The sequence below is a fragment of the Pseudoduganella violacea genome (genome assembly GCF_014191875.1).
GTDB lineage: Bacteria > Pseudomonadota > Gammaproteobacteria > Burkholderiales > Burkholderiaceae_D > Rugamonas > Rugamonas violacea_A.
In genome coordinates, this window is sequence record NZ_JACHXD010000008.1 from 115343 (window position 1) to 173013 (window position 57671).

Below are 57671 nucleotides of genomic sequence, written 5' to 3' on the forward strand. Positions count from 1 at the left end.
AGAAGGCCAGCGCCTGCGCATCGTCGCGCGGCACACCCTGTCCATTCTTGTGCAGCAGGCCCAGATTCAGCTGCGCCAGCGCATCTCCTTGGGCGGCGGCCTTGCGGAACCACGCCAGGGCCAGCGCGATATTCGCCGCGCAACCCAGCCCGCGCGCATAATGCACGCCCATCATCGCCTGCGCGCCCGGCACACCCTGTTCGGCGGAGCGGCTGAACCAGGCCAGGGCCAGCTCATCGCTCTGCGCCACACCACGTCCCTTGCGGTACATCTGGCCGAGATTCTGCTGGGCCGCCGGCTCGCCTTGCGCGGCGGCGGAACGGAACCAGTACAGCGCTTCCGTGTCGTCCTGCGCCGTGCCGCGTCCGTGGAAATACATGGTGCCCAGATGATTTTGCGCGAAGGCCAGTCCCTGGCGCGCCGCGCAGCCCATCCAGATAAACGCGACATCGTCGTTGCGTTCGGTCTGTTCGCCACGCTTGTACTGCAGCGCCAGATTGAACTGGGCGTAGGCGTTACCGCGCTCGGCCGCTTGGCGAAACCAGAGATAGCACTCCCTCTCCTGCTGCACATTCTGCTTGGACATTTGGCTCTCCCTGTTAGAGTCAATATTATCTAAAGAATAATTTCAGCCTGGCGCACCGGTTTGTGCGTTCGCAAAGTCTGTAGCGGTTTGCTAGCATCGGCGCGACGGCAAGGAGACAAAAAAACCCCCGCGCCATTGCTGGCCGGGGGTTGCGGCAGGGACGAGTCCGCTGAAAAACCGGTACGGTCTACTTCAGAAGCGGGTGCGCACGCCGAACACCAGGCTGCGGCCCGGCAGCGGCGCGATGTCTTTCAGCACCGAGGTGGAAACGCGGATCTCTTCATTCAACAGATTGCGGGCGATCAGGAACCAGGTCACGTCCTGGCTGCCCAGCTTTTGCGTGTAGGCGAGATTGGCGTTGAGCTGGTTGTATCCCGGCGTATTCGTGGTTTCGAACGAGGCCAGACGGTCCTGCCCTTGCGCATGCACCAGGGACAGGCCGCCGCGCCAGCCGCCTTCACGGTAGCCGACGCTGGCGCCGATGCGGTTGGCCGGCTGCAGCGGCAGATTGCCGCCGACATCGAGCTTGCCGCGCGAGGTGTCGGCGAAGACGCGGCCCGACCAGCCCGGGCCGCGTTCGTTGTAAGTCATTTCGGCCTCGGCGCCGCGCACCGTGGCGTTGGCCTGCTCGAAGACGCGTTCGCGCAGTTCTTCGCCGGCATGGCCGTCCTCATCCAGCATATTGCCGGTGATGTGGCCATAGATGAAGTCTTTGATCTTGTTGCGGAAGACGTTGACCTTCCAGCGCACCTGGCCCGAGGTCTTTTGCAGGGTCAGCTCGATATTGCGCGAGGTCTCCTTCTTGAAGTCGGGGTTGCCGATATCGAAGGTGGCGGTGGCATCGTGCGGGCCGCCCGAATACAGTTCCTCGATGGCCGGCGCGCGCTGGGCATAGGACAGGGTCGCGCCCAGGCCATAGCCCGGCACGAAGGGCCACATGCCGCCCACCGAGGCGGAACGCAGGTCGAAGGAGCGGTTCAGGCCCGTCACCGGCTTGCGCTTCACATTTTCGATGCGGGCGCCGGCATTCATATGCACCGGACCGGCATCGACTTCTTCCACCAGGAAGGCCGCGCGCGAGGTCGAATGGGTGACGGGAACCGTGTCCGGCCCGCCTTCCGCGCTCAGGGCGGAAAAGTGCTGGTTCTCGGTCTGCACGCCGAAGGTGCCGTTCCATCCCGCCAACGGCTTATGCGCCAGCTCGGCGCGCGTTTCCAGCGAGCGGTTCTTGAAGACGACTTCCGGCTGGTTTTCGTCGTTCAACTCGGCGTGCTTGTAGTCGGTATAGCCGGCCTTGAACTTGAAGGACTCGAAGCCGGAAAACGGTGCGCGCACCAGGCTGTCGATATCGTAGCGGGTCTGCTTCTGGTCGATCTTCGAGCCCTCGTCGCTCGGAATGCCGTACAGATTGCTCAGGCGCGAAACCGAGGCGCCAACAAAGCCCCAGGATTCGATATAGGACGCGCCCAGCCCGCCGCTGCGTTCGCGCGTGGCCGAATGCGGCAGGCGGCCGGATTCGGAATCGGGGTCGCCCGCCTTGCGCGGCGCGGGAATCTTGTAGTCGTCGGTATTGCGCCAGCTGCCGTCGGCGTGCCAGGCCACCTTGCCGGCGCTGCCGTCAACGCCGCCGGACAGGGCGCGGCCCTTGTCGGCCGTGCTGTAGCGCGCCTCCAGCTGGCCGGTCGGTTTCGCTTCCAGCTCGGTCGGAATGCGTTCATTGACCACGTTCACCAGACCGCCGATCGCGCCCGAGCCGTACAGCAGGGCCGCCGGGCCGCGCAGGATTTCGATCTGGCGCGCGCTCGCGCCTTCGGACGAGACGGCGTGGTCGTTCGACAGGCCGGACACGTCCGACACCGCCATGCCGTTTTCCAGCATCTTCACACGCGAACCTTCCAGGCCGCGGATGATCGGCCGCGACGCGCCTGCGCCAAAGGCCGATGCCGACACGCCCAGTTCCTGCGACAGCGTCTCGCCCAGCGAGGTGCCGGTCTTGTCGCGCAGTTCGTCGCCAGCCAGCACCTTGGCCGGGGTCAGGATCTGGTCGTTTTCGGCCGTATGGAAAGGCGTGGCGGTGACGATGACTTTCGGCGTTTCGGCCGTTTCGGCGTGGGCCAGCGTGGACAGAGCGGACAGGACGGCGCTAGCCAGCAGCGTGTGTTGGATCTTCATGGGTAAACCTCAAGCAAAAAATAGATGACAGGCAGCGTGCCGGGCGCGCGAAAACGCGCGCGGCACAGGGCTGCGAAAACGAAATACAAAAGGCTGTCAGGCTTGAGGCGGGCCGCGCGGCTGGTAGGCATTCAGTGCGAGCAGGCTGGCCGCCACGGTCGCCGGCAACAGGGCGGCGGCATAGGCGCAGTCGCGCACAAAGAATTTGAATTCGGGACTGCCCAGGGCCGAGGCAAAATGGCTGGCGGCCAGACAGATGGCGCAACCATGCTCGGGCGCGAGCGATTTTTGCTGCGACTCGTCACTGCTTTCCGCCGCCTGGATCTGGGCCAGGGCCAGCGGCCGCCCGCTCGCCCAATGCGAATAGCCGTGCGACAGCGCCAACTGCTGCGAAATCAGCAGCAGAAGCGAGATCAGCACACGAGCTAGCAGGTGGCGGGTCATGCGAATGGATGGTTTATGAGTCGATCAACGCGGCTATTCTAACCGCAACAGTGTCAAAGCTTCCAGTTTTTCACAAAATCAGACAGCTTGCTGCTTGCGCAGGAAGGCCGGCACCTTGGCCGCCGCCAGCTTGTTCACCGCCAGCAGCAAGGCCGCGTCGACGGCAGCGATGCCGTATTCGCGCGCGATATGGCGGCCGATATGCAGCAGCACTTCGGCCGCCACTTCGGCGTCGGCCTCGGCGCGGTGGGCCTGGCCGCTGAAGCGGATGCCCAGGCTTTCGCTCAGGAGGCCCAGCTTGTAGCTGCCCAATTGCGGCAGCATGCGGCGCGCCAGCTTGAGCGAACACACGGTGGATGCATGGCCGGGCACCAGGCCCAGGCGGGCGCTTTCGGCACGCAGGAATTTTTCATCGAAGCTGGCGTTGTGGGCCGACAGCGGATCGCTGCCGATGAAGTCGAGCAGGCGCGGCACGACTTCGGCCGCTGGCGGCGCGCTGTCGACCATCTGCTGGGTGATCCCGGTCAGGCCGGTAATGAAAGAGGGAATGCGTACATTGCAGTTGACCAGGCTGACATAGCGCTCCACCACCCTGCCCTCGGCAATGCGCAGGGCCGCCACCTCGGTGATGCGGTCGCCCATATCGGGCGACAGGCCCGTGGTTTCAAAGTCGAGCATGACGATGGACTGGCTCAGCATCGCGCGCTCCTAGCCGAACTTACGCACGGCATCGAGCGCCAGGCCGGCGCCGATGCTGCCGAACAGGTCACCCTCGACCTTGCGCGCCGACGGCACCAGGGCGCCGATGCGTTCGCGCAGCAGGCGCACGCCGCTGGAGCCACCGGTGAAGAAGACGGTATCCACCTGCTCCGGCTTGATGCCGGCGTCGGCCAGCAGCTTGAGCACGGTCTGCTCGACGGAGCCGACCAGATGGCCCACGGCCAGGTCGAAAGCGGAGCGCTGCAGGTCGAGCGTGACGGGCGGCGCCAGGCGGTCCAGCTCCAGCGCGAACGTGTCGGCGCCGGACAGGCCGATCTTGCCCTCTTCTACCTTCATCGCCAGCCAGTGGCCGGCGCGTTCGTCGATCAACCTTTGCAGGCGACCCAGTTTTTCCTGCTCCTTGGCGTCGCGCAGCAGTTCCGACAGCTGCACCCACATCTTCTTGGTATAAGCCTGGTTGATGGTGTGCCAGGTCGCCAGGTTGAAGAAGTAGCTCGATGGGATTTCGCTGTTATTGCGCAGCTGGCTGCCATAGCCGAGCAGCGGCATCACGGCCGCCAGGCTCAGATATTTATCGAAATCGGTGCCGCCGATGTGCACGCCGCCATTGGCCAGGATATCGTCGCGCCGCTCGGCCTTCTGGGCGCGCTGCGGCGAAAGGCGCACCAGCGAGAAGTCGGATGTGCCGCCGCCGATGTCGGCGATCAAGACCAGTTCCTCGCGGTCGATCTGCGACTCGTAATCGAAAGCGGCGGCGATCGGCTCGAACTGGAAGGCGATATCCTTGAAGCCGACGGCGCGCGCGATCTCGCCCAGCGTGTCTTCCGCCAATTGGTCGGCGGCGGCGTCGTCATCGATGAAATGCACGGGGCGGCCGAAGACGGCCGACTCGAACTTGCGGCCGGCGGCCTGCTCGGCGCGGTGCTTGACCTCGCCGATGAACTGGGCCAGCAGCATGCGGAACGGCAGGGCTCGGCCGCCGACCTCGGTCTGGCCGTCGATCAGGCTGGTACCCAGCAAGCTTTTCATGGAGCGCATCAGACGGCCTTCGTAGCCAGCCAGGTATTCGGCCAGCGCGGCGCGGCCGAAGCTGACCTGATCGTCGTCGGCATTGAAGAAGACCACCGAGGGCAAGGTGGTTTTGCCATCCTCCAGGGGCAGCATCAGCGACTGGCCGGGACGCACCCAGCCTACGGTGGAATTGGAAGTGCCGAAATCGACGCCGCAAGCATTGGCCATGAGTCCCATCCAGGAAAAGCAAAGGGGCGACATTCTAGCAGAGTCCGGCCGCCCCGGCGGAAAACCGCCATTTTCTTCATTCTGGTGCGGCGGCGCGACAAGCGCCCCACAAAACAGCGCAAATTGTTGCCAGAAGGTAAGACATTAAGTTATGCTCAATAGCAATACTATAAGTCGCGGATAAGACCACTTTCCGTGGAGGCGACGGCAACAGAGACGATGACCAAGACTAAACCTCCTCAGGCGCTCAGCGCGGCGGACCAGAAGGCCGCCATTTTGCGTGAAGACCGCCGGGTGACTTCCTACGACGTGGCCATGCTGGCCGGCGTATCGCAGTCGGCAGTATCGCGTTGTTTCAAACCGGGCGCCAGCGTTTCCAAGGCGACCTATGCACGGGTCATGCAGGCGGCTGAAGGGCTGGGCTATATACCGAACGCGGCCGCGCGCAGCCTGATCACGCGGCGCTCGAACACGGTGGCGCTGCTGATTTCGAATGCATCGAACCTCTATTATCCCGAAGCGCTGTCCGAACTGAGCCAGCAGATCACGCGCCACGGCAAGCGCGCCCTGCTCTTCACCATGCAGTCGGAAAGCGATGTCGGCGAGATCCTGAACGATGTCTGGCAATACCAGGTTGACGGCGTGATCGCCGCCGCCGCCCTGAGCGAAGCCCAGATCGCCGAATGCGAACGGCGGCGCGTGCCGCTGGTGGTCTTCAACCGCCATCTGCGCGACAGCCATGTGGCCAGCGTCTTCTGCGACCAATACGAGGCCGGACGCATGCTGGCGGCGCGCCTGGCGGCGGCCGGGCACCGCCAATTCGGCATCATCGCCGGGCCGGAAGAATCGGTGGTGGCCAGCGAACGGCGGCGCGGCGCCAGCGACAAGCTGCTGGAATTGGGCCTGCCCGCGCCGGCCCTGGCCTACGGCTGCTTCGACTACGGCAGCGGCGCCCATGGCCTGCGCCAGATCATCGCCCAGCTCGGACGCGCGCCCGACGCCATCATCTGCGGCAACGATGTGATGGCCCTGGGCTGCCTCGACCACGCCCGCCATGAACTGCGGCTCGACGTGCCGGGCGAACTATCGGTCGCCGGCTTCGACGCCGTCGAACCGTCCAACTGGCTCAGCTACAACCTCACCACGCTGCGCCAGCCGATCCAAAAGATGGCCCTGGCCGCCGCCGACCTGCTGGCCAGCCTGATCGACGCCCCCTGCGGCGGCGCCGAAAAGCGCGTCTTCGCCCCGCAGCTGATCGAAGGCGCCACCGCCCGCCTCACACCGCGTCCCACCGCCCTCGCCGCCTAAGTTTGATCCAGCGCAAAAAATGTCCCACCCTGGTGTCAGGCACCAGGGTGGGACATTTACTGATCTAGATCAAAGAATGTCCTACTCCGGTGCCTGACACCAGGGTTAGACATTGTTTGACTTGGCGCAAAGGCGCGCGGTTTAGCCGGCGGCGACGCGTTGGGCGATGTGGGCCAGGGCGGCTTCGACCTGGTCGACGAGGATCAGGCAGAGGTCGCCCTCTTTGAGGCGGCCCAGCGCGGTGTCGATGGCGAGGAATTCGCCGTAGATGTCTTCGACGTGGCTGGTACGGCTGGCACCGCTCAGGCCTTGGCGCAGCAGCGCGAGCACTTCGCCGTCGGCGCGGCCGCGCTGGCATTGGTCCTGGTACAGCAGCACGTCGTCGAAGGCGCGGCCAAGGATCTCGGTCTGCTGGCGGATGTCCTGGTCGCGGCGGTCGCCGGCGCCGCTAATCACCACGGAGCGGCGTTTGGCGGGCATGGCGTCGACGGCCTGCACCAGGGCCAGCATGGCGTCCGGGTTGTGGCCGTAGTCGGCGATCACGGTGGCGCCGCGATAGTCGAAGACGTTGAAGCGGCCCGGCGCGTTGTCGCTGTCGTTGAGGAAGGTGCGCAGGCCGGCACGGATGGCGTCCCAGCTGATGCCGGCGCCCCAGGCCGCACCGACGGCGGCCATCACGTTTTCGACCTGGAAGCCGATCGTGCCGTTGCGGGTGATCGGCACGTCGGCCAGGGCGATGCGCTGCTCGGACTTGCCTTCGACCGCGACCAGCTGGCCGTTTTCGACGTAGATGGTGCGGCGGCCTTGCGCGATATGGCGCGCCACGACCGGGTGTTCTTTCTGCGCGCCGAAGAAGGTGACTTTGCCGCGGCAGTTGGCGGCCATGCCGGCGACGATAGGATCGACGGCGTTCAGCACGGCCATGCCGTTTTCGTCGACGTTCTGCACGATCACGCGCTTCAGCACGGCCAGGTCTTCCACCGTGGTGATGTAGTTCAGGCCCAGGTGGTCGCCAGCGCCGATATTGGTGACGACGGCCACTTTGCAGCGGTCGTAAGCCAGGCCTTCGCGCAGGATGCCGCCGCGCGCGGTTTCGAACACGGCCGCGTCGACGTCGGGATGCTGCAGCACATTGCGCGCGCTGCGTGGGCCGCTGCAGTCGCCGCTGTCGATCTGGCGGCCGTTGACGTAGACGCCGTCGGTATTGGTCATGCCCACGCGCAGGCCGCTGGCGGCCATCAGGTGGGCGGCCAGGCGCACGGTGGTGGTCTTGCCATTGGTGCCGGTGACGGCGATGACGGGAATGCGGCCGTCGTCGCCTTCGGGGAACATGGTGCTGATGATGGCTTCGCCCACGGCGCGGCCCTTGCCGTAGGACGGCGAAAGATGCATGCGCAGGCCGGGCGCGGCGTTCACTTCGACCACGCCGCCGTTCTGTTCTTCGATGGGCCGCAAGACGCTGTCGCAAACCACGTCCACGCCGCAGATATCCAGGCCGATCATCTGCGCCGCTTCCACCGCGCGCGCCGCCACGTCGGGGTGCACGTCGTCGGTGACGTCGGTGGCGGTGCCGCCGGTCGACAGGTTGGCGTTATTGCGCAGGATGACGCGCTGGCCCTGGGCCGGCACGGAATCGGCTTCCAGGCCTTGCAACTTAAGGCGCGCCAGGGCGATGTCGTCGAAGCGGATCTTGGTCAGCGAGGTCGAATGACCGGAGCCGCGGCGCGGATCGGCATTGACGATGTCGACCAGTTCGCGCACGGAATGCTTGCCGTCGCCCACCACATGGGGCGGATCGCGGCGCGCCGCCGCCACCAGCTTGTTGCCGATGACCAGCAGGCGGAAATCATGGCCGGCCAGGAAGCGCTCGACCAGGATGTCGTCGCGGAATTCGCGCGCGGTGGCGAAGGCGGCGTCGATCTGTTCCTTGGTGGTGACGTTGACCGTCACGCCCTTGCCCTGATTGCCGTCCTTCGGCTTGACCACCACCGGCAGGCCGATTTCCTGGGCCACGGCCCAGGCTTCCTCGGCGCTGTCGACCGAGCGGCCGATCGGCACCGGCACGCCGGCCGCGTCCAGCAACTTCTTGGTCAGTTCCTTGTCCTGCGCGATGGCTTCGGCGATGGCGCTGGTGCTGTCGATTTCAGCGGCCTGGATGCGGCGCTGGCGGCTGCCCCAGCCGAAGCTGACCATGCTGCCGCTGGTCATGCGGCGGAAAGGAATCTTGCGCGCCACGGCGGCTTGCACGATGGCGCCCGTGCTCGGGCCAAGGCGCACATCTTCATCCAGGTCGCGCAGTTCGGTCAGGGCGGCGTTCAGGTCGAACGGCGTGTCGTCCTGGGCGGCCTTGCACAGCTTCTCGGCCAGCTCCACGGCCAGACGACCCACGGCTTCCTCGGTGTATTCGACCACCATCTGGAAGATGCCCGTTTCCAGCGTCTGCGTGGTGCGGCTGAAGGTCACGGGGCAACCCGCTTCCGCCTGCAGCGCCAGCGCCGCCAGCTCCAGCACATGGGCCATCGGCACATTGTCGGCGTGGCCGGCCGGCTGGAATTGCGGGATGCGCGGGAAACGGCTGCGCAGACGCTCTTCGAAGCCGGGCAGCTTGTCCACCGCGTGTTCTTCCGGCGTGCAGGAGACTATCGCCTCGACCGCCGTATGGTGGCTCCAGAGGTTGGGGCCGCGCAGCGCGCGGGTACGAATCACTTCCATTTGTATTCCTGTCTGTTTATTCTTGGCCGGCGCGCTCTTACGCCGTGCTTTTACGCCGCGCTTCTATGCCTATTTACCGCTATTCCAGTCGAAGGTGCGCAGCGCCGCATCCATCAGCTCCGGACTCAGGCCCAGCGCCCAGCCGGCGCCGATGGCGGCCAGCACGGCTTCCCGATGCGCTTCCTGGCTGGCCGGCAGACAGCTAGGCGGCAGCACGGCCAGTTCGTCGGCACCGGAGGCCAGCACGAAGCCGTCGGCGCCCAGGAAGACGGCGCGGTTGCCGTCCTGGCGGTGCGCCGCCAGCGCCGGCACGTCGGCGTTCAGGCCGTAGAAGATCACGGCGCCGTCGCACAGCTCGGCCATATCCACCACTTGCGCGTCGGAGGCGTTCAGCACCGCCGCGCCTTCCGGCAGCACCACGTCGACCTGGGTGCGCAGCACGCCATACATTTTTTCTTCGGAATCGATGTAGAACTCGCCCAGCTCTTCATGGCCCGTGGCGTCGGTGACGATGCCCACGGTGCACTTGTCGTAGGCATAGCCTTCGGTCAGCACCATGCGGTTGCTGTTGGCGAAGACGGCGGCTTCCACATTCTTGTTGAGCAGCAGGCGCTGGCCGGATTCCCACTCGCTCAGCGGGCCGCGCGCGACCTTGCGGCCATTCAGGTAGATGCCGTCCTCGCAGCTCAGGCCCACGTGCTTGGCGTTAGTTTGCAGCATCCAGGCGGTGAGGCGGGCGATCAGCGCGGTATGGCGCTGGCCGGACACGCCGACGATGGGAATGCGGCCGTCCTCGTCTTCGGCGAACAACTCGTCGACAATGGCGGCGCCGACCGGGCGCACCTTGCCGCCGTGGGCGGGTTTCAGGTGGGCCAGCAGGCCGGGGCTGGCATTGACTTCGATGATGGCGCCGCCCTGCTCTTCGAGCGGACGGGAAATGTCTTCGGCCACCAGGTCGATGCCGGCGATGTCGAGGCCGACCACGCGGGCGGCCAGGGCGGCCATCTCGGCCACGTCTGGATGCACTTCATCGGTGACGTCGTTGGCGACGTTGCCGTTCAGCTGGATCAGCACCTTGCGGCCCGCATCCGGCACGGAATCCGGGGTCAGCCCCTGGCGCTGCAGGTCGAGCAGCACTTCTTCCGATTCGCGCGGCTGCACGATATTCAGCGGGAATTCTTCGGTGGTGCCGCGGCGCGGATCGGTGTTGATCTGGGTGTCGACCAGTTCCTGCACGGTGGACTTGCCGTCGCCGACCGCCCACAGCGATTCGCCGCGCGAGGCGGCGATCAGGCGGCGGCCCACCACCAGCAGGCGGTGCTCGTTACCGACGATGAATTTTTCCACGATCACGCTCTTGCTGCCGCCACGGGCAACGGCGATGTCGTAAGCGGCCTTCACATCGGCCTCGGTGCTCAGGTTCAGCGACACGCCACGGCCATGGTTGCCGTCATACGGCTTGACCGCGACCGGCAGGCCGATATCCTGCGCTTCTTCCCAGGCTTCGTCGGCGCTGCGTACCAGCACGCCTTCCGGCACCGGCACGCCGGCCGAGGAGAGCAAGTCCTTGGTCATGTCCTTGTCGCTGGCGATGCCTTCGGCGATGGCGCTGGTGTTGTCGGTTTCGGCGGTCCAGATGCGGCGCTGGCGCGCGCCATGGCCCAGCTGCACCAGATTGCCGTCGGTCAGGCGGATATGGGGAATCTTGCGGTCGGTGGCGGCATCGACGATATTGCCGGTGCTCGGGCCCAGGCACAGCGATTCGACCAGGTCGGTCAGGCTGGCGACGGCGCCGGCCACGTCGTAAGGACGGTCTTCGATGGCGGCCATCAGCAGGTCGCGGCCAGCGGCCAGCGCGGCGCGCCCGACCTGTTCCTGGCGGGTGCGGAATGCCATTTTGTAAATGCCGCTGCCTTCGGCGGTCTGGCGGGTCTTGCCGAAACCGGTGCGCATGCCGGCCAGATTTTGCAGCTCCAGTACAACATGTTCCAGGATGTGGCCGGCGTAAGTGCCGCCGCGCAGGCGCTCCAGGAAACCGCCGCGCTCGCCCACGCCGCAGCGGTGCTCGATCAGGTTCGGCAGCATGGCGGTCAGGCGCTCGTACAGGCCGGGCAATTTATCGGAGGGGAATTGCTCAAGCTCGCCGATGTCCAGCCAAGCTTCGATCACCGGGCGATAGGTCCAGATATTGGGTCCACGCAGATGCGTTACGCGGAGAACTTCGATGTCTTTCTTCTTTGTCATGTTTTTGCTCTAGTACCTCTTGCGGTATACTCCGCAAAAGCAGGCCGCCCTCTTCTAAGTCTAATGATGCATAGCTGACAGAATACCGTAAATAACAGCTACCTTCCGCCGTTACTGCTACTCGTGTTAGCGTTTCGCTTTTTAAGGCCCGGTCCGATATTTTCCCACTGTTTCGCCATCCTTGCCAGTTTGCAAGGACCGCCCTGGAGTATGTTGCACAATGATAAAAACCCAGCTTGCCCTTGAACCCAGCCGCACAGAACTGCCTGAAGTGTGGCGCTCCGAGGTGCAAAACCAGCTTTCCACCGGGGAAAACGTTTTGAGTGCGCTGGAGGTTGACCTCGACGCTAAATTACATTTCGCCAAAGGTATCGTCCTGCTCACGGAGCGCCGCATTATGGCACGCGCACCGGGGCAAACGGTATGGCAGCAATGGGCTTATCGTCGTGGAATGTCTCTAAAATTGCACGACCACGCGGGCGTCGGCCACCTGGAGTTATTCGATCAACAAGGCCGCCTGGACGCCTGGCGTTTTACGCTGGGCCAGAACCTGCAGGCGCTGCGCCTGAGCGAACTGTTCGCGCCCGTGCTGGACAGCCACCTGTCCGGCCAGCCCCTGCTGCGCGAGGAAGAACACGCCTGCCCGACCTGCAAGGCGCCGCTCGAGCCGGACCAGGAAGAATGCCCGATCTGCACCAAGGTGGTCCACACGCCGCCCTCCACCTGGACCCTGTTCCGCCTGTGGCGCTTTGCCAAGCCTTACCGCTGGCCGCTGCTGGCCGGTTTCCTGCTGATGCTGGCCTCGACCGGCGCCCACATGATTCCGCCCTACCTCAGCATGCCGCTGATGGACAATGTGCTGATCCCTTATCAAAACGGCAAACCGGTCGATACCCATCTGGTCTTCCTGTACATGTCCGGCCTGACCGCCTCCGCCGTCCTGGCCTGGGTGCTGGGCTGGGGCAAGACCTATGTGCTGGCCCTGGTGTCGGAGCGCATCGGCGCCGACCTGCGCACCACCACGTATGAACACCTGCTGCGCCTCTCGCTCGAATATTTCGGCGGCAAGCGCACCGGCGACCTGATGTCGCGCATCGGCAGCGAGAGCGACCGCATCTGCGTCTTCCTGTCGCTGCACCTGCTGGACTTCGCCTCCGACTGCCTGATGATCATCATGACGGGCGTGATCCTGTTTACCATCGATCCCTGGCTGGCCATCGTCACGCTGGCGCCCCTGCCCTTCATCGCCTGGCTGATCCACCTGGTGCGCGACCGCCTGCGCACCGGCTTCGAAAAGATCGACCGCGTCTGGGGCGAAGTGACCAATGTGCTGGCCGACACCATCCCCGGCATCCGCGTGGTCAAAGCCTTCGCCCAGGAAGCGCGCGAAGCGAACCGCTTCCGCACTGCCAACAAGCACAATCTGGCCGTCAACGACCGCCTGAACAAGGTGTGGTCGCTGTTCTCGCCCACTGTTTCCTTCCTGACCGAGCTGGGGATTCTGGTGATCTGGGTGTTCGGCATCTGGCAGGTATCGAAATCGCATATCACCGTCGGCGTGCTGACCGCCTTCGTGACCTATAGCACGCGCTTCTACGGCCGCCTCGATTCCATGAGCCGCATCGTCTCGGTGACGCAGAAATCGGCGTCGGCCGCCAAGCGCATCTTCGATATCCTGGACCACGTGTCGAGCGTGCCGGAACCGGTCAACCCGGCCAAGCTGGAAAAGGTGGAAGGCAATATCACGCTGCGCGAAGTGGGCTTCCGCTACGGTAACCGCGCCGTCAACCGCGGCGTGTCGCTCGACATCAAGGCCGGCGAGATGATCGGCCTGGTGGGCCACAGCGGCTCGGGCAAATCGACCCTGGTCAACCTGATCTGCCGCTTCTACGACGTGGCCGAGGGCGCGATCCTGCTGGACGGAAAAGACATCCGCTCCTTCGCCGTCTCCGACTACCGCCGCAATATCGGCCTGGTGCTGCAGGAGCCCTTCCTCTTCTTCGGCACCATCGCCGAGAATATCGCCTACGGCAAGCCGGATGCCACGCGCGCCGAAATCATCGCCGCCGCCCGTGCCGCCCACGCCCACGAATTCATCCTGCGTCTGCCGCAAGGCTACGACTCGATGGTGGGCGAACGCGGACAAGGCCTGTCCGGCGGCGAACGCCAGCGCATCTCGATCGCGCGCGCCCTGCTGATCGACCCGCGCATCCTGATCCTGGACGAAGCGACCGCCTCGGTCGACTCGGAAACCGAAAAAGAAATCCAGAAGGCGCTGGACAATCTGGTGGCCGGCCGCACCACCATCGCCATCGCCCACCGCCTGTCCACGCTGCAGCGCGCCAACCGCCTGGTAGTGATGGACCGCGGCAAGGTGGTGGAGGAAGGCCCGCACGACGAGCTGATGGCCAAGGAAGGCGCTTACTACCGTCTGTACCAGGCCCAGGCCCGTAACGTAGACACCGACCTGGATGACACTGCAAGGAAACGCTATGACGACAATTGATTTCAAACTGGGGCGCGACAGCTTCGGCCGCCTCAACCTGACCACGGCCGACGGCGTGCTGCACGAGCATGTGTCGCCGGTGCGCGCCTTCCCCATCCAGGCGCCGCTCGACGGCCTGGCCCTGGTCAACACCGACGGCAAGGAAGTGGCCTGGATCGAACGCCTGGAAGACCTGCCCGCCGATTACGCCGCCATGGTGGCCGAGGAATTGGGCGGGCGCGAATTCATGCCCGAGATCAGCCGCATCGTCGACGTGACCAGCTTCGCCACGCCCTGCACCTGGACCGTGGCCACCGACCGCGGCGAAACCGACTTCGTGCTGCGCGGCGAGGAAGACATCCGCCGCATCGGCCGCGACGCGCTGCTGGTGTCGGACACGCACGGCATCCACTTCCTGATCCGCAACCAGTGGGAACTGGACAGGCATAGCAAGAAGATTCTAGACCGCTTCCTGTAAGACCCCAAAACAGCCCTTCGGGGCTCTGTTTTTGCCTGCAATCAATGTCCCCTCTTTCACGCGGGCTAAAGTGAAGTTTCCTAAACGCAAAAGGAGACTTCCATGGCCCGTGCTGTCATCTGCCTAGGCGATCCAACCTCGCATGGCGGCAAAGTTCTTGAGGGCGATCCCAATGCCACCATAGACGGCCGCCCAATTGCCCTGCGTGGGCATATGACATTGTGCCCACAATGCAAGGGCAAATTCCCAATCACTGAAGGACTGGATCACCATAGCTTCGGCGGTATTGGCACGGCACTGGAAGGCATGAAAACCGCATGCGGTGCGACCCTGATTGCTACTCAGCATCTCATGACTGCCGACGAGCAGTCCGAACACGAATCCGCCGATGTTTATGATGTAGATCTGGGTGAGGACAACGCTCAAGCTGAGAAAGAAAGGGCATTCAGCAGTTCAGAGCAACATCCGCCAACTAGTGCCACACCCGGCATTGCACGCATGAATTCAAGCTGGGCTGGTGCCGAAGGAAAGAATTCCGGTCCTGTTTCCAAAGCTCCTCATGCGCTGTTTAAAGAGCGCCAATATGAGGCGGTCTATGAAAAGGGGATATTCATTGGAGTTCGAAATTCGCTAGACACAAGTCAGTCTATTAGTGATGACGCGACAAGGATTCAGCTAAATACGCTTGATTCCATCAGGCATCTAATTGCTGAACAAAAGATGAACGCGATTCTTGAAGTACCCACTTCCTATGGTGCAAAGTCCTTTTCACCCGAATAGCAAAGCATCACCTTCATCAGGGAAAATATGATGCACTTCAGCTAATCAACCCTGGAGCTAACGCCGATGGCATATTCAAGACAGCGGAAGAAACAAATAAAAACAGTGACCTGGGGACAGAGAAAATTCCTACTGTCGGCAAAAATCCAGCCCATCCACAACAGGCTTGGGCATCGGGAATTAATATCCACCACGCCGGCATCAACAACTTCACCGGAGTAACAGAAAAAGGCAGCGGTGTTTCCGAGGGATGCCAAGTTGTTGCCAGCAATGATTGGGAAAACTTTATTGACTTGGTCGCGGAGAAAATTAATGGAAAATTTCAGATCCCATACTTTAATGTCTGGATTGTTCGAGAATAGCTACATATATTTCCTCTTAGCCATTATGCCATTTTTTTGCATTCGATGGAGGCAAGGGCAAGCACTTCCCTCATCTCGAATTCGGAAAAGACGATGCAAGCCTTATCTGTATTTATCATTGATGGCGTCTACGGATTTGATGAAGGTGGCGAGATATATTTTTTCCCTTCAAAGAAGGCGCAAAAATCGCTACCCCACTATCCGGCAAACGACAAGGTTGGCATTGGTTTTTCAAATTCCGATACAGCAATCTCCATGTTCGGGTTAAGGGAAGACCTGAAGAAAATTGACCTGCATGCCATTTGTGCTGTACGGGGACTGGCGAAGATAGAAGCATCCATCATCATGTTCGGAGAAGGGCCAGCCCGTCCCTGGTACACAATGAAATTAGAGCGGGTCATATGGCACTCGCCAGCGCAGATGGTTCCTTGTCGACCAGAGTATTAGCGTGGCAAGGCAATCAGGATTTGCTGCGACGCATCCCAGCGCCGGGCGGCGCGGTCGAGCTGAAAGACGGTAAAGGGCACGAGGCCGACGACGTCGCCGCGCGCATCCCAGTCGATGTCGGCGTAGGCGCCGCTGTAGTCGATGTCGCGGCCCTGTTTGACGGCGGCCAGGGCTGCGCCGATCTCTTGCGGGCCAACCTTGTCGCCGGGACCGTTCATCACCAAGCGCAGCGCGTCGCGGATTTGCAGGCCGCTGGGGTTGCGGCTGCCGCTGCTGAATCCGGCACGCTCGATGGCCAATGCCATCACCATCACGATGTCGTAGGTGGGTGCGGTGAAGTCCTGCGGTTCGCCGCCGTATTGGGCGATGTAGGCGCTGCGGAAGGCCCGGTATGAGGCGCTGCCGTAGACGCCAATGGTGGCGGCCGAGCCGCTAGCGCCGCCGATGATGCTGTTCGGATTGGCCAGGTTGTCGACAAAGGTCTGGTTGCCGGCGGCGGTGCCAGGCAGCAGCCACAGGTCGGGATAGTTGTAGGGTAGCGCTTCGTTCAGCACATTGGCGGCGATGTCGGCGGCGAGGATGCCGTTCAAGATCACGTCCGGCTTGGCCTCGAAGACCTGCTTCAGATAGGAGTCGAAACCGCTTTTCAGGCCGAAGGGAATGGCGACGGTGCGCACCACCTGCCCGCCCAGCGCCTGAAACGCGGGCGTAAACAGGCTGTTCAAGCCGGCGCCGAAAGCATCGCCTTCGTTGACCACCACCACGGCGCGCCGCTTGCCCGCGTCGAAAGCCACTTTCGCCAGCACCGGCGTGGCGTCCACGTCGGAGACGCCGATGCGGTACATCAGATCGTCGTCGGCCACCGTGCTCAATGTCGGCGAGGAGCTCGACTCGGTCAGTATCGGCACGCCTTTGGCGCGCGCCAAAGGCAGCAGGCTCAAGACGCGGGTCGATGTCGAGACGTTGAGGATTTGCACGCCGGCGTCCAGCAGTTGCTGGCCCATGGCCTGGGCCTCATCATTGTCGCGCGCCACCAGGGCGATGGCGTTCAAGCGCTTGCCGAGCACCCCGCCCGCCTCGTTGATCTGGCGCGCGGCCAGCAGCACGGCGTCGCGCGTGGACGTGCGCCAACCAACGGAGCCGATATTGATGGCGTTGGGGTCGAGCATGGCTTGAATGGGATTGGCGGGCAGCGGCGTGCTGGCGTCCTTGCCGCCACCACCACCGCCGCAGGCCACCAGCAAGGCCAGCGCCGCCAGCAGCGGCAAGGCGCGGCGGCGCGCGCTAGAAGCGGTATTCGTATTGAATGGCATAGCGGCGTCCCAGCGAAGGATAGTCGATGCCGCCGACGCCCGGATCGACGTAGCGGCTGTTCCAGAGATCGCGCACCTGCAGGCGCAGATGGGAGTGCAGGCTCAGATTCCAGCGCGCGCTCAGCGTGGTATCCCAATAGCTGCCCAGCCGGTAGTCCTGGTTGGCCAGCAGCACATTGGCGGTGGCGGCGGGACGCGGCCCCACATAGCGGTTGTCGGCGCTGAGCACCAGCTGCTGGCCGAGCAAGCCCGCGCTCAAGCCCAGATTGGCGCTGTTGCGCGGAAATAGCTCGCCGCCGGGACGCTGGGCCAGCGGCGCCAGGGTGTAGCGGTTCAGGCCGCGTTCCGTGCTGGCGTGGCTGACGTTGGCGTAGGCGTTCAGCCAGGACCATTGATAGCGCACTTCCAGCTCCACCCCCTTGACAGTGCTGGAACTGCTGTTGCGCGCCACCAGATTGAAGAAGGCCTGCTCCAGCGTGACCAGATCGGAGACGCTGGTGCGGTAGAGGGTGAGCGCGGCATTCCAGTGTTCCGACGGCGGCACGCTCAGTTGCAGCTCCACGGTGCGCGCCTTTTGCGGCGCCAGGTCCGGATTGCCGCGCACATCGCCCGGCTGCACCGAGGTGCGGTACAGCAGTTCCGACGACGGCGCCTGGAACGCCGTGCCGCCCAGCAGCTTCAAACCCCAGCCGCGCGGCAGCTCCCCCACCACCCCGGCGCGCCACGATTGCTGGCTGCTGAACACCGAGTGGCGGTCGCGCCGTCCGCCGGCAATGGCCTGCCACTTGCCGAACAGCGGGAACTGCCATTGCAGGTAAAAGCCAGTATTGCGCAGGCGGCGTTCGCCCGGCTGGCTCAATTGGAAATCGCTGCCATCGGCCAGGCTGCGGCGGCGGAAGGATTCCAGCGTTTCGCGGTCGCGCAGCACGTCGGCACCCAGCAGCAGACTGCTGTTCGGGCGCGGCTGCCACAACCATTCGACGCTGCCGTCCAGCGCCTTGTAGCCGAAGTCGCGCAGCAGATAATAATCGGTGGCGCCGGTCTGCACGCGGTCGCCGCTGCCCGGTTTTCCCTCGCCATAACTGAGGTTGGCGCGCACGGTATTGCGTTCGTTCAGTTTGCGGCTGTAAGCGAGGCGCACAAAGCCCTGGTGCAGGTCGGCATGGCTGGGCGGACGCAGTAGAGGATTGAGGCTGGAGAAAACATGGTCGCTCTCCTGCTTCTGCCAAAAGGCGCTGGCCGTCAGGTCGTCGCGCTCGCCGCGCCAGCCGCCGCGCAGATACAGGCTGCGCGGCCTGGATGCGTCGTCCGGCGCGAAGGCGCGGCTGGCGAGGCGGCGGTAATCGGGCGAGATGCGCGGCAGGTCCAGATTGCCGCGCTCTTCGCTCCCCGCCTGTACGCCCCAGGACAGCCAGTAGCCCTCGCGCTGCATGCTGCCGCTGCCGGATAGGAGCGTCCCGTGGCGGCCTTCGCGTCCGCGCTCATAGCTGGCGGCGAGGCGCTGGCCGCTGCTGCCGCGCCGCGTGATCACATTCACGGCGCCCAGCAACGCGTCGGCGCCGTACAGCACTGAAACCGGGCCGCGCACCACCTCGATCCGCTCCACCATATTCATGGGAATGAATTCCTCGCCGGTCCATTGCTGCTGGGTGCTGCGGAAGGCGATGGGCTGGCCATCGAGCAGGATCTTGATGCCGCGTCCCGCCGATTGCGCGCCGGCGCTGATGCCGCGCACGCCGAAGCTGTGATTGAGGCGGTCGTCGCTCTCGACAAAGCCAGCCATATGCGACAAGGCTTCGGCCAGGGTCTGATAGCCGTAGCGGGCAATATCGTCGGCCGTCAGCAAGGTGACGATGGCGGGCGTGGCGTGCAGGGCGACCGGGGTCTTGGTGGCGGTCAGCACCTTCACCGAACGCAGTTGTTCCAGGCTTAGCTCGAACACAGATTCATCCTGGGCCGGGATGCTGCGGGCGGCGCCGGTCAGCGCCAGGATGGCCAGCAGCAGCGCCGCCCGGCCCTTCCGGCGGCGCCGCCCCCTTGGTCTGCGTTCTGTGCTTTTCGCCACGAGGATTCCTTTCCCCAATGAACATGCGACGCCTGTCTCTGCCGTATCTTACTGCTATCCATGGGGGCTGTCGGGCCTGTAGGAAGAATGCAACAGGAAACAAAATTGCCCTATGGCAGCAGCAGTACGACCGGGCGCGGCGCGCCAAAAAGCTTGGCCGGACGGCAGGCGATTCAGCTAAGATGATTACCTGACGCAAAACTTGTGACCGGCAACCATGTCCGGCCGCGACGGGGAGAAGATGGCGAGCATGACGACGCGACGGCACACGCCTTGGCGCCTGCGCTATTGGGCGAGCAGTCTGCTGGCCGCCCTGTCCGCGTCGCTCCCGGCCTGGCCCCTGGCCGAAGAGATGGCCGTGCCGGAGCAGCAGATCAAGGCCGCCTATATTCTCAACTTCACCCGCTATGCCAGCTGGCCCGGGCCGGCGTTGGCCGATCCGCGCGCGCCGCTGGTGATCTGCCTGATGGGCCAGGGCGCGGCCGACATCGCGCGCCAGTTGCAGAACCGGGCGGCCGGCGGGCGGCCGCTGGAACTGCGCACGCCGGCGCGCATCGAGGATACCGGCGAATGCCACGCCATCTACCTGGGCCAGGGCGAGCGCCAGCGCCAGAGCGCCCTGCTGGCGCGCCTGCGCGACCAGGCCGTGCTGACCATCGGCGACTCGTCTTCCTTCCTGGCCGACGGCGGCATCATCAATATGATGCTGGTGGAAGGCAGCATCCGCTTCGAAGTTAATCTGGCGGCGGCCAAGCGTTCGGGCATGAGCCTAAATCCGCGCGTACTGGCATTGGCCGACAGGGTGCTGGGAGGCGCGTCGAAATGAACAGCCTGCGCAGCTATTTCCGCAACCTGGCTTTGCAGCGCAAGCTGCTCCTGGTATCGGTGCTGACCACCTTCGCGGCCCTGCTGGCCGCCCTGCTCGCCCTGGCGTCCTACGACGTGGTGGTAGCGCGTCCGCGCTTGGTGCAGGATCTGGCGGCGCGCATGGAGCTGCTGTCGCTGAATCTGGATGTGGACTTGAACTTCGGCGACCGCAACGCCGCCACGCGCACCCTGGAAGCGCTGCGCAGCAGCCGCGATATCGACAGCGCCTGCCTGTTCGACGCCGGCCACAAGGTCTTTGCCCAGTATGCGCGCCGGGGCGCGGGCGGCGCCCAACTGCGCTGCGCCTGGCCCGAGCAGGCCGGCATGGGCCACCGCTTCCACGGCAACTCGCTGACCATGATGGCGGCGGTGCACTTCGAGCGTGACGTGGTCGGCTACCTGCAGGTCGACTACGCCTTGCCGCCGCTGGCGGAAAGGCTGCGCCAGTATGCGCTGGTGCTGGCGGTGGTGCTGTTGACCCTCCTGATCGGCAGCCTGCTGTATTCGCTCAGCTTGCGCCGCCTGGTGACCCAGCCCCTGCTCGCGCTCTCGCGCGTGGCCGACCGCGTCACGCGCGAACAGCGCTACGACCTGCGCGTGCCGCCCGGCAGCGACGACGAGGTGGGCCGCCTGGCGCTCGCCTTCAACACCATGCTGGCAACGACGGCCGAGCGCAATTCGGCGCTGCGGCGCAGCCAGTCGCTGCTGCACAATATCGTGGAAAAATCCTCGGCCATCATTTATGTGAAAGATCTGGAGGGGCGCTACCTACTGGTGAATGAACGCTTCCGCATGATCCTGGCGCCCGGCGCCAGCGATCCGCTCGGCCATTTCGACCACGAAGTGTTTGCGCCGGAAGTGGCGCGCAGCTTCCGCGTCAACGATCTGGCCGTGATCGAATCCGGCCACGCCTACACCTACGAGGAGACGGCGCCCGACAGCGCGGGCCAGATCCGCACCTATGTGTCGGAAAAATTCCCGCTGATCGACGAGCATGGCCAGACCTGGGCCATGGGCGGCGTTTCCACCGACATCTCGGATCGCAAGAAGAGCGAGCTGGAACTGATCCAGTACCGCAACCATCTGGAAGAACTGGTGCAGGTGCGCACGGCGCAAATGATGGAGGCCAACCGCGACCTGGCCGAATCGCTGGAAACCCTGCGCCGCGCCCAGGATGAACTGGTGCGCAGCGAGAAGCTGGCGGCCTTGGGATCGCTGGTGGCCGGCGTGGCGCATGAGCTGAACACGCCGATCGGCAACAGCCTGCTGGCGGTCAGCACCCTGATCGACCAGACCACGCAGTTCCAGAAACAGTGCGCGCAAGGCATCAAGCGCTCGACGCTGGAAACCTATATCACCGACGTCAACGGCGGCGGGCAGATCGTGCTGCGCAATCTGCACCGGGCGGTGGACCTGGTGGCCAGCTTCAAGCAGGTGGCGGTGGACCGCGCCACCTCGCAATGCCGCGAGTTCCGCCTGTGCGACCTGGCCGGCGAAATCCTGCTGGTGCTGATGCCGACCTTTAAGAATTCCGGCATCCTGGTGCGGCAGGATGTGCCGCAGACCATCCTGATGCACAGCTATCCCGGCCCCTTCGGCCAGGTGCTGATCAATCTCGTCAACAATAGCCTGATGCACGCCTTCGAGGGGCGGCGCGAAGGCGAAATCTGGATCAGCGCCAGCATGGCCGAGGAAGCGTGGGTGGAGGTCACGGTGCGCGACAACGGCGCCGGCATCGCGCCGGAAAATATGAGCCGCATCTACGATCCCTTCTTCACCACCAAGCTGGGACGGGGCGGCTCGGGCCTGGGCCTGAACATCGTCTATAACATTGTCTACGGTGTCCTGGGCGGCAAGATCGAGGTGCGCAGCGAGCTGGGTCAGGGCACCAGCTTTATCATGACCTTGCCGACCCGCGTTTAGTCCACGCGCAGATCGGTCGCGAACAGCTGCACCGCGTCGCCTGCGATCGAAACGCCGCTTGCCTCGCCATCGTCTATCTCCACCATCACGCGCACCACCCCATCGCGGCGCAAGGCCCGGCCCTGGTGGCCGTCGAAGCTGAGGCGGCGGCCGTCATGCGGCAGTAAGCCGTGACGCACGATATACGCGCCCAAAGGTCCGTTGGCATTGCCCGTGACCGGGTCTTCGGCGATGCCGATGGCCGGAGCGAACATGCGGCCCTCGGTGCTGGCGTCGTCACGGATCAGGAAGGGATAGAAGCCGTTGCAGCCGATCTCGCGGCTGATCGCGCTCAGGGCGGCGGCGTCCGGGCGCAGTGCTTCCAGCTCGAAATCCGGGCGCAGCGGCAGCAGCACCTTGGAGTGGCCGGTGGAGACGATCTGCACCGGCAGATGCGCTTCAAGATCGGCCGAGCCGATTCCCAGCGCCTGCGCCATACGCTGCTGCTGCGCTGCACCGAAGGGGTCACCAAAAGAAATTGGGCCTTGATGCATGACGATACGGTAGTCGTCTTCGTGCCGTTGAATATCGACGCGCTGCAGGCCCGCACCGGTCTTCTGCACCAGGCTGGTGGCGGGAAGGCCAAGCTGGCATGCCCGCGCATAGTGGGCCGCAATGGTCGCGTGGCCGCACACCGGCACCTCGACCGAAGGCGTGAAGTAGCGGATATGCAGATCGTGGTCCGGGCCGTGGGGCTGGAGCACGAAGGCGGTTTCAGAATGGCGCAGCTCGCGCGCAATATCCTGCATCTGCCGATCGGACAAGCCATCCGCGTCGAGCACCACACCCGCCGGGTTGCCCCGGAATGGGGTACGGGTAAAGGAGTCGATATGGACCAGGCTTACGGTGGCGGGGGGAGTTTTCGGATTCATACTGCCAGCTTAATTATGAACTTCAAACGCAACAAGCCAGCACCGGAATGATAGACTATCCCGAATATAGGGAGAATCATGGAAAGCCTGGACGATTATCTGAACTTCATTGCGATTGTCGATGCCGGCTCGCTGACGGCGGCGGCGCGCAATAGCGGGCGTTCGCTGCAATCGGTCAGCCGCTCCCTGGCAGCGCTGGAAGCGGCCCTGGGCGCGCAACTGATCCAGCGCACCACGCGCAAGCTGCACGCCACGCCGGCCGGCGCCGCCTTTTATGAGCGCATGCGGCTGGTCCTGGCCGACATCGCCGCCGCCCGCGCCGAGGTGCGCAGCGAAACCCGGGTGGTCAGCGGCAGCCTGCGCGTGGGCGGCCCGGCGCTATTCGGCTCCACCTATCTGGCCGGCATGGCCGCCAGCTTCATGCAACGCTGGCCCGAGGTGAACATCGATCTGGTGCTGGGCGACCGCCATGCCGACCTGGTGACCGACAAGCTCGATCTGGCGATCCGGCTGGGCGCCCTGCCCGACTCCTCGCTGCATGCGCGCCCGCTGGGCAATCTGCGGCGCGTCTTCTTCGCCAGCCCTTCCTGGCTGCGTACGCACGGCCAGCCCGCAACGCCGGCGGCGCTGGCAAACCTGCCCTGCGTGGTGCGCACCATCGGCCGGGACGGCAAGCGCTGGCCCTATATGCTCGATGGCGAAGTCCGGCATGTGCAGGTGGCGGGCACTTTCCGCGCCAACGACGCCGCTGCCTGCAACGAGGCGGTGGCCTGCGGCGTGGGCGCCGGCATGGCGCCCTACTGGCAGGTGCGCCGTCTGCTCGATGAAGGCAGGGTGGCGCTGATGCTGGCCGCCTACGAACCGCCGCCGATACCGGTGCAGGCGGTCTGGCATGCCAGCGCGCGGCTACCGGCCCGTACCCGCCTTTTGATCGACCATCTCGCCGTGCAGTTCTTCAGCCTGCGCTGGTGATTGGCCGCGTCCATCGGCCCAGGCGCGGATGCTGCGGCCAGCCGGTTCCGCCAGATAGCGCGCCACCAGCCATGCCAGCGCACCGCTGAGCAGCAGGAACAATAGGAGCCATGGCAAGCGGGTGGCATAGCTCAGCTCCTTCTTGTTCAGCACATTGCGCATCAGGGCCAGCACGATCACATGGAAGAGATACAGCTCATAACTATGCCGCCCGGCCCAGCGCAGCAACACGCCCAGGCCGCCAGCGCAAAGCGTTGGCCGGGCGTCGTTCGCCGCCGTGTACAGAAAAAGCGCGGCGAACAAGGCCATCATGCTGAAGCCCAGCGCCTCGTGGCCGCCAAAGCCGATCAGGTAAACCGCCGCCATGCCGGTCGCCGCGCCCAGTCGCAAGGGGCGCCGCCACTGAAACGGCAACGGCGCGCGGCGCGCCAGCAAGGCAGTCAGGCAACCGATGGCGATCGCGTCGAAGCAGGCCTGGTAAGCATACATAAAGTAAATCTCATTGTCGGCATGGGCGGCGCGGTAGAACGGCGCATACAGCACCAGCACCAGGCACAGGGCCACGAACAGCCAGTTGCGACGCAGGACCAGGCAGACCGGCGGCAAGGCCAGATAGAACACTTCCTCCACCGACAGCGACCAGTAGACGTTCAGGCAGTAATTGAAATAGCCATACGACTGCATCAGGACGTTATGCCAGAAAGTGAGCACCGATCCAGCGCCCAACAGGAAATGCGAGGCGGGCAGATTGTTGCCGCCATCGGTATTGCTGAAATGCGGCACGCCGACGCTGCCCAGCGTGACGACAATGGCGAGAGCCGCCAGCAAAGGCGGCAGGATGCGCGCCACGCGATAGGCATAGAAGCTGCGCATATCGATACGGTTCAAGCTTCCCCAGCGCTGCAGCACGCCCGAGGTGATCAGAAAACCTGAAATCACGAAGAAGATGGTGACGCCGTAGTTGCCGTTGTAGACCATGGCGCCCAGCAGCTTGTGCGGAATCAGCGTGCCGAGCGGGCTGTCTTTCAGGCCGTAGGCCAGCGTGAAGTGCAGCAGCAGGACGCAGCTGATCGCCACGCCGCGCAACAGGTCGATGCGCGCGTTGCGCGGCGGGCTTGCTTGTACCATATTCATTCCTTGCCTTTACCGAATTCGTAGGTGACGCGCAGCACCGCGCCGCTGCGCGCGGTGCTGATCTGCTCGCGGAAAAATGCCTGCGCAAGATATTCTTCGCGCGAGACCTGGTCGCGGTGCAGCAGGTTGCTGACGCCGATCCGCAGGCGGCCGCCGTTTTCCAGTTTCCATATCCCGTACACGTCCAGCTCCCGCGAAGCGGGATTCACGCTGGCGGTGTCGATACCGATCCGCGCCCTGCCGCCGCCTTGATAATTGAAATCGGCGCCCAGGTCAAGCTGGCCCTTGCTGTATTCGAGTCCGAGATTGGCGCTGACGGGCTGTTGCTGCGCCAGGCGGTTGTCGGGACCGGGTAGACGTTTTACGCGCGACCAGTTGCGCGTCAGATTGGCGTTCAATGCCAGGGGCGGTGCATCGGCCATGAAGGAAGCCAGCGGCAGTTTGGCCTCCAGCGTGAAGCCATGCACATCGGCCTGGCCCTGGTTGGTGGGCGTGGCAAGCCAACGCGTCCCGTCCCTGACCAGCAGGGGCAGGATCACGTCGTCAATACGGCGCAGGAAGACGCTGGCCGCCAACAGGCCATTCTTGCCCACATAGCGTTCGTAGCCGGCATCCAGCCCCCATGCGCGTTCCGGACGCAGATCGGGATTGCCCTGGATATCGGGCCGGACGGCGCTGTTGTTGGCGTCGATGGTGAAGCGGCGCGGGAAAAGCTGCGCCATGGTCGGCGCCTTGTAGGTGCGCGCGATGCCGGCGCGCCATTTCTGCTCGGCCGAGGGTTTGTAGGCGGCCTGCAGGATGGGACTCAGTATCGGCGAACGCCTGCTGATGTCCTGCTGCTGGCGGTCCTGAATCGTGGTTTTCAGCAGCTCGCCGCGCAGACCGAGCGAGAAGGCCCATGCGGGCGAGAATTCCCATTCATCCTGCACATAGGCGGCGAAGCGCTTGCTGCTGCCCTTGAAGCGCTCGTCCGGCACCGGCACGACCGCGCCAGTGGCGAAGAATTCGTTTTCGAAACGGTCTTGCGAGCGGCGGAGATGCGCCAGCTCCCAGCCTGCGCTCAGCGCATGGCCGCCGCTGGGCTGCGCCGCATATTTGCCGGAAGCGGTAACGCCGGTTTCGGTTACATCGGCACTGACGTGGCGACGCAGCGGCAAGCCCGGGCTGCTGGGGTGGCCGCCAAAATCGTATTCCGTGCGGCGCGGATTATGCTGGACGCCAAGCTTGTACTCCCTGCTGCCGCCCGCTTCCAATTCGCGCTGCCAATGCAGGTCGCTGCGCAGCATCAGGGTCTTGGCGCGGAAGACGCTGCCGCCGTCCGGATACTCGCCGGCCTCGCCCGCGACCAACCGCTCCTGTCCGGAGATCGCCACCTTGCGGCGCGTGACGCCGATGAAGTTCTGCGACGTCAGCGTTTCGCCTTCGCCCAGGTTCCAGCTGACGCGCGGCGAAAGATTGAACATATTGGCGCTATTGGTTTCGCGTTCGTCGCGAATGCGCCGATGCATCAAGCCACCTTGCCGCCCGTGTTGGATATCGTCCACCATGCGCGGTTCGTCTTCCATGGAACGCTGCAGATCCAGCCCCACCAGATAGGAATAGCTGTCGGTCTTGCCCGATATCTGGCCGTTAAGACCAGGCAGAAGATGCTGCCATTGCCGGCCCAGGGTCAGCTTGAATTCCTGCACCGGCCGCGACGCCACCTTGCGCAGCACGATATTAATGGTGCCGGCGATTGCCTGCGTGCCGAGTTCCGCGCTGGCCGCCTGCACCACCTCCACACGTTCGATCAGGTCCGGCGCAATCGAGTCGAGAGAAAAACCGTTCGGCACGGCCATGCCGTTCAACAGAATCTGCACATAGCCGCTGCCCAGTCCGCGCATGCGGATTTCGCTGCCCTTCCCTCCACCGCCATCGCCAAGGCTGATGCCGGGAATACGCTTCAGCGCCTCGGCCAGCGAACGGTCTCCCTGCTTCATCAATTCCTCATGGCCCACCAGCAGGGTACTGGCGGTTTCCTGGCGACGCTGTTCCAGCTTGCTGCCTGTGACCTGGACTTTGTCCATAGGCTGGCTGGCGGCTTGGTCGGCGGCACGCGAGACGGCCGGCAACAGGGCCAGCGCAGCGGCAATGGCGCAAGGCATGATCTGCATAATTTCTCCTTTTATTTCGGCGTGCTGCGGCCGCGAGGGACGAGCGAAAGCCCGCCTCGCAAGACCGTAGCCGCGATGTCGTTTTCGTTAAGTGAGGAAGGGGTGCCGCCGCGCCGTGGGCGGCACTGTGGAATTAGCTGCTTGTGGCTGGCGATCCGCTGGGCGGCAGGTGCGCGGCTGCGCGCTTGCGCAGTGCGGACTTGAACGCGCCCTGCTCCAGATTGCCGATCAGGGTTTGCGGATCGATATGCTGGCCGTTCTTCAAGGCTTCCAGGTGCAGATGGGGCCCGGAGACGCGGCCGCTGGCGCCGGAGCGGGCGATCAACTGGCCCGCCTTGACGCTGTCGCCGGGAAGCACCGAACGACTATCAAGGTGGGCATACAGGCTGCGCAAGCCATCCGCGTGCTCGATGACGACGACCTTGCCGTATTTTTCCTGCCCGGCATACAGGTCGGTGGACTCAGCCACCACGCCATCGGCCACCGCGCGCACCTCAGTGCCCGTCTTGGCAGCAAAATCGACGCCGTGGTGAATGCTGGCGGAACTCTTGCGGGGCACGCCAAAGAAGCTGCTGACGCGGCCATCGCGCATAGGCTTGAGCCATTGCGCCTTGCCGGACACGCCGCCAACGGCGCTGGACGCTTCTGCAGCAGTGGCTGCGGCTGCGGAAATGGCGGCATCGGTGCGACCCGGTTCTTCCCCGCGCCAGGCGAACGCCGGCTGCAGCAGGATACTGGCCCCAAGCAGCGCGCATACCGACGCCGTCAGCGAAACGCGGCCAACCCAATTCAGGCGCGCAACCAGCGGCTGGCGGATCAGGCGGATGCGCATGCCCAACGCAGCCAGGCCGTCGCCGCCAAAAGCAAGCGATGCATATTGGCTGGTCTGCATGGACTGCTGCTGGACTTTCAATTGACCCAGCAAGGCCGCCGCATAATTCTTATGCTGGGCCGGCGGCCGGCCGGCCAACACGCGCCGGTCGCAAGCCAGCTCCTGGGCCAGCGCGAGCTTTTCGCGCAGCCGCGAGAACACGGGATTGAACCAGAACAGGGTTTGCAGGGCGAGGCTCAGATGCAGGCAAAGCTGATCGCGGCTGCGCCAGTGCGTCAGCTCGTGCGCGACGATGAGTTCCTGCTGGCCCGGGTCCATGCCGCGCAAATGTTCGGGCAACAGCAGCATGGGCTGGAAGCAGCCCAGCAGCATCGGCGAGATGGGGGCGCTGGTTTCGCGGATGCGCAAGCCCTTATCCAGCAGGGCGGCGCTGTCCTCGCGGGCAAAGCCGGGATGCAGGCGCAGCATGCGCGCATCCAGGGCATAGGAGGCCTTCAGCAAAGCGGACAGCAAGCGGCGCACGCGCAGCCAGCGCGCGGCGGTTGCAAACAGGCCGCAGAGGTAGACCGCGAGCCAGGTCTGGCCAGCCATCAACAAGCCGGATGCGAAGCCGCCATCGGCGTCATCGGGAGCGGCGGTATCGGCCGCTTCATGCGCATCATCGGCATGGACATCGTTCTGGTTGGTGCCCACGGTTCGGCCGCTTTCGGCGGACACGCTGGCAGGCGGCGCATCGTGCAGCTCAATCGCGGGCAGCAGGCTGAAACCAGCGCTGCCCGGCATCAGCACGGCGGCAAAGCTGACGGCAACGGCCAACTGCGCCAGCAGCCAGACGCGCCGCCCCAGCGCCACTGCGGGCCAGAACCGGGCCGCCGCGTGCAGCAGCGCCCATACCAGCGCGCCGCTCAGCATGCAGGTCAGGCTGGCTTGCAGGAACAGCAGGAAAAAGTCCGAAACCATTATTCGTCCTCCGCCGGCCAATCCTGCAGCATGTCTTCCAGCTGCGCCAACTCGCCTTTGTCCACCAGTTTACTGCCGGTGAACATGCTGACCGGCAGCGGGCCGTCCATCTCCATCACGCGGCGGCCGAAATCGTGGGCAAAAGCGGCCAGGGTCGCGACTTTTTCCAGCGTCGCCTCATACACATGCACGCCGTGCACCGAATGCTGGCGCACCATCTGCTTTTCCAGCATGCGTTCCAGCGTCTTGCGCGTGGACGAATACGACCAGGCCAACTCCTCCGCCACGCGCTCGTGGATTTCGCGCGCGCTTAGCGGATGCGCCTTCCACAGGCATTTCAGCAAGCTCAATTCGGTTGTCGAGGGAATCAGCATCGTCACTCCTATATGACTGGAGCCACGATAGTACGACACTTGTCGCACACGGGCAAGCGCTTTATGCGACATCCGTCGCACATCCATGCCACCCCGGTGTCAAGGCGGGGAAATTTGACTTGGATCAAGGACTTTGCCGGTCCGGAATACGACACTGCCTGCGTACCTCTTGCAATGCGACACCAAACCGTGTGCTAGGAGAAGACCATGACTTCACTTGACGGCAAACTCGGCTATCAGCCCGGCTCCCTGGGCATTGCCGCCCTCGACGAGCCGCACCGCACCCTGCTGCGCCAATTCGCCATTCTCCCGGCACTGGACGACGAGCGCTTCCAGAACGCCTTTGGCGCCCTGTGCGACACCATCGGGCGCGACTTCCGCGAGGAAGAAGACATGATGGAAGCGATCGATTTTCCCGGTCTGGCCGCCCACCGCGAGCAGCATGCGCGCGTGCTGGCCGGCCTGCACCACTCGCTGGCCGCGCTGCAGCATGGCGACTATGGGCCGGCGCGGCGCGCCGCCGTGCTGCTGCCGGACTGGTTCGAACTGCATATCTCGACCATGGATGCGGTGCTGGCCATGGCCCTGGCCTGGCATGAGGCCCGCACGGCGGCCACCCCGGCCTGAATCCCTGAACCCTTTTCCCTTCGTCTGGAGTAAACATGAGCTATAAAACCATCCTCGTTCATGCCGACCTGTCGCGCGCCGCGCCGCAGCGCATCCGCATCGCCGCCGAACTGGCCAACGCAGGCAACGGCCATTTGATCGGCGCGGCGCTGACCAGCACGCTCGGCCTGATCCTGCCCGGCAGCTTTGAGCTGGGCGGCGAGGCCCTGGCCACGCAGATGGCGCTGATGCGGGAAGACGCGCAAAGCTCGCTGAGCCAGTTCGACGCCATCGCGCGCGCGGCCGGCGTGAATTCGGCCGAAAAGCGCATCGTGGACGACGATGCCGAAGGCGGCATGATGGTGCAGGCGCGCTACGCAGACCTCGTAGTGGTTGGCCAGTACGACCCGGACGACAAGCGCGCCGCCGCCCGTCCCGACCTGCCGGAGTACGTGATGCTCAACTCGGCCCGGCCGGTGCTGGTGGTGCCGTATGCGGGCAAATTCGAACGCGTCGGGCGCAAGGTGCTGCTGGCCTGGGATGCCAGCATGGAAGCCACGCGCGCCATCGCCAACGCCCTGCCGATGCTGAAGGCGGCCGATCTGGTGACGCTGGCCGTCTTCAACCCGGATGAACGCTACGGCAAGCATGGCGAGCAGCCGGGCGCCGACCTGGCCTTGTATCTAAGCCGCCACGGTGTCAAGGTTGAAGTCAGCGAGCAGCAGACCACCATGGACGTGGGTAACGCCCTGCTGTCGCTGGCGGCCGATATCGATGCCGACCTGCTGGTAATGGGCGGTTATGGCCACGCGCGCTTCCGCCAGTTGCTGATCGGTGGCGTAACGCGCACCATCCTCAAGTGCATGACGCTGCCGGTTCTGATGTCGCACTAAGCCTTCCCCCCCCGCTAAGCTCCCACTAAGGGCTTCACTGAGGCGCGTTCCGCAAGGAGACGCGCCTCTCTTTTTTCCCGGCGCAGCAACACCCGTCCTCCTCATTTCGCCAGCAACCACGGGCGTTATCCAACCTTAGCGCTTCGTGAAGATTCTGCGCCTTAGGCTACTTTTCACCGCGCCTTTCGCGTACATTTAATGTTTGTTTCACATAACCTTCATGCAGAATTAAGCCGCACCTTACTAAGATCGAAAGTGAACTCTCTTCTTTTGCCAACCCGGACCACAGAGACGTTCGACCGATTATTTTTTCAAGGTACGCTCATGCTTGCAGATCATCGTCCCGGCTGGTCCGTCACGACGTCACTCCCCAACAACGCCCTCAGCGCCAGTACGCGCATCGAGGATGTCGGCCGCAACTGGCAGGCCTGGCTGCTCACAGCCACCGCCCTGCTGCTATTCGCCCGTCTCGGTCTGATGTGGTTTGCGCCGCTGGCCGACACCACCGAAGCGCGCTATGGCGAAATCGCGCGCCAGGCTGTCAGCAACGGCTTCTGGCTGATGCCGCATATGGACCCGCAGACGCCCTTCTTCGCCAAGCCGCCGCTCTCCACCTGGAGCAGCGCCGCCTTCATGGCCGTCTTCGGCGTCAACGAGTTCGCCGCCCGCCTGCCGGCGCTGCTGGTGTCGCTGGGCGCGATCTGGATCACCATGCGCATGGCGGCCGAACTGGGTCTGCGCCAGCGCTGGCTGGTGATACCGGTGCTGGCGTCCTCGCCGCTGTTCTTTGCCAGCGCCGGCGCCGTCATGACCGACGCGGTGCAGATGGGCGTGGTGCTGGCCGCCCAATACTGCGCCTGGCAGGTTTGGCGCGAAGCACCGCAGACAAGCCGCTGGCGCCTGGCTTTCTGGGCCATGATCGGCCTGGGCGCCCTGTCCAAGGGTCTGGCGACCTGGGTGCTGATCGCGCTGCCGCTGGCCTCCTTCGCCTTCATGCAAGGCAAGCCTATGCAGTTGCTGCGCCGCCTGGCCGATCCGCGGGGCGTGCTGCTGGCTCTCGTCACCTTCCTGCCCTGGTATATCGCGGCCGAAGCGCGTTACCCCGGCTTCCTCAACTACTTCATCGTCGGCGAGCATTTCGCGCGCTTCCTGCAGCCAGGCTGGATGGGCGACCGCTATGGCACGGCCCACCGCCAGCCGCTGGGCGCCATCTGGATTTTCTGGACCGGCGCCATCCTGCCGTGGATAGGCGTATTCGGCTGCCTGCTGTTCCGCGCCGTGCAGCGCTGGAGGGGCCGTCCGGCCGTCATGCAGCCATTGGAATGCTTCCTGTGGTGCGCCACACTGGCGCCGCTGCTGTTCTTCACCTTCAGCCGCAACATCATCTGGACCTATGCGTTGACCGCGATTCCGCCGTTCGCCGTGCTGGCTGCGCAATGGCTGGAAGACAGCGCCGAGAGCCTGCAGCAGCGTAGCGCCCTGGGGCTGGCCGCCTTTGCCGCGCTGGTGCTCACTTGCGCGCCGCTGATCGAGCGCCAGATGAATGCCAACTCGGAGCGTGAACTGATCCAGAATTTCCTGCAGCATGCGCCCACCGGCGCGCAACTGCATTATCAAACCCATCCCGCCTTTTCCTCCGCTTTCTATTCCAAGGGAGCGCTGTGCAAGGGCGACTGTCACAGCAAGGTCGTTGTTATGGATAACCAAGAGGCCCAGCGCCTGCATATTCCCGCGGACCGCATCCGCTTTCAAGGCGCGCACCGCTCGCTGGTGGAGATTAAATAATGTCCGCGCCTTCGATCAATCTGAACCGCGCAGGGCGTAAAGCCATCTCGGTGGTCCTGCCCGTGCTGAACGAGGCGGCCTCGCTGTCCCTGCTGTTGCCCGAGCTGGCGGCGGCCCTGTCGCGCTGCGACGTCGACTGGGAACTGGTGATCGTCAACGACGGCGGCTGCGACAATCTGGAAGAGGTGGTGGCCAGGTTCGAGAGGCAAAGCATGTACAGCAATGTGCAGCTGCTGCGCCTTTCACGCAATTTCGGCAAGGAGGCGGCGCTGACGGCCGGTCTGGCGGCCGCGCGCGGCGACGCCGTGCTGTGCATGGATGGCGACGGCCAGCATCCGCCCGAGCTGATTCAGCGCATGGTGGCGGAATGGCGCTCCGGCCACGACATGGTGGTCGCGGCACAGTCCGACCGCAAGCACGAGAACCGCCTGCTGGCCTACGCCAAACAGCGCTTCTACCGCTTCCTCCAAAGCGGCGAACGCTTCAAGATTCCACCGAATGCCGGCGACTTCCGCTTGATGGACCGGCGCGTGGTGCAGGCCTTGATGCGGATGCCGGAACGCGCCCGCTTCATGAAAGGCTTGTACGCCTGGCTGGGCTTCAAGACCAGCATCGTGCCGTTTGCCGCCGCCGAACGCACGGCGGGATGCAGCAAATTCCGTCTGGGCCAATTGCTTGAACTGGCCTCGCTGGGCCTGACCTCCTTCTCCATGCGCCCGCTGCGCATGGTGTCGGCTGCCGGGGCCGTCATTTCGCTGTGCGCCCTGGCCTATGGTGTGTACATCCTGGCCGATACGCTGATCTATGGGAATCCGGTTTCCGGCTGGGCCACCCTGGCTTCCGGCATGATGCTTCTATCGGGGATCCAGCTGCTTTGCCTGGGTGTGATCGCCGAGTATCTGGGGCGCGTCTTCGAGGAGACCAAGCAGCGCCCCCTGTACATTCTGGATGAATGCATCGATCACAGCATGGTCGGCCAACAGGAACTGGCGAAGAAAGGCGTCAACTGAGATGCGCAAACTGATACTCTGCGCCGACGATTTCGCCCAGTCGAGCGCCATCAGCGAAGGCATTCTGCGCCTGCTGGAACAAGGCCGCCTTTCCGCCACCAGCGTGATGAGCGAGTCGCGCGAATGGCCGATACTGGCCGCGCCCCTGCGCCGTTTTTCTCAGGATGCCGATATCGGCCTGCACCTGAACCTGACCCACGATTTCCGCCAAGGGGAGGAGCAGGTGCGTCCGCTGTCCTACTGGCTGCTGGCAAGCCAGCTGCGACTGCTTTCCATCGACAAGCTGCGTGGCATCTTCCTGAACCAGATCGACCGCTTCTGCCATCATTTTGGCCGTCTGCCGGATTTCCTCGACGGCCACCAGCATATCCACGCCCTGCCCTGCGCGCGCACCGCGCTGTTCCAGGCCATGGAGCAACGCTGGAGCGGCGATGAGCGCCCCTATCTGCGCGCGCCCGACCTGCTGGCCAATCCCGGCGACGACCGTTTCAAGTCGCATCTGCTTTGCCTGCTCACCCACGGCTTTTCCTACCAGGCCAACCAGCTTGGGTATGCGACGCCCTCCTGGTTCGCAGGCATGTATTCGCTCTCGCCGGAAGCCGATTTCGCCGACCTGATGGAAAAATGGTTGGCCGACGCCCCTTCCGGCGCGCTGATGATGTGCCATCCTGGCCTGGAGGCCAACGATAGGGATGACCCTATCGGCGCCAGCCGCGCGCTGGAATATGCCTATCTGGCCAGCGAGCGCTTTGGCGAGGCGTGCCGCCGGCTCGGCATTACCCTGGGACGCTTCAATCCCGCCCTTCCGCTGTCGGCCGCCTGAGAGAAGCAGAGAAAGCGGCCGCAGTCCCCCGCCATGCCCGTATAATGGGCAACACGCAAGGGGGGCGACATGAGACGTCTTGGATTCCTGATGCTTCTTTCCACCGCGGCGGCAAGCTGCCCGGCGCAGGAACTCACCATGTATCTGATGGAAGTGCCGCCGCTGACCATCAATACGGCGGAACGCAAAGGCGTGGTAGGAGATATCGTGCTGGAAGCCATGCACCGCGCCGGCTATGAAGCAAAGCTGCTGGTGGTGCCCAGCAACCGCGCCCTGGCCGCTGTCGCCAATCCCGCCGCGCGCAACACCCTGATCATCCCCCTTGCCCGGGTCGAGGCTCGCGAGGACAAATACACCTGGATCGCCCCCATTCTCAAAGTCAACCGCGCCTTCTTCTCCCTCGACAAGACGGTCAACTCCTTTGAAGAGGCGCGCGCCGCCTTCAAGGTGATCGGCGCGGCCCGGGGCACGGCGGGCGTGCATATTCTGCGCGCGAACGGCTTTGCCGACGGCCAGATTTACGAACTCAATCAGGATCAAACGCCGCAGAAAATGCTGCTGAACCGGCGCATCGATGCCTGGTATGGGCCGGTCGCGGAAGGCAAGGCTTGGGTGAAAGCGAGCGATACCGACACCCGGGTGCAGGTCAGCGCCTCGCTCGGCCCCACCTACAACTACCTGGCTTGTTCCAAACACTGCGATGCGGAGCTGGTGTCGCGCCTGGGCAGCGCGCTGAAAACCATGGAAAAGGACGGCACCTCGAAAGCGATCCAGAAGAAGTATGGCGATATCGAATAGCCGTCCGCGGCAGACGATCAGGCGCGGTTGATCGACACGCCGCCGTCGACCAGCATGGCGGTACCGGTCGTGAAGCTCGACAGGTCGGAAGCCAGATACAGCACCGAACGCGCGATTTCGTCCGGCGAGGCCAGGCGCTTCAGGGCGTGCAGGCCGGCGACAAAGGACTTGGCTTCTTCCGTGTTGGCCACGGCGCGGCCCATGGGCGTATCCGTGCCGCCGGGCAGAATGGCGTTGACGCGGATGCCCTGCGGTCCCAGCTCCGCCGCCAACGCCTGCGTCAGGCCGATCAGGCCAGCCTTGCTGGCGGCGTAGGCCGCCATCTGCGGCATGCCCGCCGTATAGCCGACAAAGGTGGAGGTGAAGATCAGCGATGCGCCGCTGCGGCCTGCCATGGCGGGAATCTGGTGCTTGGCCGCCAGGAAGGCGCTGGTGAGATTGGTGTCCAGCGTATTGCGCCAGCCCTCCACGCTGACATCGCTGGTGGGTCCCATTTCGCCCAGGGTGCCGGCGTTATTGAAAGCGATATCGAGCTGGCCGAAACGCTCCAGCGCCGTGGCGACGGCTTGGCGCGCGCAGCGCTCGTCGGCCACGTCGCCCGCGCACGCCACGGCGCTGCCCGGTTCCAGGCTGGCGACCAGCGCGTCCAGTTCCGCCTGGCGGCGCGAGACCAGGACCAGCTTCGCCCCCTCCTGCGCGAACAGCTTGGCGGTGGCGTAGCCGATACCCGAACTGGCGCCGGTGATGATGGCTACCTTGTTATTTAACAGCTTCATTTCTGCTCCTTTCGCATGACAGACAGGTGTCTACGATAGGGCCGGCCGCCACGCCAGGCACTCCGCTTCTTGTCATTGAATTCCATCGCTGGCATTACAAAAGCCATACATTCCGGCCAAGTCGAGCATATATAGTAATTACTCCACCTTTGAACCGCCCGGAGCCCGTCATGCCTTCCCGCCCCGCATACCCGCTTTTGTGGCTGCTGCTCTATTTGCGGCTCGCGGAAGATCCTCCGATACCGGGATGGGCGGCATGGGAAGCGCTAGCGGCTGCAAATGGCAAAAAGCCGGCCTCGCAGTGAGGCCGGCTTTTTAAAGCGGTGGCAAGATAAACTACTTTAAGCCAGCCAGAGACCTTGTCCTGCTTGCTGCGCCTGGATCACCGCGTCCTGCGCGATCCAGCTGCCAACCAGCTCGGCGCGGCTGTGGGTGCCCAGATAGCTCACCCACGCTGCCTCGCCACCGGCCGCATTGGCGGCCAGGCCGCTATTGGCGTACAGCGCATGCACGAAGGCCGCGTTATCGAGCTTGCCGTACAGCTTCTGGAACTCGTCCGAAGCGCTGAAGCTGTTCACCATCTGCTGGCTGCTCGACTGCGAAACCAGCCACCAGTTGATGCCGCCCACGTCCGCCGCGCGGTCGAACACGGCCTGGTACAGCAGGCCCGCCGTTTTCAGGCGCGCCGCATCGGCTTGCGTGAAGGCCAGGCTGATGGTGCCGTCGCTGAACTCGGCCTGCTCGATGCTGCTCAAGGTATCGACGTCGGCGTTGGCCTTGTCGGCCACCTTGATCTGGCCATCGGCGCCCAGCAGGATCTTGTAATCGGCCTGCTTGCCGCTGTAGACCGCCGTGTCCTTGCCGTCGCCGCCGACCAGCACATCGCTGCCCGCGCCGCCCTCCAGACGGTCGTCGCCGCTGCCGTTGATCCAGCCGGATTCCTTCTCCAGCGTGGTCTTGGCGAAGACGCCCTCCTTGGCTTGCAGCTTGCGGTGTTCGTCGCTCAGGGCGAAGTTCAGCAGCACGTCGGCGCGCGTGACCTTGACGCCATAGCCGCCGCTCAATGCCTTGGTCCAGAATTCGAAGCCGCCCTTGTCCGCTGCGCGGCCCATGACCTGCTCATACAGCTTGTTCAGGAAGGCTTCATCGTCGATCGTGTCCATCTTGGCCGCTTTCCACTCGGCCGATGCTGCGAAGGACGCGGCCACGCTCGTCAACGAGGCTTTAACGCCGGTGTAGAAATTCAGGCCACCAATATCGGCCGCGCGGCCGAAGGCAGCGTGATACAGCAGGCCCAGATCGGCCAGCTTGTCCTTGCCCGCGTTGAGGAAGGCCAGCTCCGGCAGCTTGTTCAGCTCCGCCATCTGCACAGCCTCGTTCTGGCCGGGAGCAAACACGGCCTGCTCGTGGGAAGCCACAATCTCGCCTTTCGCGTTGACGCTGAAGCTCCAGGCGCCTTGATCGCTGCGGCCGCCCTGCAGCACATCGTTGCCGTTACCGCCGATCAGCGTATCGTTGCCGATGCCGCCGACCAGGGTGTCGTTGTCGGCGCCGCCATCGAGGATGTCGTTGCCGCCCGCGCTGCCCAGAATATCGTTGCCGCCGCCGCCTTTGAGCACGTCGTCATCGACGCCCAGGAAGATATTCTGGCTGGCGTTATCGCCCACCACATAGTTGCGGCCATCGCCGCCGCGCAGCGTCGCGTCGCCCACCACGGCGGCGAAGTCCACATTATTCAGTTGCAGCACCGCCCCCTTGGCCAGTTGGCTGGCATCGATCACCAGGCCGATGACGGTGCTGTTCGTGCCGCCGCCCGCTGGCGTGGTCGAGCTGCCGCTGATCAGGATCGGTTGTTTGATATCGCTACCGCTCACCAAGCTAGGCGTAATGGTTTTGCTGAGCACCGTGACGTCCTTGCCCAGACCATCGAGGAAGCTGGTGCCTTGCCCTTTCATATCCGCCTGGGTGGACGACGCGGCATCGGTTTTCTGCTCGATGCGGCGGATCAGGTCCAGCAAGGCCTGCTCCTTACTGAGCAGGACAGTCGAACCCTCCGCGCCCAGACCGGCGCCCACCGGCAGGCTGACGGTCAGCTTGGCTTCGCGGCCGCCGCTGGCGACGTCCAGCGCGATATCGGCCAGGCCTTTGTTGGGCGTCTTGCTGTCGTCCTGGCGGCCGCTCGTCACAGTCGGCACGGTCACGGTGGCCGTGCTGGTTCCGGTCACGGAGTCGGCCCCGATGGTCTTGCCCACAGTGACACCATCCATCACTTCCGGCACCGGCCGCGGCGCCTCAGGCTCAGGACGCGGCGTCGGCTTGATCGGTTCCGGCTTCACTTCCGCTTCCACGATGAAGAGCTTGCCCATATCGGGGTTAGCCGCCACGGCATTGCCCGCCTTGTCCTTGAGCGAGTTGGCGTTGAGGCTCACGGTATAGGTGCCGTATTCGTCCTTATCCCAACTGCCGCCGGGCGCCTCGGCGACATATCGCAGTCCATCATTCGTCGCTTCGGCTTGCACAATCTTCAGCTCACGGCCCTGGCTATCCTTGATGCTGATATTTCCCGGCTTGACGGAGCTGACATCGAGTCCGCTGCCAAAACCGTCCGTGAACGAGATTTTGGCAAAGAGCTTATTCAAAGCGGGGTCCGGGGCCGGAACCGATTGCAGATAGGCGTGTGGCGCTTCCTGATCCAATTGGAAGGTTCCGCTCACAGTCTTGCCCCAATTGCCCAAGTCATCCGCCACACCGACCTCGATGGTCCGTTTAGTCTCAGTCTGCGTAAACTGGCCCGGTTTCAAGAACCAGCGCAGCGGGTCTTGCGGATCGATGCCGGCGCTCACAAAGTTGCCGTTTCCCACTTTGACCCTGACCGCTTCCCCATCAGCCAAGGGCGCATCGAGCCTGCCGCTCAGAATCTGATCCTTGGAATTGGCGTAGAAATCGTTGGATGCGCTAGCAGCGCCATTCTCCAGCGTCAGACCGCTGACGGTGCGGAGCGGTCCTTCCTGGTCCACCAGGTAAGCGCGCTGCGCGATGATCTCGCTCTTGCCCGGACCATCATCGAGCCTGAGCTGGATGGTGCCACTGCCGGTCAGCGCCAGCCCCTTCCACAGCACATCCTTCTCACCGGCCGGGATGTTGATCGGGACCCAGCTCTTGCCATTATCCAGGCTGCCGAAGAGCAATTGCCCAGCCTTCAATGGCGTGTCGAGGGTCACCTTTACCTCCTGCGCGAGCTTGTTGGTGCGCAGCGAATCGTTCTTGGCAACAGCGCTGGTGAAGGCCAGGCCGCTTACCTGCACTTCCGGCGCGCTCACCTCCAGCACGATCTTGCGCGTGACCGAAGTGACGCCGTCACTGACTTCGACGGTAAAGCTGTCCGCGCCGGAGTAACCCAGCTGTGCTTGATAGCTCAAGCTGCCCTGGGGCGCGATATCGGCGGCGCCACTGTCGGCACGCGCGGCCACCAAGGCCTTGCCATGTTCAGCCGGGTCGCCCACCAGCTTCCATTCCAGCTTCTGGCCAGCGTCGGTATCGCTCACATGCAGCAGCTTGGCCAGATCGATGGCTTCCCCATTCGATTTGACTTTCACGGGCTGCTCGGCCTCCACAAACGTTGGCGCGGTGTTGGGCGGCGGCACCGCTACTTTGATATTGTCGATACCCCAGACCTGGGTTTTGTCGGTAGGACGGATAGTGACACGGCTAACGCCATCCAGGATGGCGCGATCCGCCTCCTGGTCAAAAGTCAGCACACCGGTTTTCGCGTCCAGCTGCGCCGTTACCGTCCCTTTGTCGGTGGTGAAATTGAATTCGCCCAGAATCTGGCCGGGGGAATACAGGGAAAGGCTCTGCAGATTAAACACCGCTCCGTTTAGACTGATCTCCAGCGGATTCGAGGCATCCTGTCCAGACTTCATCTGCGGCGTCATTTTGACGAAGACACCAGACATGGCCGGGCCGCCTTCAACACCCTGTTCCTCATATGTCAGAACCTTGGTCAGGGAGCGCAGCCTCAGTTGATAAGCACCCTGCGCTTCAACCATATTGTCGCGGTCATCGCCCAACCATTCGGCCCCGTCCAGGCCAAAGCTCAATTCAATCGGTGCAGCATTTTGTACCATTGCCATATCCATTGCTTTAACAATACCAAATGGCAATTATAATTTCTTTTTGGAAATTACGTAAATACGGCAAAATGCCTAGGCGGCCGTGGACGAGGAACCACCCATCGGCAATGGCGAAGTCTTGGCCAGCAGCTTGCGCGCCAAGGCGGCGCGAACAGCGCGATCCAGATAGATCAGGACAAAGGCCGCCGGTACCGCAACCAGGGTAGCGCCGAGAAGCTTTTGCAGCGGCGGCAAGGCCAGGAATTTCGGCATGGCATACAGCAGCTGGTAAATGGGCATGTGGATGACATACAGGGGATAGGACAGCTCGCCCAGCATGGAGCAGCCGCGCCGCAGCGCGCCGTGCACATCGATACCGGCGCAGCAGATGATCAGTGCTGGGACGATAAAGAAGATGTTCGCGAGCTGAATTTGCTTTTGCGCCAAGGCAAAGGCGCTAAAGCTGGCCAGAATCAGGCCATAGGCCATCCAGGCTGGCGTCTTCGTCTGGTACAGCTTGGCATCGGATATCCACACGCCCACGAAAAATCCCGCGATCACGCGGGGGAAGCCGCCGATAAAGGTTTCATAGCCCCAGCCTGGATTATTAAATCGGGCGCAGGTCAGGAAATACAGGCAGATCAACCCGAGCAATATCCCGATATGCAAGGTCCGGCGGTACTTCACCACCACGAAGAAGAAGAGGATATTGACGAAGAGCTCAAAGAAAAGCGACCAGGACGGACCGTTCAGTGGAAAAATCGGCCCAAAGACAAGCTCCTGGGCAAAGGGCCATGATATCTGGTTAAAGTAAGGCAGCATGAAGAGGCCGAGTGCGGCCGCTTTCGCAATCTCGGTCTGGTTGGGGCCGCCGTTAGCTGGCGGTACCGTTACCAAGGTCGCCCACAGGCCCAAAGCCAGGCCCAGCAGATAAAGCGGCATCAAGCGTATCAGCCGCGCCTTGAAGAAGGTCGCGAAGGACATGCCCTCCAAAATGCGCGAGCCGTAGCTGCGGGCAATTACAAAGCCGGAAAGAACAAAGAACATATCCACGGCAACCCCGGCGCCTGGCAGCCAGGGAAGGCCGCTGCGCTGGGTAAAGTGAAGCACCATAACAGCCAGTGCGGCCAGCCCGCGCACACCATCGAGGAGGTCAAAGCGCTTCTTGGAAGTGGATTTCATCAGCAAAAATTAATAAGAAGAAAATGTTTTCCATTCTATATTAATTTAAGAATAACTGTCACACGCCTGAAGCATGACATGGGTTCGCTGTGGCAGCGCGGCCATGCTCATTGCTTACCGGGAGGCGTATCATCCTCCTGCTTTTGCAACCTCGCCTCGGCAGCCTTCATGCCGTCGATCAGCTCCTCAATTTCAATGAGTCCGTGACGGTAGCGCTGCGCGGCGTCGTCCAGGATGCGCCAAGCGCCGACAAGCTTTCGATACTGATGGTCTGGCTGAACGAAGCCGACAACGGCCATACAGGTGGAGGCAATGATTGCGGCCACCTTGACCGCCTCTCCAGTGGTCGCCGCGGCGATCGTGGCGGCCACCACGCCGCCAATGCCGAATCCATAGTGGCAGATGACAAAAAACCAGAAAGAACAGAACCAGCCGTCCAGCCGGCGCTGGATTTCGGCCGGCAGATCACGAACTGGCCCCGGCACAGGCCGGGCGGCTGGCTTCAAGCTTGTTTTGGTCGTACCCATATCGCATCGCTCCTGGCGAAGAGAGTAGCGCGCCAGCCTGGTCCGGAATCGGCCAGGCTTCGGGCACTGGGGGCGTAGACGAAAGATCATACCGTGGCCGAGATCGCCGCACGAAAACAGGCGCGCGACGGCCTGATTCGGCGAGCTTTATATCAACCTGGCCAAACGCTAGCTGTCGGCGGCGCGCCACGAAGCCCCGGGCCTTCTCGGCTATCGGTCAACACCACTACATCGTGGCCGCCGCGCCGCGTCGTGAAAAGACAAACGTCGACGCAGCATCTCCGGCGCTATTTACTGAACATCCAACAGCTCAACATCAAAGATCAGGTTCGCGTTCGGTGGAATCGGGCCAACACCATTCGCACCGTAACCCATCTCCGACGGCACAATAATCGTGCGCTTTCCACCCACCTTCATGCCCTGCACTCCGACGTCCCAGCCCTTGATTACCTGACCGCCATCGACCTTGAAGGTGAACGGCGAACGCCCCACCGAGGAATCAAACTTGGCGCCATGCTGCGACTCAGCCTGCGGCTCATACAGCCATCCCGTGTAATTGACGACGGCGGTAGAGCCGGCAGTCGCCTCCTTGCCGGTGCCAACCACGGCATCAATCTTTTGCAGGGAAATCGCCGGAGCCGCCTCGGACGAAGTTGGCGCCGGCGACTCAGCGCGCTTGCAAGCGGACATGGCAAGGGCCATCGTCAGGGCAACGGCCGAGTAGGAGAGCAATTTTTTCAAATGAATATCTCGCATGAGTAAGTGATGGGAAATGCCGCAGCAGCATACATCTTGCGGCACGGTAAGCACAAGACGGGAAATCTACCACTTCGGGATGACATGAAGTCAACAAGATTCGGTACGATTGCTGTCCGACCAATTTCTGCATAGCAGAGGTAAACATTTTCGCTGGCCAATTTCAGCTAAGTTTTCGTTATATGGACATGCCAAGGCCGTCGTAATCTGCGTCCCGATCCGTTGATGTAATGTCTTGTAAGTCGAGTGTTTTATTCTTCGCGGCAGATAAGAATTTTTTTCTCGGCGGCAACGTAAGCATCACGAGCAATTTTAAATTCTGACGTCGACTGGGATGCATAGTTAATTGCAAGCGGTTTCAAGGTTTCGATCAGTAAGCTGTGCCAGTGGTTCGAGACGCCGCGCCGGACCTTGTACTACAGGGCAGTCAAGGCGACGTCGAAGGTGCAGCCACGCTTTGCCGAACCAATCAAGGCCATGATCAACGAGGAGCCATCATTCGGTTACTGATGCTGACCTGCTTTGAGAATTTGTAGCCACCGCCACAATTAGTCTTCGACTTTACGCCGCCCTTTTTTGGCGCCGCAGATTCCCGACCAAAGCTGGGGTGCGGTTGCCGAGCGCAGAATGCGGCCGCTCATTGTTATAGAAGTGCCGCCATTTTTCAATCACGAGTTTGGCTTCTTGGCGGCTTAGGAACCATTCCCGATTCAGACACTCGTCGCGCAGCTTGCCATTAAAGCTCTCAACGAATCCATTTTGCCAAGGGCTACCGGGCGTAATATAGGCGGGCCCTACGTTCCGGTCGCGCAGCCATTTCATGACTGCTGTTGCGGCGAACTCGGGGCCATTGTCTGACTCATGCAGCAACGCTTTGTGGATGACGAGTCGGTACTCAATCGAGTGTTTAGGCACCAGAGTTTAACCGATAGGGACAACTGCTGGTAACCAATACGAGAGAGGAACGTCGCCGGATTAGTCTAGCTCAGTTGGAAAAAATATTATATGAGTCTTTTGATTGTTACATTCTTTGAGTTTTATCGAACCCTCTTTCGGTACAATTGATTTTCCTGCAGAGTCACATTGGCCTGCGGTAACTGCTGAATAGGATTTTAAATGAGTTGATCTATAGAAACGCCGGGTATTTCGACCGCAGATATGTCGCAGCTAACCCTTACATTGGAGTATATTAAGAAAAGCCCTAACATGTCGCTGTTTTATCAGCACCTGGACGGTCTCACTATGTATGTCGGCCCGAACGTGAACACGGCAGCCCTGCCACAGTCTGGGCAGATCATGTGGAATCCTTATCAAGGATTACAGGTTATTTCGCGCGAAGGTGTTCTCGGGATCCAGTCGGCTGCAATGGGACTGGTTCATGAAATTGCTCACGTTATTTTTGGTCACGATGAGGCACAAGCGACCGCATTTGAAACACGTGTAGCCATCGATCTAGGAGAGCCGATTCGCGCAGATTACAACGCTATTGGCGAAGATGTAAGAATCAGGAACTCGACACAGCACACAGACAATGGAACTTGGACAACCTTCAATAAAGCACAGGGTATGATAAAGTGGGGAGTGTACGATGGCGGCATTAACCCGCCCAATTTGGGAAACGGATTTCCGATGCCGCCTCCAAACGCGCCTAAGGGTTGGGGCTATGCTACGTCTTATTATTACATGGATAATGGTCGCCTGATTGATAACAGTCATTGGCAGGATGTACCACAAAGATCCGTACCTAACGATTTTGATACCCGGATTTTTGAATCCTATCTAACACAGGACAATGCGGAACCGGTCACCGCATCGCCAATAGAACATAATGACGTGCACCTTGCTGCAGTACAAATCATCGGAGTGCACGAGTCGGTGCCTTATTGATTACAAAGTGAGCATCCTGGTTTTTATAATGCTTTCGTACTGATTGGAGAAGTAATGAAGTTTTTTTAGTAATGGCGCTTACCATGACGTCAGCAGCTTGCATGGGCCAGACAACAATACCTAAGAATGAAAAGGCATTAAACGGGATGCCCCGTGCTAGCGAAAGTACACCTGCGAAAACTCTACCGAAAACCATATATGGGGAAGCGTTGCCGTCGTCGCTAGACGATCAGTTCGTTTGGGATGAATTCAATCATCGCGGGAAGCTGGTGTGGGCTTGCAGGGGCTCGAAAACCGGGCAATTCGTGGCCAATTCATATTGCGCTATGCAATCGATGGTCGATTCCAGATGGCCGGATAAAGACACGCCTAAAGGGTACAGTGGCGTTCTCAATTTTGATTAAGAGCCACTAGCACAAGTCATCCACGAACTTCGAAGTTATGGTCGCAACCGCCATTGACAGCAACGCTTTGTGAATGTTGGTCTGGCGCTCAAAAGGGATTCGTAGCTTCCCAAAGCCAACAAGCCAGGAATGTGTCGCTCCACGACCCAGCAGTGTTGGCCAATTTAAATCCATCGCATCAAATCCCCTCGATAGTGCTACGGCATTCGTGAGCAGTGTATATGGCGTTCTGAACTGTGTCTAACCGTTTCAGCCAATCATTCAGCCAGAGTTCCGATCACTGATCGCCAAAATGGTATCAGGCTGACGGGTAGTGTCCGTATAATCTAGCCAATATTCTTATTTAATGTCGTTCTGCATTTTCCAAGGCACGAAGTGCAGACTGTTGCGCACCATATGGACGTTACGCAGCTAAACAGGGGGCCAGATGGGTCATGCCGACACCACCATGATCATGCGGACATACGGTAAATGGATCACTACCGGCCTCGATAGCGGACGCCGCAAGCGCTTGCTTGCGCTCTACAGCCAGACCAATCCCAAGCGGGGCGAGGAATCTCCCAGATTCTCGGAATGACGAACTCGCGCGCGTGTTGAAGTTGTGCACGCACGTAAACGAAAACAGCCGGCTTTAGCCGGCTGTTTTCTTGCAGAGGGGCAGGCATGTCGCATTGCCCCAAATTTACCCCAAGTTTCTATCAGCACCTAGCATTTCGCCTGTAAGTCTCTGATATTAAACTATTTGTTCTGGTGGGAAGTGCAAGTTTCGAACTTGCGACCCCTGCAGTGTGAATGCAGTGCTCTACCCCTGAGCTAACCTCCCGAAGTGGCACTATTATAGACGACGAACACAAAAAGTAAAAGGGTCAAATAAAACTAATTACAGACCGGCACTCACGCGGCGGCTGCACGCCAGAGGCAGTTGCCCTTCACTGCCTTGTCCAGGCCGTTGAGCAAGTCTTCGTGGGCGGCGACTTCATCGGCACTGGCGGACAGCACCAGCACATCGGCCAGCGCCACATGTTCCAGATGCACACCGCCACTGGTGGCCTCGACTTCCACGTCCATGCTCAGGCTGTTCTGGCCGCGCGTCATCGCCAGGTACACATCGGCCAGCAATTCCGCGTCAAGCAATGCGCCGTGCAGCTTGCGGTGGGCGTTGGAGATGCCGAAGTGGTCGCACAGCGCGTCCAGCGAGTTACGCTTGCCGGGACGCATTTCCTTGGCCTGCACCAGGGTGTCGATGACGCTGCCATAGTGGCCGTCGAACGGTGGCAGATTCATCATCTTGAACTCGTGGTTCAGGAAGGCCAAGTCGAACGGCGCGTTGTGAATGATCAGCTCAGCGCCACGGATATACTCGCGGAACTCTTCCACCACTTCGTGAAAGCGCGGCTTGTCGCTGAGGAACTCGGTGGTCAGGCCGTGCACCGCCAGCGCGCCCTCTTCCGATTCGCGGTCGGGATTGAGGTAGAAGTGCAAATTATTCCCGGTGAGCATGCGGTTATGCAGCTCGACGCAGCCGATCTCGACGATGCGGTTGCCCAGTTTCGGGTTAAAGCCGGTGGTTTCGGTATCGAGGACGATTTGACGCATAGATCTGTGCAGAAGAAGAAATGAAGCAAGCCGGGCAGTATAGCAAAGCCCGGCCGTAAAGGCTTATTTGCGGCGCACCGTGTCGACGCCGCGGTTGGCCAGCTGGTCGGCGCGCTCATTGCCGGGGTGGCCGTTATGGCCGCGCACCCAGCGCCATTCGACCTTGTGCATGGCCTGGGCCTGGTCCAGCGCCTGCCACAGGTCGGCGTTCTTGACCGGTTCCTTGGACGCGGTCTTCCAGCCGCGCGCCTTCCAGCCGTGAATCCATTCGCTGATGCCTTTTTGCACATACTGGCTGTCGGTGTGCAGCACCACGTCGCAAGGCCGCTTGAGCGCCTTGAGCGATTCAATCACGGCCATCAACTCCATGCGGTTGTTGGTGGTGTTCAGCTCGCCGCCAAACAATTCTTTTTCGGCATCGCCGGCGATCAGCCAGGCGCCCCAGCCGCCGATGCCGGGATTGCCCTTGCATGCGCCGTCGGTAAAAATTTCTACTTTATCCATCCTGCCGTTCTCTATGTTTGTTCGTGGCCGGCACGCCGACGGCGGCCGTTGCCCGGTTCTTGCTCCACGCCGGGCCGATCAGGCGCATGCCTTTGACGCGCTTGATGGCCTGCACCGCGTATACCGCGCCCAGATAAGGCCACCAGCGGGCGCCGGCATGGTCCATGAAGGCATAGCGCTTGAGCCATTTTTCGGTGCGGCACGCCGGGGCGTAGCAGCCGAAATGGCCATTGCTGACTTCCATATTCAGCAATTTTAACCAGTCTTTGATGCGGGGCATAGAGATGAACTCGCCCGCTTGCGGTAGATAATGGCTGCCGGTGATGCGTCCGGTCACGCGCCGCACGCCCCATAAGCTGGCCGGATTGAAGCCACAGATGATCAGTTTGCCCTCGGGGATGAGCACGCGCTCGACCTCGCGCAAGACCTGGTGCGGCTCGGCGGCGAATTCCAGCACATGGGGCAGCACCACCAGATCCAGGCTCTGCGAGGCGAATGGCAGCTCGGCATAGTCGAAGGTGACGGCGACCTGGCGCGCATCGCCGGGCTGGCGCCGCGCGCGCGTATCGGCCAGCCATTTGTTCGGCATGCGGTTGGCCGCCAGCGCGTCGATTTGCGGCGTGCCGATCTGCACCGCGTTGAAGCCGAAGATATCGGCGGTCAAGGCGTCGAGCGTGGCCTGCTCCCAGGCGCGCGCGTAAGCGCCGGCCGGCGTTTGCAGCCAGCTGTCCAGCGCTATAATGGATTTTTCGGATGTCGCACTATCCATGCCACTGCCTTATGACCAATTCCGCTCTCCAAGTTCTGACCGTTCCTGCATTCAATGATAATTACCTTTGGCTCATCCATGACGGCCAGCATGCCGCCGTGGTCGATCCAGGCGACGCGCTGCCGGTCCAGGCCGCCTTGGCGGCGCATGGCCTGACTCTCTCCGCCATTCTACTCACCCACCACCATGCTGACCACATCGGTGGCGTATCCCAGCTATTGCAACATGGCAGCGTGCCGGTGTTCGGACCGCGCCATGACGGCATCGCCGCCGTCACGCAGGCGCTGGGCGATGGCGATGCCATCACGGTGCCAGGACTGGACTTGCGTTTGCGGATACTCGATGTGCCGGGCCATACCAAGGGCCACATCGCTTATGTGCGCGACGGCGCCGAGCCCTGGCTGTTCTGCGGCGACACCTTGTTCGCGGCCGGCTGCGGCCGCCTGTTCGAAGGCACGCCGGCGCAGATGGCCGCCTCGCTCGACAAGCTGGCCGCCCTGCCCGACGCCACCCTGGTCTACTGCGCCCATGAATACACCCTGTCCAATCTGCGTTTCGCCTGCGCGGCCGAGCCGGGCAACGGCGTCCTGCACGAGCGCGTCGTCAGCGATAGCCGGAAGCGCGAACATGGGGTGCCGACCGTGCCCAGCACCATCGGTCTGGAGAAGGCCACCAACCCCTTCCTGCGCTACCGCGAGCCGGCCATTGCCAGCCAGCTGCAAAGCGCGGGCAAGCTGGCGCATGGCGCCGCGCCGCTGGAAGTCTTTGCCGCACTAAGAGAATGGAAAAACCACTTTTAATGGAGACTGCATGGAGCCAGTAAAGTTTTACTTTGACCCGATCAGCCCGTTTGCCTGGCTGGCCACCAAACACATCGCGCGCATCGAAGCGGCAGGGGTGCGCGTGGAGATGGAACCCATTCTGTTCGCCGCCATGCTGAATGCGCATGGCCAGAAAGGCCCGGCTGAAATCCCGGCCAAAAAAGAATTGACGTTCCGTGATGTGATGCGCCAGGCCCAGGCACAAGGCTTGCGTTTCGTGGGGCCGCCCGGTCACCCCTTCAATCCGCTGACCGCGCTGCGCATGGCCAGCGCCATCGGTGACAGCGGCGAGCGCAAACATTTCGCCACCGCCCTGTTTGCCGCCATCTGGGAAGACGGCCTGAACCCGCACGATGCCGCCGCCCTTACCGAGGTCGCCGACCGCTGCGGCCTGAATGGCGCCGCCCTGCTCGACGCCGCCGGTACACCGGCCGTCAAGCAGGCGCTGGCCGACAGCACCGAACAGGCGATTGCCGCCGGCATCTTCGGCGTGCCCAGCTTCGTCTACCAAGGTGAGCTCTTTTGGGGCGCCGACCGCATCGACTCCCTGCTGCGCCGCATCGCCGGCGAGCGCATCGACGAAGCCCAGCTCGCGGCCTTCCTCGCCCAGCCGCCCCTCGCCCAGCGCCGCTAAAGCCACGCCACACAGCCGAGCTCGTGTCCGATTGGGGTCTGACCCCAAGGTGGACACGGACTCGGCAATAAGCTGCTTAGATTTCTTCGTAGAGCGGGAGGGTCAGGAACTCGGCGAAGCTGGCCGAGGTCGACATCTCTTCGAAGATGACGGCGGCGCGCTCGTAGTTCGGGCTGCTGCCATCGGGGGCGGCGGCTTTGACCTTGGGCAGCTCTTCGGGGATCATGGCGCGCACCATCTCGGCCGTGACTTTGCGGCCGTCTTCCAGCACGCCTTTGCTGGAACGGATCCACTGCCACACTTGCGAGCGGCTGATTTCGGCGGTGGCGGCGTCTTCCATCAGGTTGTGGATGGGCACGCAGCCGTTGCCGCCCAGCCAGCTGCCCAGGTAGTGGATGCCGACGTTGATGTTGTAGCGCAGGCCTGCTTCGCTGATCGGCGCTTCGGGCTGGAAGTTGAGCAGGTCGGCGGCTTTCACGTCGACGTCGGGACGCTGTTTGCCGATCTGGTTGGGCGCATCGCCCAGCACTTTCTTGAATTCGGTCATGGCCAGCTCGACCAGGCCGGGGTGGGCTACCCAGCCGCCGTCGTAGCCGTCGGTGGCGTCGCGCGCCTTGTCGTTGCGCACGCCACCCATGGCGACTTCGTTCTTTTCCGGATCGTTCTTGATCGGGATCAGCGCGGCCATGCCGCCGATGGCCGGAGCGTTGCGCTTGTGGCAGGTCTTCAGCAGCAGCAGCGCGTAGGAGCGCATGAACGGCGAGGTCATCGTCACCTTGGCGCGGTCGGCCAGGCAGAAGTCCTTGTCGAGCTTGAATTTCTTGATGCAGCTGAAGATGTAATCCCAGCGGCCAGCGTTCAGGCCCGAGCTGTGCTCGCGCAGCTCGTACAGAATTTCATCCATTTCGAAGGCGGCCAGGATGGTTTCGATCAGCACGGTGGCCTTGATCGTGCCTTGCGGGATGCCGACTTCGTTCTGCGCCATCACGAAGATATCGTTCCACAGACGCGCTTCCAGGTGCGATTCCATCTTCGGCAGGTAGAAGTAAGGGCCGGCGCCGCGCGCCAGCTGTTCCTTGGCGTTGTGGAAGAGGAAGAGCGCGAAGTCGAAGATGCCGCCCGAGATGCGCTTGCCATCGACCAGCACATGCTTTTCATCCAGATGCCAGCCGCGCGGACGCACGACCAGGGTGGCGATCTTGTCGTTGAGCTTGTAGGACTTGCCGTTCTGTTCCAGCGCAATGGTGCGGCGCACGGCGTCCATCATATTGATCTGGCCGCTGATCTGGTTGTCCCAGTTCGGCGTATTCGAGTCCTCGAAGTCGGTCATATAGCTGTCGGCGCCGGAGTTCAGGGCGTTGATGACCATTTTGCGCTCGACCGGGCCGGTGATTTCCACGCGGCGGCATTGCAGCGCCTGCGGGATCGGTGCAATCGTCCAGTCGCCGTTGCGGATATGGGCCGTTTCAGCCAGGAAGTCGGGACGCTCGCCCTCATCCAGACGCTTGGCGCGGGCCACGCGCGCGGCCAGCAGTTCCTGGCGGCGCGGCTCGAAAGCGCGCGACAGCTTGGCCACCAGCGCCAGCGCTTCCGGCGTCAGCACGCGTTCGTAACCGGGCTGGATGGCGCCGGTGATTTCCATACCTGCTGGCAAAGTGAGGGAGGACTGCGTCATGTTTACTCCAATCTGGGGGAAGGTTGAAAACTCAGTATAGGCTGCGAATCGGGCGGAAATCATTCCCGATTCCGGCGGCATTTGGGCCGCTGCATGATTTGCAGTATATTCACTATTTAGTTATGCAAACGAGACAAAAAATCACTTCATCTGTGCGTTTTTGTCATAAATCCAGACAGGACGCCGCGTGGGACAGTTTCGCCAGATTTCGACTTTTGTAGAAGTGGTTGCCAAGGGCAGCCTTTCCGCCGCCGCCCGCGCCGAGGGCATCGCGCCCGCCGTGATCGGCCGCCGCCTCGATGCCTTGGAACAGCGCCTCGGCGTCAAGCTGCTGCAGCGGACCACGCGCAAGCTGGCCCTGACCGACGAGGGCGCCGCCTTCCTCGAAGATTGCCAGCGCATCCTGGGCGAGCTGGAGGACGCGGAAACCGCCGTGGCCGAACGCAGCGCGCGCGCCACCGGCCATCTGCTGATCTCGGCCCCGGCCGGCTTCGGCCGCCAGCACGTCGCGCCGCTGCTGCCCTCCTTCCTGGCCGAGCACCGCGAGGTGACGGCCACGCTGAACCTGAACGACCGCGTGGTCGATCTGATCGGCGAAGGCGTGGATGTGGCCATCCGCATCGCCAGCATGTCGGATTCGAATCTGGTGAGCGCCAAACTGGCCGATAACCGGCGCGTGGTGGTCGCCACGCCGGCTTATCTGAAGCGCCATGGCAAGCCGCTCGCGCTGGACGACCTGGCCCAGCACAACTGCCTGGCGATCAGCAGCGACGGCAGCCAGCGCGGCTGGACTTTCCGCGAAAACGGCAAGAACGTGACGCGCAAGGTGAATGGGAATATGGCCTGCAACGACGGCGCCGTGCTGCATGCCTGGGTGCTGGCCGATAAAGGCCTGGCCTGGCGCTCGATGTGGGAAGTAGGTGGCGATATCGAGACGGGACGCTTGTGCAGCGTGCTCGATGAGTACTCAGCGCCGGGCAACGATATTTACGCAGTCTTCGCGCAGCGCCGCCATCTGCCGCTGCGCATCCGCGCCTTCGTCGATTTCCTGCGGCGCAGCTACGCCCAGCCCGACTACTGGCGGGCACCGCACAGCCCCGGCTGAAGCCGGCTTACGCGGAGGACGGGCAAAAAAAATCCTCGGGAACCGAGGATTTCTTGTGTCGTCTAGACTCAGCGTATTACAGAGGCTGAATGTTCGATGCTTGCTTACCCTTTGGACCGGAGGTCACGTCAAAAGAAACGCGTTGGTTCTCTTGCAGGGATTTGAAGCCGGCCGATTGAATCGCCGAGAAGTGAGCGAACAGATCTTCGCCGCCTTCGTCAGGGGTAATGAAGCCAAAACCCTTCGAATCATTGAACCATTTTACGATACCAGTTGCCATTACAATTCCTATTACAGTTAAATGAGCTTGCGCCCGTGATATCGTTTGAAGCAAGTAGGAAATGACAGACTGACTGCACTACCCTTGAATCTAACGATCCCGCATTATACCGAATAAAACGTCAAAAACACGTCTTCGCGAAAATAATTGCGGCTGAGTGGTAGAAATGCTGAAAACCTGCGTTTTCACGCAATATTTCGCACCAAAACGCGGCAAAACAGATGCAGCGCTCACTCAGCCGCCAAAATTGCGTGCGGTATGAGACCTACTATAGGCAATCCATGTGGGGATGATTTGATAAATCTCAAGCCTGCGGCGGGTAGTGTTGTGCGCTTGGCTCTTGCGCTGCCCACGTTAATAGGGTATCGATTTCAGCCGCTGTCAGCGGCCAGTCGCCCTCGCCGGCCAGCAAGCCGCGCAGCTGCTGCTCCAGGCGGCGCGCCTGTTCGCCGAGCACCTTGAAGCCGAAAGAGCCGGCGGAACCGGCCACGGCATGCAGACTTTCATGCAGTTGGCGCAGATGCTCGGGGGTGGCGCCGCGTTCGCGGCATTGGGCGAGCGCCTGGGCGATCGCCGCCATCCTTTGCGGCACGCTGGCGGCGAACTTTTCGTTCAGCGCAGCCAAGCGGGCATGGTAGGCGGGATCGACCGGGGTCGCCATGGGGATTACTTGGTGCCGAAGATGCGGTCGCCGGCATCGCCCAGGCCAGGCACGATGTAGGCGTGATCGTTCAGGTGGCTGTCCAGCGAAGCGCAGTAGATCTTCACGTCCGGATGCGATTTCTGGAACACCTCGATGCCTTCCGGCGCGGCCACCAGGGCCAGGAAGATGATCTGGTCGTCGCTCACGCCACGGTTTTTCAGCACGTCCACGGCGTGCACGGCCGAATTGCCGGTTGCCACCATTGGATCGCACAGGATGAAGATGCGGTCGACCAGGTCCGGCAGACGCACCAGGTATTCCACCGGCTGGTGGGTATCCGGGTCGCGGAACACGCCGATATGGCCGACGCGGGCCGAGGGCACCAGGTTCAGCAGACCATCGCTCATACCGATGCCGGCACGCAGAATCGGCACCACGGCCAGCTTCTTGCCGGCGATCACAGGCGCGTCGATGGTCATCAGCGGGGTTTCGATTTCGCGCGTGGTCAGCGGCAGGTCGCGGGTGATTTCATATCCCATCAGCAGGGTGATCTCTTTCAGCAGCTCACGGAAGGTGCGCGTGGACGTAGCCTTGTCGCGCATATGGCTGAGCTTGTGCTGAATCAGGGGATGGTCGGTGATAAATAGATTCGGGAAACGTGGATCTTGTTTCATAGTTACTCTTTTTATATTAAGTACATTGGCTTGTATACCCGGCATTATCCCAGCCGGAGCCGCAGCCTGTCTATGTTTGGGCCGATAAAAAGCCCGACCCGCCTGGAGCGCCGGTTCAAACCTGCAAGGCGCGCGCCAAAATGGCGGCGCAGTCCGTCTCCGGCGGCAAGCGGCCGTATGCCCCGCCCGGTTCGCGCGCCAATCGCGAGGCCACGAAGGCCGAACTGACATAGGCCGGCGCATGGCGCAGCAGCAGGCCGGCCTGCACCGCCAGCACGATGCGTTCGGCCAGCAGGCGCGCGCCGAACTCGGCGTCGGCAGCCTTGTTCAGCGCATCGGCGGCGGCGCTTGCGGTATCCGCCGCTGCGCGGCCAGTGTTTGCCAGCCCGGCCAGCTCTGCCAGCAAAACCGAGCAGAACCCGCTGTAAACCGTATTCGCGGCGCCGGCCAGGCCCAGCTCGGCCGCCAGCGCGATCGCGCCATCGGGCGACCGCGAGAAGGCGCGCAGCACGTCCAGGCACATCACATTGCCCGAGCCTTCCCAGATCGAATTGACTGGAAATTCGCGATACAGCCGCGCCAACGGTCCATCCTCGACATAGCCGCTGCCGCCGAGCACCTCCATCGCCTCGGCGCCGAAACCGGGGCCGCGCTTGCAGATCCAGTATTTGCCGGCCGGCGTCAGGATGCGCGCCAGCATGGTTTCTGCCGGGTCGTCCGCATGGTCGAAGCAGCGCGCCAGCCGCATGGCGAAGACGGTGGCGGCCTCCGATTCCAAGGCCAGATCAGCCAGCACATTGCGCATCAGCGGCTGCTCGGCCAGCGGCTTGCCGAAAGCATGGCGCTGGCGCGCGTGGTGGATGGCCTGGGCCAGCGCGGCGCGCATGATGCCGGTGCTGCCCAGCACGCAATCGAGGCGGGTGTGGCTGCCCATTTCCAGGATGGTGGGAATGCCGCGCCCCGGCTTGCCCAGCAGCCAGCCGTAGGCGCCGGTGAATTCTACTTCGGATGAGGCGTTCGAGCGGTTGCCCAGCTTGTCCTTCAGGCGCTGCACGCGGATCTGGTTATGGCTGCCGTCCGGCAGAAAGCGCGGCAACAGAAAACAGGACAGGCCAGCGCTGCCGCCATGCTCGGTCTGCGCCAGCACCAGGTGGGCGTCGCACTGCGGCGCCGAGAAGAACCATTTATGGCCGACGATGCGGTAAACCTGCGCGCCCTCCTCGCCGAACACGCGTTCCGCCTCGGCCGCGCTCACTGCTTCGGCAAAGCTAGTATTACTACGCACATCGGAGCCGCCCTGCTTCTCCGTCATGCCCATGCCGATCAGGACGCCGCGCTTGCGCGCCATCGGCAGCGGCCGCGGATCGTATTCGCGCGACAGGATCTTGGGCAGCCAGCGCTCGGCCAGCGCGGGCGACTGCTTCAGCGCCGGCACACTGGCATACGTCATGGTCACCGGGCATTGCGAGCCGTTTTCCAGCTGGCCGAACAGGATGTAGCGCGCCGCGCGCAGCACCTGGCCGCCGGCCTCGCGCCCATCCCAGGGCGAGGCGTGGGCGCCGTATTCGATCAGCATCTTCATCAGCGCATGCCAGGCCGGATGGAATTCGATCTCGTCGATGCGCTGGCCGTTGCGGTCGAAATTGTGCAACTGGGGAGAATTGCGGTTGGCCTGGCGCGCCAGATCGAGAATCTCGCTCCGTCCCAGCATCTCGCCGAGCGCGGCCAGGCCGTCGCTGGCGCCGGCATCGATGGCCTGGCCCTCGCGCGCCACCGCCTCGCACAGAGCCGGATCGCAGCGGAACAGGTTCACATTGCCGAACGGCGCAACCTGATTATGGATTTCATGCGTATCGAATGGGTTCATCGCGCCGCCTCCAAAGCTGGAGGTCCAGACTAGCGCAAAGCAAGGGAAGCGGCAAGCGCGCGCACCAGCCTGCACGCGGCTTGGCGGGCCGGATCAAGCTGCCCAACAAAACATCAGCGCAGAAGGTTTTGCAGGAATAAAATAGTGTTTTACGCTTCCCGATAAGAAAAATAAGGAAAAGCAGCAAGGATATTGCTTTTTTTCATGTAATTTAACTCCCATCAGTGATACATTTCGTTCTGGTTTTGCAAGTTTCACAGGCCATGACGCATTAATAATGGCATGTGAACAAAGTGATATGCAGAAATTGAAAGATCAGACCGAAACAATGCTCTCCAGCCCAGCCAGCGTTCCCGAACGCGAACATCGGAATGAGATCGACCGGCTTCTGGAAGAAGCTGGCGATATCGTATTCCGCACTACCCTGCTGGGCCAGATCCTGTTCGCCAGCCAGCGCAGCGCCACCTTGCTGGCCGCGCCGCGCGAACTCGAAGGCCAGATGCTGGCCGGCGTGGTGGCCGACAGCGACCAGCCAGTGCTGAAAACGGCGTTGGCCGGCGTGGTGCAGGCCCAAGCCGCGAGCAAGGTCGAACTGCGTTTGCGCACGCCCGACCTGGACACCTGGTTCGAGCTGCGCGTCTCCCTCTACCGCAATGCCGAGGGCGCGCAAGAGCTGCTGCTGGTGGGCCGCGACATGACGACCCAGCACGCGACCGAGGAAAGATTGCGCCATATGGCGACCCACGATGCGCTGACCGAGTTGCCCAACCGGCTGCTGCTGTCGGACCGCATCCGCATGGTGATCGCCCATGCGCGCCGTTCCGGCCAAGGCTTCGCGGTGGCGACCATCGGCCTGGATAGTTTCAAGAAAGTCAACGACGGCCTGGGTCATCCGGTGGGCGACGCCGTGCTGCGCGAAGCGGCCGCGCGCCTGCGCAAGACCCTGCGCGACAGTGACACCCTGGCCCGCGTCGGCGGCGATGAATTCGTGGCCGTGCTGCCCGGCACCGCCAGCGAGGCGCAGATCAAGCTGGTCACGGGCCGCCTGCTGGCGACCCTGCAGTCGCCCTTCGAAGTCGAAGGCCATACGATTTATGTCGGCGCCTCGGTCGGCGTCTCGGTCTATCCCCAGCACGCGGAAGACGAAGTACGCCTGGTGGCCAATGCCGACGCCGCCATGTCGCGCGCCAAGGAGACCGGCAAGGCGCGCTGCGTGGTCTACAGCCCGCGCCACAGCGGCCCGCCGGAGCACGATATTTCGCTGGAAGCGGCCATGTTCCAAGCCGTGCGCGAGGGCGAGTTCATGCTGTATTACCAGCCCATCGTCAACGCCGTCACGCGCGATATCGAGGGTTTCGAAACCCTGATGCGCTGGAAGCATCCGACCCTGGGCATGGTGCCGCCGGCGCGTTTCGTGCCAATTGCCGAAACCAATGGCTTGATTAATCTGCTCGGCGCCTGGGCTTTAAAATCGGCTTGCGTCCAGCTGAAACAATTTCAGGAAGTGGCGAGGCGGCCGCTATATATCTCTGTTAATATCAGCCCCCGGCAATTCCGCAATGATAAATTCCTGGATGTGCTCGACGATGCGATTACATTCTCCGGCCTCGCTGGTGAACAATTGGTTTTAGAAATTACTGAAGGCACGCTGATGATCGATCCGGTGCACGCCGAATCCATCCTCAGCAAAATGGCCGAGCGCAAGGCGCGCATCGCCATCGACGATTTCGGCACCGGCTACTCTTCGCTGGCCTATCTGAAGCGCTTCCCCATCTCCGTGCTGAAAATCGATCGCGCCTTCATCCGCGACCTGCCCGGCTCGGAAAAGGACGGCGCCATCTGCAACGCCGTGCTGGACCTGGCCAAGCACTTGAATCTCTCGGTGGTGGCCGAGGGCGTGGAAACCGACGAGCAACTGCGCTACGTGCAGGAACGCGGCTGCCACTATATCCAAGGCTACCTGACCGGCAAACCGATGGCCGCCAATGTAGCGCTGGCCGCGCTGAAAGAGCGCACCTACGCCAATCTGCGTCCGGAAGAACAACGCCAGGTGCAGCAATGAA

The 57671-nt window shown here is 62.6% G+C and carries 47 protein-coding genes, 1 tRNA gene and 1 pseudogene (2 of these 49 running past the window's edge); 20 read left to right on the forward strand and 29 right to left on the reverse strand.

Annotated features, from left to right (window positions below):
• From FHS03_RS15265 to FHS03_RS15285, 5 genes are all read right to left on the reverse strand, one after another.
• On the reverse strand, nt 1–586 hold the 5' end (the start) of the coding sequence (locus tag FHS03_RS15265; protein WP_183441806.1) for a tetratricopeptide repeat protein. 674 nt of this gene lie to the left of the window's left edge; only the first 586 of its 1260 coding nucleotides appear in the window; the start codon lies at nt 584–586; the stop codon falls past the left edge of the window.
• Nucleotides 587–778: 192 nt separating this feature from the next.
• Nucleotides 779–2758 (reverse strand): TonB-dependent receptor, encoded by a 1980-nt coding sequence (locus FHS03_RS15270; protein ID WP_183441807.1) that lies wholly within the window; start codon nt 2756–2758, stop codon nt 779–781.
• Between the two features lie 96 nt (nt 2759–2854).
• Nucleotides 2855–3202 carry a hypothetical protein gene (locus tag FHS03_RS15275; RefSeq protein ID WP_183441808.1) on the reverse strand — a complete coding sequence of 116 codons (348 nt, stop codon included), beginning with the start codon at nt 3200–3202 and terminating at the stop codon, nt 2855–2857.
• 78 nt (nt 3203–3280) lie between these two features.
• Complete coding sequence (locus tag FHS03_RS15280) at nt 3281–3901, reverse strand: 3'-5' exonuclease (RefSeq protein WP_183441809.1); 621 nt, start codon at nt 3899–3901, stop codon at nt 3281–3283.
• A gap of 9 nt (nt 3902–3910) precedes the next feature.
• Complete coding sequence (locus FHS03_RS15285) at nt 3911–5161, reverse strand: Hsp70 family protein (protein ID WP_183441810.1); 1251 nt, start codon at nt 5159–5161, stop codon at nt 3911–3913.
• A gap of 219 nt (nt 5162–5380) precedes the next feature.
• Between FHS03_RS15285 and FHS03_RS15290 the strand changes: the two genes are divergently transcribed.
• Nucleotides 5381–6469 carry a LacI family DNA-binding transcriptional regulator gene (locus tag FHS03_RS15290; protein ID WP_183441811.1) on the forward strand — a complete coding sequence of 363 codons (1089 nt, stop codon included), beginning with the start codon at nt 5381–5383 and terminating at the stop codon, nt 6467–6469.
• Nucleotides 6470–6610: 141 nt separating this feature from the next.
• On the opposite strand, the gene cphA is transcribed toward FHS03_RS15290, so the two are convergent.
• Together cphA and FHS03_RS15300 are read right to left on the reverse strand one after the other, a co-directional pair.
• Nucleotides 6611–9181 (reverse strand): cyanophycin synthetase, encoded by a 2571-nt coding sequence (cphA, locus tag FHS03_RS15295; RefSeq protein WP_183441812.1) that lies wholly within the window; start codon nt 9179–9181, stop codon nt 6611–6613.
• A gap of 69 nt (nt 9182–9250) precedes the next feature.
• Nucleotides 9251–11425 (reverse strand): cyanophycin synthetase, encoded by a 2175-nt coding sequence (locus FHS03_RS15300; protein ID WP_183441813.1) that lies wholly within the window; start codon nt 11423–11425, stop codon nt 9251–9253.
• Between the two features lie 220 nt (nt 11426–11645).
• On the opposite strand from FHS03_RS15300, the gene FHS03_RS15305 reads away from it, so the two are divergent.
• From FHS03_RS15305 to FHS03_RS15320, 4 genes are all read left to right on the forward strand, one after another.
• The gene (locus FHS03_RS15305) at nt 11646–13931 is read left to right on the forward strand and encodes a cyanophycin metabolism-associated ABC transporter (protein WP_183441814.1); all 2286 of its coding nucleotides are present in this window, start codon (nt 11646–11648) and stop codon (nt 13929–13931) included.
• Entirely contained in the window at nt 13918–14388 is a 471-nt protein-coding gene (locus tag FHS03_RS15310; RefSeq protein WP_183441815.1) for a cyanophycin metabolism-associated DUF1854 family protein, read from the forward strand. Before FHS03_RS15305 ends, FHS03_RS15310 begins: the two co-directional genes overlap by 14 nt.
• A gap of 102 nt (nt 14389–14490) precedes the next feature.
• Nucleotides 14491–15168 carry a PAAR domain-containing protein gene (locus tag FHS03_RS28655; protein WP_183441816.1) on the forward strand — a complete coding sequence of 226 codons (678 nt, stop codon included), beginning with the start codon at nt 14491–14493 and terminating at the stop codon, nt 15166–15168.
• A 455-nt stretch (nt 15169–15623) separates the two neighbouring features.
• Nucleotides 15624–15977, forward strand: a complete 354-nt coding sequence (locus FHS03_RS15320) for a hypothetical protein (RefSeq protein ID WP_183441817.1) — start codon at nt 15624–15626, stop codon at nt 15975–15977.
• Here FHS03_RS15320 and FHS03_RS15325 read toward each other — a convergent pair.
• Together FHS03_RS15325 and FHS03_RS15330 are read right to left on the reverse strand one after the other, a co-directional pair.
• Complete coding sequence (locus tag FHS03_RS15325) at nt 15974–17290, reverse strand: ABC transporter substrate-binding protein (RefSeq protein WP_183441818.1); 1317 nt, start codon at nt 17288–17290, stop codon at nt 15974–15976. The two genes, FHS03_RS15320 and FHS03_RS15325, sit on opposite strands and share 4 nt — an antisense overlap.
• Entirely contained in the window at nt 17262–19355 is a 2094-nt protein-coding gene (locus FHS03_RS15330) for a TonB-dependent receptor plug domain-containing protein (RefSeq protein ID WP_371871719.1), read from the reverse strand. Before FHS03_RS15330 ends, FHS03_RS15325 begins: the two co-directional genes overlap by 29 nt.
• A 250-nt stretch (nt 19356–19605) precedes the next feature.
• Between FHS03_RS15330 and FHS03_RS15335 the strand changes: the two genes are divergently transcribed.
• On the forward strand, nt 19606–20181 hold the full coding sequence (locus FHS03_RS15335) for a TOL_0243 family YfiR-like periplasmic protein (protein WP_183441819.1): 576 nt from the start codon (nt 19606–19608) through the stop codon (nt 20179–20181).
• Nucleotides 20178–22145 carry an ATP-binding protein gene (locus FHS03_RS15340; RefSeq protein ID WP_183441820.1) on the forward strand — a complete coding sequence of 656 codons (1968 nt, stop codon included), beginning with the start codon at nt 20178–20180 and terminating at the stop codon, nt 22143–22145. Before FHS03_RS15335 ends, FHS03_RS15340 begins: the two co-directional genes overlap by 4 nt.
• Here FHS03_RS15340 and FHS03_RS15345 read toward each other — a convergent pair.
• A complete protein-coding gene (locus tag FHS03_RS15345) occupies nt 22142–23056 on the reverse strand; it encodes a PhzF family isomerase (RefSeq protein ID WP_183441821.1) in 915 nt (304 codons plus the stop codon). The genes FHS03_RS15340 and FHS03_RS15345 overlap by 4 nt on opposite strands.
• A 78-nt stretch (nt 23057–23134) precedes the next feature.
• Here FHS03_RS15345 and FHS03_RS15350 point away from each other — a divergent pair, with 78 nt between their 5' ends.
• A complete protein-coding gene (locus FHS03_RS15350) occupies nt 23135–24028 on the forward strand; it encodes a LysR family transcriptional regulator (protein ID WP_183441822.1) in 894 nt (297 codons plus the stop codon).
• Here FHS03_RS15350 and FHS03_RS15355 read toward each other — a convergent pair.
• From FHS03_RS15355 to FHS03_RS15370, 4 genes are all read right to left on the reverse strand, one after another.
• A complete protein-coding gene (locus FHS03_RS15355) occupies nt 23963–25156 on the reverse strand; it encodes an acyltransferase family protein (protein WP_183441823.1) in 1194 nt (397 codons plus the stop codon). The genes FHS03_RS15350 and FHS03_RS15355 overlap by 66 nt on opposite strands.
• A 2-nt stretch (nt 25157–25158) precedes the next feature.
• Nucleotides 25159–27315, reverse strand: coding sequence for a TonB-dependent receptor plug domain-containing protein (locus FHS03_RS15360; protein WP_183441824.1), 2157 nt, complete (start codon nt 27313–27315; stop codon nt 25159–25161).
• A gap of 133 nt (nt 27316–27448) precedes the next feature.
• A complete protein-coding gene (locus FHS03_RS15365) occupies nt 27449–29107 on the reverse strand; it encodes a M23/M56 family metallopeptidase (RefSeq protein WP_183441825.1) in 1659 nt (552 codons plus the stop codon).
• Nucleotides 29107–29481 carry a BlaI/MecI/CopY family transcriptional regulator gene (locus FHS03_RS15370; RefSeq protein WP_176349427.1) on the reverse strand — a complete coding sequence of 125 codons (375 nt, stop codon included), beginning with the start codon at nt 29479–29481 and terminating at the stop codon, nt 29107–29109. The genes FHS03_RS15365 and FHS03_RS15370 overlap by 1 nt, the downstream gene beginning before the upstream one ends.
• A gap of 207 nt (nt 29482–29688) precedes the next feature.
• Here FHS03_RS15370 and FHS03_RS15375 point away from each other — a divergent pair, with 207 nt between their 5' ends.
• The 6 genes from FHS03_RS15375 to FHS03_RS15400 all read left to right on the forward strand — a co-directional run bounded on the left by FHS03_RS15375 (nt 29689) and on the right by FHS03_RS15400 (nt 35396).
• Entirely contained in the window at nt 29689–30108 is a 420-nt protein-coding gene (locus tag FHS03_RS15375) for a bacteriohemerythrin (protein ID WP_183441826.1), read from the forward strand.
• A gap of 35 nt (nt 30109–30143) precedes the next feature.
• A complete protein-coding gene (locus tag FHS03_RS15380) occupies nt 30144–30980 on the forward strand; it encodes a universal stress protein (RefSeq protein WP_183441827.1) in 837 nt (278 codons plus the stop codon).
• Between the two features lie 324 nt (nt 30981–31304).
• Nucleotides 31305–32765 carry an ArnT family glycosyltransferase gene (locus FHS03_RS15385; RefSeq protein ID WP_183441828.1) on the forward strand — a complete coding sequence of 487 codons (1461 nt, stop codon included), beginning with the start codon at nt 31305–31307 and terminating at the stop codon, nt 32763–32765.
• Nucleotides 32765–33775 carry a glycosyltransferase family 2 protein gene (locus tag FHS03_RS15390; protein ID WP_183441829.1) on the forward strand — a complete coding sequence of 337 codons (1011 nt, stop codon included), beginning with the start codon at nt 32765–32767 and terminating at the stop codon, nt 33773–33775. The genes FHS03_RS15385 and FHS03_RS15390 overlap by 1 nt, the downstream gene beginning before the upstream one ends.
• 1 nt (nt 33776) lies before the next feature.
• Complete coding sequence (locus FHS03_RS15395) at nt 33777–34598, forward strand: ChbG/HpnK family deacetylase (RefSeq protein WP_183441830.1); 822 nt, start codon at nt 33777–33779, stop codon at nt 34596–34598.
• A gap of 90 nt (nt 34599–34688) precedes the next feature.
• A complete protein-coding gene (locus tag FHS03_RS15400; protein WP_183441831.1) occupies nt 34689–35396 on the forward strand; it encodes a substrate-binding periplasmic protein in 708 nt (235 codons plus the stop codon).
• A 17-nt stretch (nt 35397–35413) separates the two neighbouring features.
• Here FHS03_RS15400 and FHS03_RS15405 read toward each other — a convergent pair whose 3' ends face one another.
• The 6 genes and pseudogenes from FHS03_RS15405 to FHS03_RS15430 all read right to left on the reverse strand — a co-directional run.
• The gene (locus tag FHS03_RS15405) at nt 35414–36172 is read right to left on the reverse strand and encodes an SDR family oxidoreductase (RefSeq protein WP_183441832.1); all 759 of its coding nucleotides are present in this window, start codon (nt 36170–36172) and stop codon (nt 35414–35416) included.
• Nucleotides 36173–36513: 341 nt separating this feature from the next.
• Nucleotides 36514–40299 carry a DUF4214 domain-containing protein gene (locus tag FHS03_RS28535; RefSeq protein ID WP_183441833.1) on the reverse strand — a complete coding sequence of 1262 codons (3786 nt, stop codon included), beginning with the start codon at nt 40297–40299 and terminating at the stop codon, nt 36514–36516.
• A 78-nt stretch (nt 40300–40377) separates the two neighbouring features.
• Nucleotides 40378–41466, reverse strand: a complete 1089-nt coding sequence (locus FHS03_RS15415) for an acyltransferase family protein (protein ID WP_183441834.1) — start codon at nt 41464–41466, stop codon at nt 40378–40380.
• 107 nt (nt 41467–41573) lie between these two features.
• A complete protein-coding gene (locus FHS03_RS15420) occupies nt 41574–41993 on the reverse strand; it encodes a hypothetical protein (protein WP_183441835.1) in 420 nt (139 codons plus the stop codon).
• 291 nt (nt 41994–42284) lie between these two features.
• Complete coding sequence (locus FHS03_RS15425; protein WP_229426235.1) at nt 42285–42734, reverse strand: FKBP-type peptidyl-prolyl cis-trans isomerase; 450 nt, start codon at nt 42732–42734, stop codon at nt 42285–42287.
• A gap of 576 nt (nt 42735–43310) precedes the next feature.
• Nucleotides 43311–43607 (reverse strand): annotated as a pseudogene (locus FHS03_RS15430) (integrase core domain-containing protein); the annotation flags it as partial.
• A 348-nt stretch (nt 43608–43955) separates the two neighbouring features.
• Here FHS03_RS15430 and FHS03_RS15435 point away from each other — a divergent pair.
• Nucleotides 43956–44636, forward strand: a complete 681-nt coding sequence (locus FHS03_RS15435) for a hypothetical protein (RefSeq protein ID WP_183441837.1) — start codon at nt 43956–43958, stop codon at nt 44634–44636.
• Between the two features lie 1152 nt (nt 44637–45788).
• On the opposite strand, the gene FHS03_RS15440 is transcribed toward FHS03_RS15435, so the two are convergent.
• From FHS03_RS15440 to FHS03_RS15455, 4 genes are all read right to left on the reverse strand, one after another.
• Nucleotides 45789–45863, reverse strand: a tRNA-Val gene (locus FHS03_RS15440).
• Between the two features lie 71 nt (nt 45864–45934).
• Nucleotides 45935–46636 (reverse strand): DNA polymerase III subunit epsilon, encoded by a 702-nt coding sequence (dnaQ, locus tag FHS03_RS15445; RefSeq protein WP_183441838.1) that lies wholly within the window; start codon nt 46634–46636, stop codon nt 45935–45937.
• A gap of 63 nt (nt 46637–46699) precedes the next feature.
• Complete coding sequence (rnhA, locus tag FHS03_RS15450; protein WP_183441839.1) at nt 46700–47140, reverse strand: ribonuclease HI; 441 nt, start codon at nt 47138–47140, stop codon at nt 46700–46702.
• Nucleotides 47133–47909 carry a class I SAM-dependent methyltransferase gene (locus tag FHS03_RS15455; RefSeq protein WP_183441840.1) on the reverse strand — a complete coding sequence of 259 codons (777 nt, stop codon included), beginning with the start codon at nt 47907–47909 and terminating at the stop codon, nt 47133–47135. Before FHS03_RS15455 ends, rnhA begins: the two co-directional genes overlap by 8 nt.
• Nucleotides 47910–47920: 11 nt before the next feature.
• On the opposite strand from FHS03_RS15455, the gene gloB reads away from it, so the two are divergent.
• Both gloB and FHS03_RS15465 read left to right on the forward strand, forming a co-directional pair.
• Nucleotides 47921–48709 (forward strand): hydroxyacylglutathione hydrolase, encoded by a 789-nt coding sequence (gene gloB / locus FHS03_RS15460; protein WP_183441841.1) that lies wholly within the window; start codon nt 47921–47923, stop codon nt 48707–48709.
• A 10-nt stretch (nt 48710–48719) separates the two neighbouring features.
• Nucleotides 48720–49364, forward strand: a complete 645-nt coding sequence (locus FHS03_RS15465) for a 2-hydroxychromene-2-carboxylate isomerase (RefSeq protein ID WP_183441842.1) — start codon at nt 48720–48722, stop codon at nt 49362–49364.
• 76 nt (nt 49365–49440) lie between these two features.
• Here FHS03_RS15465 and aceB read toward each other — a convergent pair whose 3' ends face one another.
• Nucleotides 49441–51039 carry a malate synthase A gene (aceB, locus tag FHS03_RS15470; RefSeq protein ID WP_183441843.1) on the reverse strand — a complete coding sequence of 533 codons (1599 nt, stop codon included), beginning with the start codon at nt 51037–51039 and terminating at the stop codon, nt 49441–49443.
• Nucleotides 51040–51226: 187 nt separating this feature from the next.
• On the opposite strand from aceB, the gene FHS03_RS15475 reads away from it, so the two are divergent.
• Nucleotides 51227–52144 carry a LysR family transcriptional regulator gene (locus FHS03_RS15475; RefSeq protein ID WP_183441844.1) on the forward strand — a complete coding sequence of 306 codons (918 nt, stop codon included), beginning with the start codon at nt 51227–51229 and terminating at the stop codon, nt 52142–52144.
• Nucleotides 52145–52220: 76 nt separating this feature from the next.
• Here the strand turns inward: FHS03_RS15475 and FHS03_RS15480 are convergent, their stop codons facing one another.
• The 4 genes from FHS03_RS15480 to FHS03_RS15495 form a co-directional block, all read right to left on the reverse strand.
• Nucleotides 52221–52424 (reverse strand): cold-shock protein, encoded by a 204-nt coding sequence (locus FHS03_RS15480; RefSeq protein ID WP_050408059.1) that lies wholly within the window; start codon nt 52422–52424, stop codon nt 52221–52223.
• A 304-nt stretch (nt 52425–52728) separates the two neighbouring features.
• Nucleotides 52729–53085 (reverse strand): Hpt domain-containing protein, encoded by a 357-nt coding sequence (locus FHS03_RS15485; RefSeq protein ID WP_183441845.1) that lies wholly within the window; start codon nt 53083–53085, stop codon nt 52729–52731.
• Between the two features lie 5 nt (nt 53086–53090).
• Entirely contained in the window at nt 53091–53741 is a 651-nt protein-coding gene (gene upp / locus FHS03_RS15490) for a uracil phosphoribosyltransferase (RefSeq protein WP_183441846.1), read from the reverse strand.
• Nucleotides 53742–53856: 115 nt separating this feature from the next.
• Nucleotides 53857–55608, reverse strand: a complete 1752-nt coding sequence (locus tag FHS03_RS15495; RefSeq protein ID WP_183441847.1) for an isovaleryl-CoA dehydrogenase — start codon at nt 55606–55608, stop codon at nt 53857–53859.
• A gap of 328 nt (nt 55609–55936) precedes the next feature.
• On the opposite strand from FHS03_RS15495, the gene FHS03_RS15500 reads away from it, so the two are divergent.
• On the forward strand, nt 55937–57670 hold the full coding sequence (locus FHS03_RS15500; RefSeq protein ID WP_183441937.1) for a putative bifunctional diguanylate cyclase/phosphodiesterase: 1734 nt from the start codon (nt 55937–55939) through the stop codon (nt 57668–57670).
• Nucleotides 57667–57671: the 5' portion of an HDOD domain-containing protein gene (locus FHS03_RS15505; protein WP_183441848.1), read on the forward strand. The gene runs 1489 nt beyond the window's last position; the window shows 5 of its 1494 coding nt (coding positions 1–5); its start codon is at nt 57667–57669; the stop codon falls past the right edge of the window. The genes FHS03_RS15500 and FHS03_RS15505 overlap by 4 nt, the downstream gene beginning before the upstream one ends.

Bases quoted from the DNA above. Each gene is read 5' to 3' on its own strand.
- FHS03_RS15380 (WP_183441827.1), top strand. From the start codon at position 30,144: ATGAGCTATAAAACCATCCTCGTTCATGCCGACCTGTCGCGCGCCGCG.
- FHS03_RS15285 (WP_183441810.1), bottom strand. From the start codon at position 5,161: ATGGCCAATGCTTGCGGCGTCGATTTCGGCACTTCCAATTCCACCGTA.
- FHS03_RS15325 (WP_183441818.1), bottom strand. From the start codon at position 17,290: ATGCCATTCAATACGAATACCGCTTCTAGCGCGCGCCGCCGCGCCTTG.
- FHS03_RS15405 (WP_183441832.1), bottom strand. From the start codon at position 36,172: ATGAAGCTGTTAAATAACAAGGTAGCCATCATCACCGGCGCCAGTTCG.
- FHS03_RS15435 (WP_183441837.1), top strand. From the start codon at position 43,956: ATGTCGCTGTTTTATCAGCACCTGGACGGTCTCACTATGTATGTCGGC.
- FHS03_RS15480 (WP_050408059.1), bottom strand. From the start codon at position 52,424: ATGGCAACTGGTATCGTAAAATGGTTCAATGATTCGAAGGGTTTTGGC.
- upp (WP_183441846.1), bottom strand. From the start codon at position 53,741: ATGAAACAAGATCCACGTTTCCCGAATCTATTTATCACCGACCATCCC.
- FHS03_RS15355 (WP_183441823.1), bottom strand. From the start codon at position 25,156: ATGGTACAAGCAAGCCCGCCGCGCAACGCGCGCATCGACCTGTTGCGC.
- FHS03_RS15350 (WP_183441822.1), top strand. From the start codon at position 23,135: ATGGAAAGCCTGGACGATTATCTGAACTTCATTGCGATTGTCGATGCC.
- FHS03_RS28655 (WP_183441816.1), top strand. From the start codon at position 14,491: ATGGCCCGTGCTGTCATCTGCCTAGGCGATCCAACCTCGCATGGCGGC.
- cphA (WP_183441812.1), bottom strand. From the start codon at position 9,181: ATGGAAGTGATTCGTACCCGCGCGCTGCGCGGCCCCAACCTCTGGAGC.
- FHS03_RS15310 (WP_183441815.1), top strand. From the start codon at position 13,918: ATGACGACAATTGATTTCAAACTGGGGCGCGACAGCTTCGGCCGCCTC.
- FHS03_RS15420 (WP_183441835.1), bottom strand. From the start codon at position 41,993: ATGGGTACGACCAAAACAAGCTTGAAGCCAGCCGCCCGGCCTGTGCCG.
- gloB (WP_183441841.1), top strand. From the start codon at position 47,921: ATGACCAATTCCGCTCTCCAAGTTCTGACCGTTCCTGCATTCAATGAT.
- FHS03_RS15280 (WP_183441809.1), bottom strand. From the start codon at position 3,901: ATGCTGAGCCAGTCCATCGTCATGCTCGACTTTGAAACCACGGGCCTG.
- FHS03_RS15485 (WP_183441845.1), bottom strand. From the start codon at position 53,085: ATGGCGACCCCGGTCGATCCCGCCTACCATGCCCGCTTGGCTGCGCTG.
- FHS03_RS28535 (WP_183441833.1), bottom strand. From the start codon at position 40,299: ATGGTACAAAATGCTGCACCGATTGAATTGAGCTTTGGCCTGGACGGG.
- FHS03_RS15345 (WP_183441821.1), bottom strand. From the start codon at position 23,056: ATGAATCCGAAAACTCCCCCCGCCACCGTAAGCCTGGTCCATATCGAC.
- FHS03_RS15360 (WP_183441824.1), bottom strand. From the start codon at position 27,315: ATGCAGATCATGCCTTGCGCCATTGCCGCTGCGCTGGCCCTGTTGCCG.
- aceB (WP_183441843.1), bottom strand. From the start codon at position 51,039: ATGACGCAGTCCTCCCTCACTTTGCCAGCAGGTATGGAAATCACCGGC.
- FHS03_RS15400 (WP_183441831.1), top strand. From the start codon at position 34,689: ATGCTTCTTTCCACCGCGGCGGCAAGCTGCCCGGCGCAGGAACTCACC.
- FHS03_RS15365 (WP_183441825.1), bottom strand. From the start codon at position 29,107: ATGGTTTCGGACTTTTTCCTGCTGTTCCTGCAAGCCAGCCTGACCTGC.
- rnhA (WP_183441839.1), bottom strand. From the start codon at position 47,140: ATGGATAAAGTAGAAATTTTTACCGACGGCGCATGCAAGGGCAATCCC.
- FHS03_RS15320 (WP_183441817.1), top strand. From the start codon at position 15,624: ATGCAAGCCTTATCTGTATTTATCATTGATGGCGTCTACGGATTTGAT.
- FHS03_RS15290 (WP_183441811.1), top strand. From the start codon at position 5,381: ATGACCAAGACTAAACCTCCTCAGGCGCTCAGCGCGGCGGACCAGAAG.
- FHS03_RS15335 (WP_183441819.1), top strand. From the start codon at position 19,606: ATGACGACGCGACGGCACACGCCTTGGCGCCTGCGCTATTGGGCGAGC.
- FHS03_RS15455 (WP_183441840.1), bottom strand. From the start codon at position 47,909: ATGGATAGTGCGACATCCGAAAAATCCATTATAGCGCTGGACAGCTGG.
- FHS03_RS15395 (WP_183441830.1), top strand. From the start codon at position 33,777: ATGCGCAAACTGATACTCTGCGCCGACGATTTCGCCCAGTCGAGCGCC.
- FHS03_RS15385 (WP_183441828.1), top strand. From the start codon at position 31,305: ATGCTTGCAGATCATCGTCCCGGCTGGTCCGTCACGACGTCACTCCCC.
- FHS03_RS15370 (WP_176349427.1), bottom strand. From the start codon at position 29,481: ATGCTGATTCCCTCGACAACCGAATTGAGCTTGCTGAAATGCCTGTGG.
- FHS03_RS15340 (WP_183441820.1), top strand. From the start codon at position 20,178: ATGAACAGCCTGCGCAGCTATTTCCGCAACCTGGCTTTGCAGCGCAAG.
- FHS03_RS15300 (WP_183441813.1), bottom strand. From the start codon at position 11,425: ATGACAAAGAAGAAAGACATCGAAGTTCTCCGCGTAACGCATCTGCGT.
- FHS03_RS15270 (WP_183441807.1), bottom strand. From the start codon at position 2,758: ATGAAGATCCAACACACGCTGCTGGCTAGCGCCGTCCTGTCCGCTCTG.
- FHS03_RS15500 (WP_183441937.1), top strand. From the start codon at position 55,937: ATGCTCTCCAGCCCAGCCAGCGTTCCCGAACGCGAACATCGGAATGAG.
- FHS03_RS15415 (WP_183441834.1), bottom strand. From the start codon at position 41,466: ATGAAATCCACTTCCAAGAAGCGCTTTGACCTCCTCGATGGTGTGCGC.
- FHS03_RS15375 (WP_183441826.1), top strand. From the start codon at position 29,689: ATGACTTCACTTGACGGCAAACTCGGCTATCAGCCCGGCTCCCTGGGC.
- FHS03_RS15390 (WP_183441829.1), top strand. From the start codon at position 32,765: ATGTCCGCGCCTTCGATCAATCTGAACCGCGCAGGGCGTAAAGCCATC.
- FHS03_RS15465 (WP_183441842.1), top strand. From the start codon at position 48,720: ATGGAGCCAGTAAAGTTTTACTTTGACCCGATCAGCCCGTTTGCCTGG.
- FHS03_RS15305 (WP_183441814.1), top strand. From the start codon at position 11,646: ATGATAAAAACCCAGCTTGCCCTTGAACCCAGCCGCACAGAACTGCCT.
- FHS03_RS15275 (WP_183441808.1), bottom strand. From the start codon at position 3,202: ATGACCCGCCACCTGCTAGCTCGTGTGCTGATCTCGCTTCTGCTGCTG.
- FHS03_RS15495 (WP_183441847.1), bottom strand. From the start codon at position 55,608: ATGAACCCATTCGATACGCATGAAATCCATAATCAGGTTGCGCCGTTC.
- dnaQ (WP_183441838.1), bottom strand. From the start codon at position 46,636: ATGCGTCAAATCGTCCTCGATACCGAAACCACCGGCTTTAACCCGAAA.